The sequence below is a fragment of the Flavobacterium galactosidilyticum genome (assembly GCF_020911945.1).
GTDB classification, from domain to species: domain Bacteria; phylum Bacteroidota; class Bacteroidia; order Flavobacteriales; family Flavobacteriaceae; genus Flavobacterium; species Flavobacterium galactosidilyticum.
Map to the genome: position 1 here is coordinate 3,197,501 of NZ_CP087135.1, position 57,671 is coordinate 3,255,171.

The window sequence follows — 57,671 nt, forward strand, 5'->3', positions numbered from 1 at the left end:
AGCCGCACCTTCCGGTACGGCTACCTTGTTACGACTTAGCCCTAGTTACCAGTTTTACCCTAGGCAGCTCCTTGCGGTCACCGACTTCAGGCACCCCCAGCTTCCATGGCTTGACGGGCGGTGTGTACAAGGCCCGGGAACGTATTCACCGGATCATGGCTGATATCCGATTACTAGCGATTCCAGCTTCACGGAGTCGAGTTGCAGACTCCGATCCGAACTGTGACCGGTTTTGTAGATTCGCTCCTGGTCGCCCAGTGGCTGCTCTCTGTACCGGCCATTGTAGCACGTGTGTAGCCCAAGGCGTAAGGGCCGTGATGATTTGACGTCATCCCCACCTTCCTCACAGTTTGCACTGGCAGTCTTGTTAGAGTTCCCGACATGACTCGCTGGCAACTAACAACAGGGGTTGCGCTCGTTATAGGACTTAACCTGACACCTCACGGCACGAGCTGACGACAACCATGCAGCACCTTGTAAATTGTCTTGCGAAAAGTCTGTTTCCAAACCGGTCAATCTACATTTAAGCCTTGGTAAGGTTCCTCGCGTATCATCGAATTAAACCACATGCTCCACCGCTTGTGCGGGCCCCCGTCAATTCCTTTGAGTTTCATTCTTGCGAACGTACTCCCCAGGTGGGATACTTATCACTTTCGCTTAGCCACTGAACTTGCGCCCAACAGCTAGTATCCATCGTTTACGGCGTGGACTACCAGGGTATCTAATCCTGTTCGCTACCCACGCTTTCGTCCATCAGCGTCAATCCATTAGTAGTAACCTGCCTTCGCAATTGGTATTCCATGTAATCTCTAAGCATTTCACCGCTACACTACATATTCTAGTTACTTCCTAATAATTCAAGTCTAGCAGTATCAATGGCCGTTCCACCGTTGAGCGATGGGCTTTCACCACTGACTTACTAAACCGCCTACGGACCCTTTAAACCCAATGATTCCGGATAACGCTTGGATCCTCCGTATTACCGCGGCTGCTGGCACGGAGTTAGCCGATCCTTATTCTTACGATACCGTCAAGCTACTTCACGAAGTAGTGTTTCTTCTCGTATAAAAGCAGTTTACAATCCATAGGACCGTCATCCTGCACGCGGCATGGCTGGATCAGGCTTGCGCCCATTGTCCAATATTCCTCACTGCTGCCTCCCGTAGGAGTCTGGTCCGTGTCTCAGTACCAGTGTGGGGGATCTCCCTCTCAGGACCCCTACCCATCGTAGTCTTGGTAAGCCGTTACCTTACCAACTAACTAATGGGACGCATGCTCATCTTTTACCGTTGTGACTTTAATAGTGGTCTCATGCGAAACTGCTATACTATGCGGTATTAATCCAAATTTCTCTGGGCTATCCCGCTGTAAAAGGTAGATTGCATACGCGTTACGCACCCGTGCGCCGGTCTCTAGGTCCGAAAACCTATACCCCTCGACTTGCATGTGTTAAGCCTGCCGCTAGCGTTCATCCTGAGCCAGGATCAAACTCTTCATCGTATATTGTGCGTCAAGCTAAGCTTGACTATTATTATGCGACTCCAATTCTATCGGTGTTATTCAAATCTTTCGATTCTATTACTCTTATTCTTGTGTCACGCTTGTTAGCGTGACGGCTGTCAATTCAATATGTCTAGGAACGTGTTCTTCTTGTTTTTTTTTTCGCCTCGTTCAACTCACATGGTGTGTCTCTGGAAGCGGCTGCAAAAGTAAAACTTGTTTTCTTAACTGGCAAGAAAAATTTGAAGTTTTTTTTGAGAAATTTTATCCCTCTTTTCTTCTGGTTTTCTTATCAATCTGTCAAGGAACTTTGCTTGTTTTGCGGGGTGCAAATGTAGTAAGGACTTTCGAATCTCACAAGCTTTTTTAAATCTTTTTTAGAAAATAATTTCTAATCTTAATTTGATGTGCTTGTCAGTATTTTAAAGAACGCCTGCGTTGTTGCGGGTGCAAAAGTAGCGAGTTTAAACCACTATTCAATACTTTTTAAGCGCTTTTTTAAAAAATTTTAAAACATTTTTTTTAACCCGCTCTAAACGTGAAGCTTGAAGTGAAAAGTTTTTTCTTAATCATTGCTAGCGTTTAAATAGAGTAACTCAAATAACGCAATAACTAGCCCCGTAGGGTCTTTTGATTGATTTGGTTGTTCCTGTTTTAGGCACGCTCCTATGCTTCTTCTTATACCTACTATATCTAGGGAGTACATGTATCGCTTTTTATAGGAAGTACCAGAACGCTTATTACTACGAAATCCAACCGTAGATCAGACCAAGGCTGAAACCATCAGCGATGATTGAGCATAATTAATTTAAGTTTTATCTCTATACCTTATATATAGGAATGATCGTGATTTTTAAATAATAACAATAAGCCCTGATTTTAAATACAGAATCGCATTAGGATTAGAAAAGCAATAGATAAGCGAAGCAGAACCAAACTTGACAAGGACTTGCAGCCAATCCCCCAACAATCTATAAAAGAACAGCTATTACTAAAAAAAGTAATAAAGGCTCTTTTATAAAGGGAAACGCCAAAAAAAATTAAAACTTAATCGTAACGAATAGCTTTGACTGTTACTATTTTGGTTATTATATAAGGTAGAAATATTAAACGAGTCAAGACAAAGGAAAATCTTGAGCAAATTCAAGTATGTTTTCAGCAAAATATCTTAGTATATCCTTTAGAAAAATCATATTAAAATAAACAATTCGCTATTAGTCATTTAATAGCTTACTTTTGCAAAAAAATTAGCATTGTGAATTACTTATCAGTTGAAAATATATCCAAGTCTTTTGGAGAAAGAACACTTTTTGAAAACATTTCTTTTGGAATTAACAAAGACCAAAAAATTGCCTTTATAGCCAAAAATGGCTCTGGAAAAACTACAATTATGAGTATCATTAATGGTTTGGAAGAATCAGATACTGGCCAAGTGGTTTTGAGAAAAGGAATTAGAATGGCTTTCCTATCGCAAAATAACAATTTGCAAGATGAACTAACCATTGAAGAAAGCATTTTCGCTTCGGATAACGAAATTCTGAAAGTTATTGAAGCCTATGAAAAAGCATTAGAAAATCCTGAAGATGAAGAAGCGTATCAAAAAGCTTTTGACGGAATGGATCAGCATAATGCCTGGGATTTTGAAACGCAATACAAACAAATTTTGTTCAAATTGAAGTTGGAAGACTTTAAACTGAAAGTAAAAAATCTTTCGGGTGGACAGAAAAAACGTTTGTCATTGGCTATTATTTTAATTAATCGTCCTGATTTATTAATTCTGGATGAACCTACGAATCACCTGGATTTAGAGATGATTGAATGGTTAGAAAGTTATTTTGCTAAAGAAAACATTACTTTGTTTATGGTTACGCACGACCGTTTCTTTTTAGAACGTGTTTGTAACGAAATCATTGAACTTGATAATGGAAAATTATACAACTACAAAGGAAATTACTCATACTATTTAGAGAAAAAAGAGGAACGCATTGCATCTGAAAACGCGAGTGTGGATAAAGCGCAAAACCTTTTTGTAAAAGAATTAGAATGGATGCGTCGCCAACCCAAAGCGAGAACGACTAAATCGAAATCGCGTCAAGATGATTTTTACGATATCAAGGAAAAGGCACAAAGTCGTCGTCGCGAGAATAAAGTAGAGCTTGAAATAAATATGGAGCGTATGGGAAGCAAGATTATAGAGCTTCACAAAATTTCCAAAAAATTCAAGGATCATGTAATCATGGATAATTTCAGTTTTGACTTTCAACCAGGAGAACGCATTGGAATCATTGGAAAAAACGGAACTGGAAAATCGACTTTTTTAAACTTATTGACAGGAACTTTACCACTTGATAGCGGAAAAGTAGTAATTGGTGAAACTATAAAATTAGGGTATTATACTCAAAGTGGAATCAACCCGAAACCTGGACAACGTGTAATTGACGTTATTAAGGAATATGGGGAATTTATTCCTTTGATGAAAGGAAAATTAATTTCAGCTTCGCAATTATTAGAGCGTTTTCTTTTTGATGCCAAAAAACAATACGATTTTGTAGATCGCTTGAGTGGTGGAGAATTAAAACGTCTGTACTTGTGTACCGTTTTGATTCAGAACCCGAACTTTTTGATTTTGGATGAGCCAACAAACGATTTGGATATCGTAACCTTAAACGTTCTAGAAAGCTTCCTTTTGGATTATCCTGGATGCCTTTTGGTAGTTTCGCACGACCGTTATTTCATGGATAAAATTGTGGATCACTTGTTTATTTTTAGAGGACAAGGAGTTGTAGAAAATTTCCCTGGGAACTATTCCGATTTTAGAGCTTATGAAGACAGTGCTGATGTAGCTCAAAAGGAAGAAAATAAAGCGGAGAAAAAAGATTGGAAACAAAATAATCCTACAGGAAATTTGACTTTCAACGAGCAAAAAGAATATCAGAAAACAGAAAAGGAAATAAAGGAATTAGAAGCTCAAAAGATTTTGATAGAACAACTTTTTGCTGATGGGAAAGTAGCTGATGACAGCATCGAAAAGAAAGCAAATGAATTGCAAAATATCATAAACAAAATAGAAGCAAAAGAAGAACGTTGGTTTGAGTTGAGTGCCAAAATGGAGGGATAAAATTAGCACTCAGTGTTCAGTCGCAGTTTTCCTTAAACACTAAACTTTTTAAAAGCCACTACAAAATTTTATTTTGTAGTGGCTTTTTTGATATAAAACTCAAACCTCTACCAAGGTATCGGATTATAGTCTTTTAAAAATTTCCCACACCAATGTTTTCCTGTGTTTATGCCGTCAAATAAAGGATCCATTACACGCGCTGCGCCATCCACAATATCTAAAGGAGGTTGGAAATCTTCTTCTTCTTGTTTTCTTTTGGCTAATTCTGCTGGATCTTCATCAGTCACCCAGCCCGTATCAACTGCATTCATGAAAATTCCGGCTTTCGCCAATTCTCCTGCAGCAGTATGAGTAAGCATGTTCAAGGCCGCTTTGGCCATATTAGTATGTGGATGACGCGCTTCTTTAAAAAAGCGATGAAACTTGCCTTCCATTGCTGAAACATTTATAATATGCTTTTGACCCGTATTATCCTTTTTCATCACTTCCGAAAGTCGATTACACAATACAAACGGTGCTACAGAATTCACCAATTGTACTTCGATCATTTCGGTAGTTTCTATTTGGCCTAATTTCAAACGCCAACTGTTGGTTTTTCGCAAATCTACTTGCTGCAAGTCGGCATCGAGTTCTCCTTCCGGGAAAACTTCGTTCGCCACCAATGCATTATCAAATGAATACGGAATCTGCGATAATTTGGCAGAAGCCCGTAACCCTATTCCAGGTTCCGGTCCGTGCCAAGTTACTGGCATATTTTGATTAGAAGATACTCCCGATGTCAACACTTTTAATTCCTCCAAACAATTCGTATGATCTAACAATAATTCTTGCGCCTGCTTTGGCAAATCTGCTATAGCACGTTCTTCGTTTTCCATCATATGCGTATAAAATCCGGCGGGACGTCGTACTGTTTGCGCCGCATTATTGATTAGAATGTCTAATCGGTCATACTTTTGGTCAATAAAATTACAGAAGATTTCGACACTAGGAATATGTCGTAAATCTAATCCGTGAATTTTCAAACGGTGTCCCCAATCCATAAAATCTGGCTCTTTACCAAAACGTAAAGCAGAATCTACTGGAAAACGAGTGGTTGCTATAACAGTTGCTCCACCACGCAACAACATCAATGTAATATGATACCCAATTTTTAATCGGGATCCAGTGATAATAGCCACTTGCCCTTTGACATTGGCTGTTTGAAAGCGTTTGGCGTAATTAAAATCACCACAATCAGTACACATCGTGTCGTAAAAATGGTGCATTTTACTATACGAAGTTTTACATACGTAACAATTTCTAGGTGTTTCTAGCTCCAGTTGCTCTTTACTATTAAGTTCATTAAAAGCTAATAATTTTGGTGCAACAAAAACACTTGCTTCACGAGCATAACGAATTCCTGTTTCTTTACGTGCCGTTCTATCTTGCTTTTCTTTTTTGCGTTTCGCAACTGCTTTTCCATCTTTTTTTCTACGAGAAAGTTCGTCACGATCGGGTCTTGAAAATTGACCTGCGGCTTTGATTAACGCTGTTCTTTGTTGTTTTGGAATATCAAATATCTGATCGGTATCCGTATTTAATTGAGAGAGAATTTCAATACAACGGTTAATTTCTTCCGAGGTGATTACTCCTTCATGTACTTGTTCTTCGTTCATCATCTGCTGAAATTATATAACTATTGATTTTTAAGAGCGCAAAGATAGTTTTTTTGAAGTGACTTAATTTTTGAACTGACATCTATCTTTTAAACTTTAAAAACGCAACTCACATTAACTCCTAAACTTTGTATCTTTACCCCTTGAAGCTTAAAAAAACTATGCTATTCCAAATAAAGTCCTACTTAAAATTTCTTTGGCTATCAAAAAACGAACATGCAGTACATTCTCCGTTTGTGTTTACATTGATTACAAAATGTTTTTATGATAAAAAGTCCAAACACGAATATCTGGTCTTGAAAAAATATCGAAAATCACTTCTAGAAAATAAAAATACTATTGAAGTAACTGATTTTGGTGCTGGCTCCAAAGTTTTTAAATCCAACAGTAGAGAAATTTCAAAAATTGCTGAGACAGCTGGAATAAGTTCAAAAAGAGCTGAATTGCTATTTAGAGTTACCAATTATTTTCAACCCAAACACATTCTAGAAATTGGTACATCCTTAGGATTGGCAACCGCTGCCCTCTCGTTAGGGAATAAAAATTCCGAAATAACTACCTTAGAAGGTTGCGAAAATACGATAGGAATTGCAAAAAATCAATTACAAACAATTAATTGTGCAACTGTTAAATTTATAAATACGGAATTCAGTGCCTATTTAAAAAACACCAAGCTTAAAAGTCAATTTTTCGACCTAATTTATTTTGATGGAAATCACCAGAAGCAAGCTACTTTAGACTATTTTGAAGCATTACTCCCTACAATTACTAACGACACAGTATGGATCTTTGATGATATTCATTGGTCTAAAGAAATGGAAGAAGCATGGAAAATCATACAAAAACACCCAAAGGTTACGGTAACTATCGACACGTTTCAATGGGGATTTGTATTTTTTAGACGAGAACAACCAAAAGAACATTTCATCATTAGGGTATAGATTATTATATTTGCAATCTAAACACACCTATATGGACATCAAACAAATATTCGAGAATAACAAAAATTGGATTGCAAAAAAGCTTCAGAGCGACAACAAGTATTTTGAAAAGCTTTCCGACGGACAAACTCCAGAATTCCTATATATAGGTTGTTCAGATAGTCGTGTTTCTGCTGAAGACCTTATGGGACTAGAACCCGGACAAGTTTTTGTACATCGAAATATTGCGAACATGGTCCCAAATACGGACCTTAATTCAATGTCAGTTATTAATTACGCAGTGACCAGCTTAAAAGTTAATCACATTGTAGTTTGTGGACATTACGGCTGTGGTGGTGTACTCGCCGCTATGCAACAAGCAGATTTGGGAATATTAAATCCTTGGTTAAGAAACATTCGCGATGTATTTCGTTTGCATAGAAATGAACTCGATGCTATTGAAGATGAAGGGCAAAAATATAGAAGGCTAGTTGAACTTAATGTTCAAGAACAATGCATCAACGTGATAAAAACTGCTGAAGTTCAAAGAGCAAACAGACAGCGCAATCTAAAGGTGTACGGATGGGTTTTTGATATTCACACTGGAAATTTAATTGATTTGAATATTGATGTTGACGCTATATTTAAAGAAATTACATCTATTTATAAAATAGCAGATTAAATTTTTATTTACTTTTTTGAAAAGTAATGAATATAAAAATAGGCTAGTTCACCTCTTGTGAAATAGCCTATTTTTATATTATTCGAGTCAAATTTAAAAAAATATGACAGCCATCCCTGACTGTCATATTTCACCTAAACTAATAATCCCTTATTGTTTAGCTTTATTCATTTCTTCTGATTTTGCTCCCATTCTATTTAAGGTATACATTGGTGCAAATTTGATTTTTAAACCAGCAATTTTTCTATTGTCTTCAGAAGAAAGACCTTCTTTTTCAACAGTATTTTTTCTGCTATCTAATGCTTCATACATTGCTTTAACCTCGTCCCAATCTTCACGTGAATATTGATCTTTATTGTTTTCTACGGTGTGAATAAATTGTTGATATACACTATGAATGTTAGCTGCATTTACCCAACTAAAATTCATATCATCACCAATTTTTCCAGCACCAAACAAAGCATTTCTAATTTTTTGTTTGCTACTTGGTTCTGCAGCTGCTTCATCAGCCATTTTTTTAGCTTCCATTTTAATTTTCAAAGCTTCGTATTTCGCTTTACTTGCATCAATACGTGCTTGTTCAGTGGTATTATCTTTGACATCTGCAATTGCAGCTTCAGCTTCAACAATTTTCATGTCATAAGAAGATTCGATTGCTTTCCAATTACCTTCTGCTTCAGCCTCAGCTACATTACCTAATGAATCTACATAAGTAACATAAGAGTCGATTTTCTTTTCTGCTTGTTCTGCTTTCTCATCTTTACAAGATGCAAATCCAATAGTCATTACGGCTAATCCTAAAACTAATTTTGTATTTTTCATAATATTTTGTTTTGATTAATTATTATGTAGCAAATGTAAATGATATTGCTATATATTCAATAAATAACCAATAATTATGTAATTAATTAATATAATTGTGAAATTAACAGTGAATGAGAAGTAATTATACAAAATTACAATTTAATTGTATAAGCTTTTTTCATGCATTTTAAGTATTGTTTAAGCAATTTCAATTGCCCATCTATCATTAAAGAAAGAGAAATAGTGAAAACGCTAGATTTCATTATTTTAATAGTGTAACAAATTTTAAAAATGTCTACTTACTGTTAGTTCAAAAGTTTTTGTACTTTTAAAATCTGAATTAATAGCATCCTAAGCATCGTCTCAGGTTAAAAATCATACATTCTAATGGCAAACCCGCTTATAAAAATAACGAATATCAAAAGAGATTTTGTACTAGGAAATGAAATCGTTTATGTGCTTAAAGGCATTGATTTAGAAATAAACAAAGGCGAATATGTAGCATTAATGGGTCCTTCAGGCTCTGGAAAGTCTACACTAATGAATTTATTAGGCTGTTTAGACACACCAACATCCGGAAATTATATTTTAAACGGAAAAGATGTGAGTCAGATGAAAGATGATGAACTAGCCGAAATTAGAAATAAAGAAATAGGTTTCGTTTTCCAGACATTCAACCTTTTACCAAGAACAACAGCACTAGATAATGTGGCTTTACCCATGATTTATGCAGGTTTTTCTAAAGCAGATCGAAGTAAAAGAGCAACCGAAGTTCTTGAGCAAGTAAATCTTGCGGACAGAATGGATCACCAACCCAACCAACTGTCAGGAGGACAACGTCAGCGTGTTGCTATTGCTAGAGCTCTGGTAAACAAACCATCTATTATTCTTGCCGATGAACCTACAGGAAACCTTGACAGCAAGACTTCACTTGAAATCATGAAACTCTTTGGAGATATCCACGCTAATGGAAATACTGTAATTCTGGTAACGCATGAGGAAGAAATTGCTGCTTATGCGCATAGAATCATCCGCTTGAGAGATGGTTTAATTGAGAGTGACACTACAAATAAGTAATATCAAATTTATGATATTAGATTTATGATTTTCTATTCATAACATCAAATCTGCAATGCTTCCTTAGTTAGCCATCGCTCAGGTCTAAAATCGTTAATAAACAATCTAAAATCACAATGAAAGTATATACAAAAACAGGAGATAAAGGCACAACAGCTCTTTTTGGAGGAACGCGCGTCCCTAAAGATCACGCCCGCATAGAAAGTTACGGAACAGTTGACGAATTAAATTCACATATAGGATTAATTCGTGATCAAGATATGAATGCACACTATAAAGATATTTTAATCGAAATTCAAGATCGTTTGTTTACCGTAGGTGCAATTCTTGCTACGCCACCTGAAAAAGAAGTAATGAAAAATGGAGAGCTACGATTGAAAAAATTAGGAATTATAGAATCTGACATTGAATTATTAGAAAATGAAATTGACGCCATGGAAGAAGTATTACCACCAATGACGCATTTCGTACTTCCTGGTGGACACACTACTGTGTCATATTGTCATATAGCACGTTGTGTTTGTCGTCGTGCAGAACGTTTAGCGGTCCATTTAAGCCATAATGAACCTGTTGCTGAGATCGCAATCATGTACTTAAACCGACTTTCTGACTATCTTTTTGTGTTGGCACGAAAGTTGTCTCATGACTTGAACGCTAACGAAGTTCAATGGATACCGAGGAAGTAAGATTTCAGATTAAGGAATAACGATTTTTGATTTTAAATGTATTAAAAAAATCAAAAATCGTTATTCAAAAGTCAAAAATCTGAAATGAATTTAAACGTTCTTAACTTTAACTAAAAATAAATCATTTTTTACTTGTCTCTGTCAGTAAAAATTTTATTTTTGCACAAAACTAAATCGACAACAAATGTATTGGACATTAGAATTAGCATCCTACCTGAGCGATGCCCCGTGGCCTGCTAACAAAGACGAACTTATTGACTACGCTATTAGAGCAGGAGCTCCATTAGAAGTAGTAGAAAACCTTCAATCTATAGAGGATGAAGGCGAGATATATGAATCAATGGAAGAAATATGGCCAGATTATCCTACTGACGAAGATTATCTTTGGAATGAGGATGAATATTAAAAGGTAAACCAATAAAAAAGTCTCTAAAGAGGCTTTTTTTTGGTTTTAATTAATAGAATTACACAATTAGAAATAAAATCATATCATGAGTTTCATAAATAGCATTATTAAAGTCTTTGTTGGTGATAAATCACAGAAAGATGTAAAAGCATTACAACCTTATCTTAACAAAATTAAAACTTTTGAAAAGCCTTTAATGTCATTAACCAATGACGAACTTAGAGGACGTACTGCATTTTTCAAAGAAAAAATAAAACAAGATCGTTCTGAAAAAGATGCGAAAATTGCTGCCTTGAAGAAGGAAGTAGAAAGTATTCTTGACATTGACAAAAGAGAAGATATTTATATCGCTATTGATGCTCTAGAAAAAGAAGCTTATGATATTTCTGAAAAAACGTTGATGGACATTCTTCCTGAAGCATTTGCTGTAGTTAAAGAAACAGCAAGACGTTTTAAAGACAATTCACAAATTGTAGTTACGGCAACTCCTAAAGACCGTGAATTATCAGCTTCAAAAACTTATATTACTTTAGATGGAGACAACTCAGTTTGGAGTAATACGTGGAGTGCTGCAGGTAAAGAAATCACTTGGGACATGATTCACTATGACGTACAATTAATTGGCGGAATGGTGCTTCACGAAGGAAAAGTAGCAGAGATGCAAACTGGTGAGGGAAAAACATTAGTAGCAACTTTACCACTTTACTTAAATGCTTTGACTGGAAACGGAGTGCATTTAGTTACTGTGAATGACTATTTAGCAAAACGTGATAGTACTTGGAAAGCACCTTTGTTCGAATTCCATGGTATGACCGTTGAATGTATCGATAATTACCAACCTAATTCAGACGAAAGAAGAAAAGCATATGATGCTGATATTACTTACGGAACGAATAACGAATTTGGTTTTGACTACTTAAGAGATAATATGGCGCATTCGCCAAATGATTTAGTTCAAAGAAAACATAACTATGCTATTGTTGATGAGGTCGATTCAGTATTAATTGATGATGCTAGAACACCATTAATTATTTCTGGACCAGTTCCGCAGGGAGATCGTCATGAATTTATCGAAATGAAACCAAAAATCGAAAACCTAGTAGCGCTGCAACGTCAACTAGCAAACGGTTTTTTAACTGAAGCAAAAAAATTAATAAAAGAAGGAAACACTAAAGATGGTGGTTTCCAATTACTAAGAGCTTACAGAGCATTGCCAAAAAACAAAGCTTTAATTAAGTTTTTAAGTGAAGAAGGAATTAAACAATTGCTTCAAAAAACTGAAAACCAATACATGCAGGATAACAAAAGAGAAATGCACAAGATTGATGAGGCATTGTATTTTGTTATCGAAGAAAAAAATAATCAAGTAGAATTATCTGACAACGGTATCATGTACCTTTCTGGAGATACTGATGCTGATTTCTTCGTACTTCCAGATATTGGAACAGAAATCGCTACTATTGAAAAGAAAAATTTAGATAAAGACACTGAAGCAGAAGAGAAAGAAAAATTATTCCAAGATTTTGGAGTAAAAAGTGAGCGCATCCATACATTGACACAGCTTTTGAAAGCCTACACTTTGTTTGAAAAAGATGTTGAATATGTAATCATGGAAAACAAAATCATGATTGTAGATGAGCAAACAGGTCGTATTATGGATGGTCGTCGTTATTCTGACGGACTACACCAAGCGATTGAAGCTAAAGAAAATGTAAAAATCGAAGCGGCTACTCAAACATTTGCAACAGTTACTTTACAAAACTACTTTAGAATGTACAACAAACTAGGTGGAATGACAGGAACTGCTGTTACCGAAGCTGGTGAGTTATGGACTATATACAAATTAGATGTTGTAGAAATTCCTACTAACAGACCAATGGCACGATTAGATAAAGAGGATTTTATTTATAAAACTACTCGTGAAAAATTCAACGCCGTTATTGAAGATGTAACCGAATTGTCTAAAGCAGGAAGACCAGTACTTATAGGAACAACTTCGGTAGAGATTTCAGAATTATTGAGCCGAATGTTGAAAATGAGAGGCGTTACACACAATGTCTTGAATGCAAAAATGCACAAACAAGAAGCACAAATTGTTGAAGAAGCTGGTAAACCAGGAGTAGTTACTATTGCAACAAACATGGCTGGTCGTGGTACCGATATTAAATTATCTGCTGAAGTAAAAGCAGCTGGTGGATTAGCTATTGTAGGTACAGAACGTCATGACTCTCGTCGTGTTGACCGTCAATTACGAGGTCGTGCAGGACGTCAAGGAGATCCAGGAAGCTCACAGTTTTACGTTTCTCTTGAAGACAACTTAATGCGTTTGTTTGGTTCTGAAAGAGTAGCCAAAGTAATGGACAGAATGGGATTGCAAGAAGGAGAAGTGATTCAACACTCGATGATGACAAAATCTATCGAGCGCGCGCAGAAAAAAGTAGAGGAAAATAACTTTGGTGTTCGTAAGCGTTTATTAGAATACGATGATGTTATGAATGCGCAACGTGAAGTAATTTACAAACGTCGTCGTCATGCTTTGTTTGGAGAGCGTTTGAAACTGGATATTGCTAATATGCTTTATGATACTTGCGAAGTAATTATCGCAAATAATAAAGTTGCAAATGATTTCAAAAACTTCGAATTTGAATTGATTCGTTATTTCTCTATCACTTCACCAGTTACTGAAAGTGAATTCAATAAGCTGAACGAAATCGAATTAACTGGAAAAGTATATAAAGCGACATTAGAATATTACACAGAGAAAACGGCACGAAGCGCGAGAGAAGCGTTCCCAATTATTAAAAGTGTTTACGAAGATCAAAACAACCAATTTGAGCGTATTGTAGTTCCGTTTACAGATGGAATCAAATCGTTGAATGTGGTTACTGATTTGAAAATAGCTTATGATACTCAAGGAGCCCAATTAGTTGCTGATTTCGAGAAAAACATAACATTAGCAATCGTTGATGAAGCTTGGAAAAAACACTTGCGCAAAATGGACGAATTGAAACAATCTGTTCAATTAGCCGTTCACGAACAAAAAGATCCGTTACTTATTTACAAATTAGAAGCATTTAATTTGTTTAGAAGTATGATTGACAGTGTAAATAAAGAAGTAATTTCATTCTTGTTCAAAGGAGATTTACCAGCACAAGAAAATCAAAGAATTCAAGAAGCAATTGACGTTGCGCCAAGAGAAGACTACGAACTAAATAAGGACGAAATTCCTAGTAGTGAGGAAGCTAATCGCGAAGCGGGACAAACACAACCACGCCAAGTGACTGAAACGATCACGAGAGATATGCCAAAAATCAATCGTAATGATAACGTAACCGTTCAAAACGTGGCTAACGGACAAATACAAGAAATGAAATACAAAAAAGCCGAAAGCTTAATCGCTTCAGGACAATGGGTTATTGTTAAATAATAACCGTTTTATTTTTTCAATAATTAAATTTCCCAATTACTTTTTTGTAGTTGGGATTTTTTTTGCGCTCATTTTCAGGAGCAATTAGCATAATCCATTATATGGGCATACTAAATTAGCCATAACATAAAGTTAAGAAGTAATATTAATGTTAATCTATGGAACAAGTCCACAAAATTTATGAGAAAGCTTTTAAAGAGAGCTGTCCAATTGAGTTACTATAAAAAAAACATATAAGAACTTAACAGAAAACTAGGCATTACAGCTCCACAGTTATATAAATAGCGTAAATAGTCCGAGGACTTTGGAGCAGTACGTTTCCTGGAAAATAAAATTTGAAACAAAAAAAGTATATCATTGATTTATGGAAACAAGCTTAATTCTAAAGAGCAAATTGAAACTGTAAATCTCTGAATAAATTGAAGTTTGGCACAATAAAAAAAGAAGGAGAAAAAGGTATACTGCTCTGAATACGAAACTAATTAATATTTTGATAATCAATTAATTGCAAAAATACAACTTAACTTAATATATAGTTTTCGTTTGGATATCCAGATATAAAAAGAGGCTATTTCATAAATTTTTAATAGCCTCTTTTTACAATTTCCAGTGACCAAATCCTATTGTATGGACACAATGATAAACTCACTGCGTCGGTTTGATTGGTGCTCTTCTTCAGTACAGGCGACACCATCTGCACATTTATTGACCAATTGATATTCACCATACCCTTTTGCTGATAAGCGAGAGCCCTTAATTCCATTTTTAATCAACCAAGATTTACTAGAAATTGCTCTTCTTTCTGATAAGCGCTCATTATATTCAGCAGTATTCCTACTATCTGTATGCGAACGAATATCTATTTTAATGGTTGGATTTTGCAGCATTACATCTAAAATTTTAGACAATTCTAAAGCTGCATCCGGACGAATATCTGATTTATTTAAATCAAAATAGATCGTTTTTATGCCAAATGCTTTTGCAATATCGTCTCCAATTGTTACTTTTTTCAAGGTTTTTTCTATTGTTATCGGAACAAAGGTTTTACCGGTATAATTTACAATTATGGTCGGAATTTCATCTTTATTGTATTCTTCTTTTTCAGTTTTGATGTAATATTTAGTATCACAATCTACCGCTCCAAAATCAAATTCACCTTTATCATTTGTGGCAGTCGTTTGTAACAATTCATAACTACTAGATAATTCATATATTCAAAAGAAAATTAGATTCAAATTTAAATCTAAAATTTAAACAAAAAAGCATATTTTGAAGGTATTGATAAGTAAATACTAGTTGGGCAATTTTATCTGATAATTACAATCGAACAAAAACACACTTAATATCAGTGGAAGATTTACCATTCTAAATAAAAAAAGCGATCTCACCTGAGCCCTCTGTCAAAATTGCGAATTTTGCAATAAATTCACTTTTAGGTTTCTTAATAAATTTTATCTTAGCCTAAAGAACGAGGTTGCGAAGCTCAAATGCCGACAAACGTTCAGGCCAGCGGATACAAAACCAATTAAAAAAAATACGAGATGAGATTGCCTAGGTCCTCATAATAGCCTAGTGCAATTCTTTTTTTTTTTAAAACCGTGTGAACTAAAAAAAAATCAGTACGAGCGTATTTCAAAATGACAATTGGTTACTTGTATCCATCATACTGCACAAAAGTGGAGTAGAAAAATAAAACCAAAGAAGAATTGCTTCAAGTGAGTACTTGGTCAAAGAGCGTAAAATGAAAAATATTGAGAGCTACTTAGCTTTAAATTCTCTAATATTAGAGTAAAACTATCTTAAAATTAAAACAAATGATTAATAAAAATAGCATTACAATTCACAGCGATTTACTCCTTGCAAAAGAACATCTTTACGAAATCTGTAATTTTGAGTGGACGAATCTGCAAAAGGATAAAGAAAGCGCAGAATATGGAGCTCATTCTTTTCAAGTAAATAATCAATCTGTATTATTTCGTTCTGCTAAAATCACTCCAACTAAAATAGGACAATTTGTAACTTTATGGAAGAGAATTGACAATGGCCCAATTCAACCTTTCGATGTTTCTGACGGCATTAATCTATTTATTATTAGCACTAGAAAAGACAATCGTCTTGGACAATTTATTTTCCCAAAATCAGTCCTTCATGATAAAGGGATTATTTCAACAAATAACATAGGAGGAAAACGAGCAATTCGCGTCTATCCGCCTTGGGATGAAACTCTAAATAAGCAAGCTCAAAAAACGCAACAATGGCAATTGGATTATTTTTTAGAAATTCCGATAGACAAACCAATCGACAAGGAACGCGCAAAAATGCTATATGATTTATAGAACTAATTTAGGATTATCCAAAAAATAACGCTCTTCGATTCTTTTGATATCTTTGATAGACTTTTTAGCCCAATCTAATCTTTTTTCTAAAATTTCATCTTTGGATAAATGCCAATCAATATTGGAATTGCGCAATCGATTCGTCAAGTTTTGAATAAGAATTGCAGCAGAAACGGAAATATTCAAACTTTCGGTAAAACCGACCATTGGGATTTTTAGAAAACCATCAGCACGATTCATAATTTCTTCTGATAAACCGTCTCTTTCAGTTCCAAAAAATAAAGCGCTTGGTTTACTAATATCAAAATCATCCATCAGGCAATCGCCTTCATGAGGAGTAGTGGCAATGATTTGGTAGCCTTTATCCTTTAAAGTATCTACACAATTCGTAATACTATCGAAAGCATTAATATCTACCCATTTCTGAGCGCCCATAGCAATTTCCTTATCAATTCTTTTGCCATAACGCTGCTCGATCACATTCAATTCTTGAATCCCAAAAACTTCACAACTACGCATAACCGCACTGGTATTATGCATCTGGAAAATATCTTCGACAACAATGGTGAAATGCTTGGTTCTATTTTCCAATACTTTTAGGAATTTTTCTTTACGGTTGTCAGTCAGTATATTTTCAAGAAAATTAAGGTAAGCGGTATCGACCATTTTATATTGTTTTGTTGGCAAAAATACTAAAAAAGACTAGCTTTCATTAACTCAACAAATTAATAAACCGCAAAAAACTATCTTAGCCACCAATTCACTAATTTTATTTTTTACAATTTGAAATAATACAATTTCGCCATTTTTAAAATAAATTTTCAGTAAAAATACATCAAAGATTAAAAACAGGTAAAACGGTTGTAAATAAAGGATTTACAGCCGTTTTGTATTTTTTTTGGTAATGAGTTATCGAGCAGTAAAAAGCGAGGTTTTGCAAAAGTAAGGTTACTAAAACGTTACTTTTAAACATTGAGAATAATCGTTTCAAAATACTGTATTTCAACTTTTTGCCTAGTTTTTCATATTGTTCTGTAGCTCATATAAGTTTAATTTTATCATTAAGAATTGTGAGTATGAGAACGACTAAAAAATCAACGTTTAAAGTACTGTTCTACCTTAAAAAGAACGCCCCAAAGAAAAACGGAAAAGTTACGGTTATGTGCAGGATTACCGTAAACGGCAAACAATCTGCATTCAGCACCAAGTTGGATATTTCCGCAACAAATTGGGATTTGAAGTACGGCAGGGTTTTAGGCAAGAGCCGAGAAGCCCAGGAGGTAAACAGCAAACTTGACAAAATCCTTCAGGTATTGACGAATGCTATTCTAAAATTCTGAAGAATGAGGGGCTGTAAACAGTGCTAAACTTAAAAACGCCTTTCTCGGTATGGAAAGCGGAGAACTTACCTTTTTCAAGTTCTATGAACAGTTCCTTTCCGATTATGAGAAAAAAGTAAACAGCGGACTTCGGGAAAATGGTACACGCAGTAAATACAAAATACTTCTAAAACACCTGCGCAATTTTGCACTGACAAAATACGGTTACTCTGACTTATCATTCAATGACCTTACATCTGATTTTGTGCAGGACTTTGATTATTACCCGCGTGACGACCAAAGTTTGACACACAACACTATTTGGCTGTATATGATTGAATTTACCACACTTTGCCGATTAGCAATGAGCAGAAAGCATCTTGCTTTCAATCCGTTCAGTGAGTATAAGAATACCAAAAAAGACAAAGACAGAGGTTATTTGCTAAGGAATGAATTGGAACAGCTCGTAACGTTCAACTGCGAGAAAAAGAAAGACGAATTGGTTAAAGATTCGTTTGTTTTCAGTTGCTTTACAGGGCTTTCTTATTCAGATATGAAAGGTCTAAAAAACAGTAATATTCAAGATTTCTTTGACGGTAACCAGTGGATTATTGTACGCAGAAAGAAAACGGCAACATCATCAAACGTGATGCTCTTGGATATTCCAAAAATGATTATTGAGAAATATGCAGGGTTCTCAAAGGAGGGAAAGGTATTTCCCGTACCATCAAATACAGTTTGTAATGACAGCCTAAAGCGAATATCCGAACAAATCGACTGCTTGAAAGAAAAGAAAGTAACCTTTCATTTGGCTCGTCATACGTTTTGTCTTGCTCGGAGCGATTTCAGTGCAAGTGCAATGGTGTTGAGTAACTCTTTGTCCACGTATTGTTTTGTCATACGTGCAAAGTGCAAAATGTTGTGTGAGTAAATAATTACATATTTGCCATTTTAATTTATATATTTGAGGGTATTAAAAAACGGGCAAGGCGAAAACCAAATAGAGTAGGCAAAATAAAAAACTATAAAACTATGAACATATTAAAAATTGTAAACGGTAAGTTAGAATTAAGAAAATCAAATGGTTCACTAATTCGGATTATACAAACATCAGGTGTTGTAAATGCCGACATTAAAAATGACGGCAGTTTGATTGTTATAACTAACGATAAAGGACAAGTTATTTTGCGGAAAGAAAATGCTGCTTTAGTTCGCACTATCTCTACAAGTAATAATACTAATGCAAAATTTAACGGAAACGATATCTTATTAACAAAAAGCAATGGTAAATTAGAAGTGAGAAAAGAAAACGGAAGTTTAATAAGAACAATGTAAATATATGGTTGAGAAAAACTTATCACAATTATTAGCTAAAATTACTTCCACAATTAAAGTTTATGAAAAACATGCTGAACTTTCTGGAGAAAATTTCAATATTTTCTCCATAATGGGAATGGAATCTGATGAAGTTCGAACACATTCTGCCGTAATTGGAGAGTTGTTAAATCCAAAAGGAAGTCATTCATTAGGAAGTAAACCTTTGGAATTGTTTTTAAATCAAATTTCATTTTTGCAAAATTTAATTTTAGATTGTAATTCATCAATTTGTCAGAAAGAAGTACATATTGGAAAAATTAATGAGGATAAAACAGAAGGAGGAAGGATTGATCTAATTGTAAAAGATAATGGAGGTGTAAAATTGGTGATTGAAAATAAAATTTATGCCGCTGAACAAAAAAATCAATTAAAGAGGTATAAAGAAAAATACACTAATGCAAAAGTTCTGTATTTAACTTTAGATGGATTGGATAGTAAAGGGGATTTTAATGAATATGATATAATTTCTTATCAAAATCATATTTTAAATTGGATTGAAGCTTGTGCAAAAGAAGCTTTTGATAAACCAATGGTGAGAGAAGTTTTAAACCAATATGCATATTTAATAAGAAAGTTAACGAATCAATCAACTAATGTGGAAATGAAAGATGAAATACAAAAGATAATTAAAGATTACTATACAGAGTCTGCCGAAATTTATAAAAATTTTGTCGATGTAAGGAATAGCTTTGTTAAAGAAGCTTTTGATGAAATTAAAAACAGAGGAAATCTTCTTGGCAAGTGGAATATTGAATTTGATATATTAAATATTTGGAGTTCTAATACTTCACAAGCTTTACTTTTTTCTGATATAAAAGATTCTACAAATTTTTATTATTTGAGATACGAATATTCATCTTCAAAATTATTTTTAGGAATCGTCCCAAGAACATTAAAGAAAAGCGGTAAACGTTCGATTCAAAGAGAAGAAATACGTTTTTTAAATGACGTTGACTTTGTTACAGAATATTTAAATTTAAAGATGAAAGCTATAGATAATGTTATTAAAGTCATACAGAATTATATCGAAAATAATATATCAACATATAGTCCTCATCATATAAACGAGAAAGAATGAAAAAAATATTTACAATAATTGCAATTACGATATCTGCCTTAGGGAACGCACAAATTGAAGAAGCTATAGAAAAAATTACATTTAACAAAGAATATTTAGTTGATTTTAAAAGCAAAGAATTAGCAGTTACTAAAGACACCACAATTGTTAAATTGTCAAAGACACCAGAAATAACGAGTTTAGAATTACAATTATCACGTATAGAAGAGTCAATAAATAAGCCGTTTGACTTTAAACAATATATGAAAAATGGAGAGCTTAAAATTCCTCTACCTCAATTTAGGCGACCTTACTATTCTGAAAAAACAATTTACAAGGCTAAATATGATTTTTCAAAGTATAGGGATTCACTAAAAACACAAGTTATAAGCAAACTAAATAAATATTTGGAAGATCGAAAAAATAATTCATACTTAATAGTTTCGGTTGAGAACGATCTTTCACAAATTGGTTTTACATTCAGTAGTACAACTACTCAACGCTCAAGGAGTAGTACTTCATACACAGCTGGATTTACATCCTATAAAGTGGTTGTAGAGTCATCAAAATTTTCAAGTGACAAACCAAGCAAAAAAGAAGTTCAAGATTTAATAACTCAATTAACTGAATATCAAATTGAATATCCAGTTAAATTAATAGAACCTACTGCTACTGAAATTGAATATACTAATATCAAGTCTAAACTAGAAAAAGAAATAGCAAAAAATTCACGTAATGTAATTGATCAAGTGATTGATAAGTCTTTCAATATAGAAACACTATATGGAAAAACATTTGTATATGCATATCTTGATCCCTATAAAATTTACGACAAATCAAATGGAAAAAGTTTAAAATTAACTGAATCAGCAATAGTACTCAATAGGCATATGAATCAGCATAGAGTAGCTGCGGATATTGAAAAAGCAAAATCTCTTGGTTATAATATACAAGGGAATACAATTGTTTCAAAATCAGGACGTGTTTACAATTTAGTAATGAATTCATTAAATTATTTAATTGAGAATCCTGACTATTTCAGTAAAATTGATTTGGCAGTTAAAAATTATTTTGATAAAAAGAAAACTGCAAATAGCTATAATACCCAATTTGAGAAATATATTAGACTTTACAGAATAAATATTTTGAGAGGAATGAATAAAGCTGATATCAACGCTTGGCATACACTAACATTAAAAGCAAGAAAATTACAATTTGAAATTGGAAAATTAAAAGAAGAATTGTTTCAGAGTTATGGACTAATTTATCCAAGGTCAACCCCAGAACATGACAATATTGATACTACTTATGTTGATATTTTTTTATCAAATGTATTGTATTCATTGAATGCATTATCAATTCAGGAATAAGAACATAGTGTACTTTAATAACTAGATGGCTCGGATTTATAGTATGTAGACAAACGTTAGCGCAGGCATTTGCCTGTGCCCACAAAGAGTAGCAAATACAATAAAAAAAGTTGTAGTCAAAAAAAGCTACAACTTTTTTGTTTATTTTTAAAATAAAAAACATTTAGAAATCAAGTCGTATTAAGTCTTAATTTTCTTAATACCTAAATGATTCAAAACGAGATTTTATATTTTACAATTTGAAAATTGGTGAATTGGTGGCTAAAAATATAAACATGAAAAAGAAATTAGTAGTTTTAACGGGCGCGGGAATCAGTGCAGAAAGTGGCATAAAAACTTTTCGAGACGGCGACGGACTTTGGGAAGGTCATAACGTGATGGATGTAGCTACGCCTGAAGGTTGGCATAAAAATCCAGCTTTAGTACTTGATTTTTATAACCAGAGAAGAAGACAACTTAAAGAGGCCAAACCCAATTTAGGACATGAAATTCTGGCTGAATTAGAAAAAGATTTCGAGGTGCATATTATCACACAAAATGTTGATGATTTACACGAACGAGCTGGTAGCACGAATGTTTTGCACCTACATGGCGAATTATTAAAAGTGCGTAGTGTACGTAATCTGAATCATATTTTAGATTGGCAGGAAGATTTGAACTTTGGAGATCTTGACGACGAAAACAATCAGTTGCGACCTCACATTGTTTGGTTTGGAGAGGAAGTTCCTGCGCTTGACCAAGCGATACAAATTACAGAAACTGCTGATTATTTTGCTGTTATTGGAACGTCACTACAAGTATATCCTGCAGCTGGATTAATTGATTTTACCTCTAGAGAAACACCGCTTTTTTACATTGACCCAAAACCTATAAAAATTCCAAATCTTAGAAATCCATTAGAAATCATTCCAGAAGTGGCCTCCAAAGGTGTTGAAATCATGAGAAATAAGTTGCTTTCATTTCTATAAAACAAAAAAAAAGGATAAAGAAGTGTTTTTATCCAGTTCAAATATCATAAATCGTACTACTAATTTCTAATATCTGCTTATATTTGCGACTTTCGAACAAACAACTAAACAATGACTACTTTAAACGAATTGAATGCTATATCGCCAATAGATGGTAGATATAGAAACAAGACTATTTCGCTGGCTCCATTTTTCTCAGAAGAAGCCTTAATCAAATACCGCGTATTGGTTGAAATTGAATATTTTATTGCTTTGTGCGAAGTGCCTTTGCCACAACTAAAAGACGTAAACCCAAATTTATTTGAAAGCTTACGTGACATTTATAAAAACTTTTCTACTGAAGATGCGCTGTGGATCAAGGAAACCGAGAAAGTAACAAACCACGATGTAAAAGCAGTAGAATATTTCATCAAAGATGCTTTTGAGAAATTAGGTTTGTCCCAATATAAAGAATTCATCCATTTTGGATTGACTTCTCAAGATATTAATAACACGGCGATTCCACTTTCTACAAAAGAAGCTTTTGAAAAAGTATATATGCCTTCATTGATTACTTTGACTTCTAAATTAAAAGATTTAAGTGTCGAATGGAAGGACATTCCAATGCTTGCTCGTACGCACGGACAACCAGCTTCTCCTACTCGTTTGGGTAAAGAAATTGGTGTTTTTGTAGAGCGTCTAGAAGAGCAAATGCGTTTGTTGTTTAATATTCCTTTTGCAGCTAAATTTGGTGGAGCAACTGGAAATTACAATGCACATCATGTAGCGTATCCTCAAATTGACTGGAGAAAATTTGGTGGGAAATTTGTGGAAGAGAATCTTGGTTTACACCACTCCTTCCCTACTACACAAATTGAACATTACGATCACTTTGCAGCATTTTTTGATGCATTAAAAAGAATCAACACGATCATTATCGATTTAGACAGAGATATTTGGACGTATGTTTCTATGGAATATTTCAAACAAAAAATCAAAGCAGGAGAAATAGGATCTTCGGCAATGCCACATAAAGTAAATCCAATTGATTTTGAAAATTCAGAAGGGAATTTAGGAATTGCAAATGCTATTTTCGAACATTTATCTGCTAAATTACCGATATCAAGATTACAACGCGATTTAACGGATAGTACAGTTTTAAGAAACATTGGAGTTCCAATTGGTCACACGATAATCGCATTTGAAGCGACTTTGAAAGGATTAAACAAATTATTACTAAACGAATCTAAATTTCACGAAGATTTAGAGAAAAACTGGGCAGTTGTAGCTGAAGCTATTCAAACGATATTGCGTAGAGAAGCGTATCCAAATCCTTATGAAGCACTGAAAGGATTAACTAGAACCAATGAGGCGATTGACAAAAAAGCAATTCATGGTTTTATAGCAACACTTGATGTTTCAGCAGAAATAAAAGCAGAATTAATGCAAATAACGCCAAGCAATTTCTTGGGAATCTAAGACTTATAAAATCATTAGAATCATCAATTCCCATTAAAAAGAGAAAAACACTTCTTTTTAATGGGAATTTTTCGTTTAAATCAATTCATAAAAAGTCATTTTAACAAAAAACACTATCATTAAAAAAATATTTTATATACCTTACCACAATACAAAAAACAATTATAACACGAATAAATGCCCATGAATACCGAGGAAACAGTAGCGAACGTATCGCTACATTTACAACCCTTAATTAGTGATTTAGGATTGATATTAATGACGGCTGCAGTTGCAGTTTTATTATCTAAAAAAATTAAACAACCGCTAGTTCTTGGTTATTTAATTGCTGGTTTTTTGGCAGGACCACATTTTGTATTTTTCCCTACTGTAAAAGAAGTTAGCAGCGTAGAAGTTTGGGCAGAGATTGGAGTAATTTTTCTCTTATTCAGTTTAGGACTGGAATTTAGCTTTAAAAAGTTAATGAAAGTAGGCGGAAGCGCCTCAATTACTGCTATTACACAAATAATTTCCATGATTGTCATAGGTTATATGGTAGGTCAATGGATTGGTTGGAACTCTATGGATAGCGTGTTTTTAGGAGTTATTCTCTCAGTTTCGTCAACCACTATCATTCTCAAAACGTTCGACGAATTAGGTGTAAAAACTCAAAAATTTGCAGGAATTGTTATTGGTTCCTTAATTGTTCAGGATATTGTTGCGATTTTAATGATGGTATTATTATCAACCATTGCCGTGAGCCAGCAGTTTTCAGGAAGTGAATTGATGTTATCCGTTTTAAAACTGATATTTTTCTTGACAATTTGGTTTGTTGGCGGAATCTTTTTTATTCCAACATTACTAAAAAAGGCTAAGAATATATTAACTGACGAAATGCTATTGATCATCTCGCTTGCCTTGTGCTTGATGATGGTTATTCTAGCTGCTAATGTTGGATTTTCTCCCGCATTAGGTGCTTTTATTATGGGATCTATCATTGCCGAAACTACACAGGCAGAACATATTGAACATCTAGTTAAACCGGTAAAAGATCTTTTTGGAGCAGTATTTTTTGTTTCTGTTGGTATGTTAATTAATCCAGAAACGTTGTATGAATATGCTTTACCTGTGGCTATTTTAACCTTAGTGGTTATTATTTGTCAATCTATAAGTTCTACAATAGGTGCGTTACTATCCGGATTACCCTTAAAACAATCCGTACAGACAGGAATGAGTTTATCGCAAATAGGGGAATTCTCCTTCATTATTGCAACATTAGGAATGTCTTTAAATGTCACCAGTGATTTCCTTTATCCTATTGTAGTAGCGGTCTCAGCGGTGACGACTTTTACTACTCCTTTTATGATAAAATTTGCTACTCCATTTTCTGAATTTTTGGAAGACAAATTACCTAGAAGATGGATTAAAAGAATTGAACGTTATAGTGCCAATGCACAATCAATCAAGTTAGTGACAAATTGGCAAATAGTAGTTCGGGCTTTTTTGACTCAAGTAATTATTCATTCCGTAATTATTGTAGCTATTATTCTACTATCATCTAAATATATTTTACCCTTAGTACAAGATCTAAAATTTGGAAATCTCTTTGGCGCATTAATAACATTAGTGATAATATCACCATTTTTATGGGCTCTTTCATTGCGACGTGTTGCTGTTAAAGAAGTGGCAATTTTAAGAGAGGAGCGTAAATATCGTGGCCCTATTCTCATGATGGTTTTACTGCGAATGGTTTTAACCCTTTTTTATATTGGTTTTTTACTAAATATCTTTTTCTCACCAGGAATCGCCTTTATAGCGCTGATTTTTGCTGTCGTTGTATATTTTGTTTTTCCAAAAAAATTAAATGCACAGTATGACAAAATTGAAGATCACTTTTTGAGAAATTTAAATGCAAGAGAAGTCAAGAAGATTGTCAGAAGCAGAAGTGATTTAACACCTTGGGACGGACACATGTCCACATTTACAATTGCACCAACTTCAAATGTAGTTGGCAAGACATTAAACGAATTAAAAATACGTGAACTATTAGGAGTTAATATCGCCTTTATCAAAAGAGGAGACTTTACTATAAATATCCCCACTAAAAATGAACGTTTGTTCCCAGGAGATGAGATTTGTATCATTGGTACAGATAATCAAGTCAACCAGTTTAAAGGGTATTTACATCAAAATGAAATTGAAATTCCAGAAATCATTGTATCTGATATTATCTTAAAACAATTAGAACTAAAGGAAGAGGAATTCATTGGCAAAAATATTCGTGAATCACAACTTCGTGAAAAAACTAATGCCTTAATTGTAGGAATAGAACGAAGTGGAAAGCGAATTCTTAACCCAGAATCAACAATGATTTTGGAGAAAAATGACATTCTATGGGTTGTGGGAAGTAAAAGTTTATTAAAAGCATTTTTCAAGAATTAAAGTTAAATACATTCTTTACTAAATCCTTCTAAAAATATTTTTATTTTCTGGAAGGATTTAGTGGTTTTTGAAACTAAAAATCAATCCTTTTTTTATACCTTTCAACAAATAAATCAATAAAAAACTACTGTATGTCATGCAATTACAACTTTAAAAAAAACAAATAGCAAAATCGTAAATTAATGTCTAAGAATAAAATATTAATATTATTTTCTCATCCTCTATTCGAAAAATCCCACGCAAACAAGGCGCTGGTGGATAATATTCCCATATCAGAAAACATCACTTTTCATGATTTGTATGAAGAATACCCTGATTTTGACATTGATGTAAAGCGAGAACAGCTGTTATTAAGCAAACATGATATTATTATTTGGCACCATCCCATGTACTGGTATAGCTGTCCGCCACTTATGAAACAATGGATCGACATGGTTTTAGAGCATAATTGGGCATATGGAAAAAAAGGGAAAGCATTAATAAACAAAATTATATTTCAAGTAATAACGACGGGAGGCGATAAAGAAAATTATTGCGAAACAGGAAAGGATCGTTATAGCATTCTTGAACTACTAGAGCCTTTTAATCAAACTGCTAAAGTGTGTAATATGTTATACTTACCACCATATGTCGTGCACGGAACACACAATATGACAGCAGAAGATTACGAGAAAAATGGCTTAATTTTCGGCTATTTCCTCGACTACTTGGAAAATATCAACTTAGACACAGATGAAATTTTGCAACACCATTATTTGAATGAATGGTTTGCTACAATAAAAGTTTAATATGGAGACTGATTTTTTATTACAAGCAATTATTTATTTAGCGGCAGCTGTAATCTGTGTTCCTATTGCAAAAAAACTAGGTCTGAGTTCAATCTTGGGTTATCTTCTTGCGGGAATAGTTATTGGCCCTTACGTTCTGGGATTTATAGGTCAAGAAGGACAAGACATTATGCACTTTGCTGAATTTGGAGTAGTAATGATGTTGTTCTTAATTGGTTTAGAATTGGAACCTCGCAAGTTTTGGAAAATGCGAAAATTCATTGTTGGGATGGGTTCTGCGCAACTCATAGGAACTACCGTCATTTTATTTTTAGGCTTTCTTCTTTTCATGGATTGGAGTTGGAAAACAGGATTGGCTATTTCATTAGCTTTAGCATTATCATCGACCGCGATTGTATTACAAACCTTAAAAGAAAAAGGATTGTTAAACACTTCTCTTGGGCGTTCTTCATTTGCCGTTTTACTCTTTCAAGATATTGCAGTAATTCCCATTTTAGCATTTTTACCGTTACTATCTACCGTAAATATAGAAGCTGTAAGCGAAGGACCACAATCCTTAATTGCTGGCTATCCTAGTTGGTTACAAACCTTAATTGTACTTGGCATCATATCTACTATCTACTTTGCTGGTCGTTATGTATTTGTTCCACTATTACATATTATAGCAAAAACGAGGTTGCAGGAATTGTTTACTGCTTCGGCTTTATTGCTAGTTGTAGGAGTTTCTTATTCGATGCAATTAGTAGGATTAAGTCCGGCACTTGGCGCATTTATGGCAGGAGTGGTATTGGCAAATTCTGAATTTCGTCACGAATTAGAAGGTGATATTGCTCCATTCAAAGGTTTACTTTTAGGCCTTTTCTTCCTTGGTGTCGGTGCCTCGATAAATTTTCAATTGATTATTCAAAATCCACTTTTCATATTTGTTTTTGGAGCTATTTTAACGCTTGTAAAATTCGTGGTTTTATTTTTAATGAGCCGATTCAATAAAAAAAGCTTAGACCAAAATTTTCTTTTTGCGATTGGATTGAGTCAAGCAGGTGAATTTGGTTTTGTTATCATGAGTTTCTGTATGCAACTAAGTATTATTCCTACTATTTTGGCTAATCAGGTTATGGCTGTTATTGCTATGAGTATGGTCGCTACTCCTTTTTTACTACTAATCAACGAACGCTTAATTTACCCATTTACAAGAGTCAAAGAAAAAGTTACTGAACCAAAAAAAGAAAATGATTTTATAGACGAGCCTACTCCTGTTATTATTGCCGGTTTTGGGCATTTTGGCAGTACGGTTGGGCGTTTATTAAAAGCTAATAAGGTAAAATTAACAATACTAGATTATGACTCAGAACGAATTGATCTATTGCGAAAAATGGGATTCAGGGTATATTATGGAGATGCAACACGATTGGAATTATTGAAAGCAGCGGGTTGTGAAAATGCAAAAATATTTATTGCAGCAATTGATAATCCATCGGTTAATTTACAAATGATTGAAACTTTACAGAAACATTTTCCTCATTTAAAAATTTTAACTCGGGCTCGTAATCGAAATGATGCTTACGAACTCATCGATCACAGCGTAAAACACATTTATAGGGAAACCTTATTTAGCGCCGTTAATATGGGAGTTGACGCGTTAGTTGAACTAGGCCATCGCAAATATTCTGCAACACGACAAGGGCAACAATTTATAAAATATGACGAAATTACAACACTGAAGTTGGCAGAAAAACGACATGATAAAATGGCCTACATGATCACCATAAAAGAAGAAGTCGAAATACAAGAAGAACTACTAAAAACGGATACTTATTCCCAAATTGCGGCTACAAATCATAGTTGGGATAGTGAACATTTGAAAAATAATTTAGCGGACAATAACGAATAATTTCTGTTCGTATTAAAATCTGAGCTGTTTTTTAAAATTCAAAATACCACCAAATAAAAAAGCATAATTAAAATCCTAAACGGAAATTAATTATGCTTTTTTCTATTTTCTTAGAAAACTATTTTACTGGTATGTTAGCTAAAATTTCTAATACAAATTTCCAGAACTTCTGAGAAGATGAAATACTTGCTCTTTCGTCTGGTGAATGCGCACCGTGAATAGTTGGTCCAAAAGAAATCATATCCATATTAGGGTAATTAGTTCCTAAAATACCACATTCTAATCCAGCGTGACACGCCACTACTTGTGGTTTTGCATTATTTTGTTTCTCGTAAATCCCAACCAAAATATCTAATATTTCTGATTCTGAATTAGGAGTCCATCCTGGATAAGATCCTGAAAACTCTACTTCACAACCCATCAATTCAAATGCGGAACGCAAAGCGTTAGCCAAATCAAATTTAGAAGTTTCAACAGATGAACGTGTTAAACACTGTACTACAAGTTGTCCATTACCTAAAACTACTTTAGCAATATTGTTTGATGTTTCTACAAGGTTATCAAAATCAGCGCTCATTCTGTAAACGCCATTATGAGCCGTGTACATTGCTCTCACAAAATAAAACTGCGCAATAGACGGCATCACTTTAGCAGGAGCAGCATCCATTTTTTCAAAAATAACTTCTAAATTAGGTTCAGTTGTTTTATATTCTGTTTTTATCTCGTTTACAATTTGCTGCATATCAAAAACAAAAGCTTCATCATACACGCCCGCAATAATAACTTTAGCCGTGCTTTCACGGGGAATCGCATTACGCAAACTACCTCCAATTATTTCTGAAATTTGCAATCCAAAATTATCAAAACCATCAAATAATAAACGGTTCATAATTTTGTTAGCATTACCTAAACCTTTGTGAATATCCATTCCTGAATGTCCACCTTTCAAGCCTTTTACACTGATTGTATACCCTACTGAACCTTCAGGAGTTTCCTCTTCATCATATTCTGCAGTTGCTGTTACATCAATTCCACCAGCGCAACCAATATCAATTTCATCATCTTCTTCGGTATCCATATTCAAAAGAATTTCTCCTTGAAGAACGTCACCTTTAAGATTCAAAGCGCCCGTCATTCCAGTTTCTTCGTCAATGGTAAACAAAGCTTCGATGGCAGGATGCGGAATGTCAGTGCTTTCTAGGATTGCCATCATAGCAGCAACTCCAAGACCGTTATCAGCACCAAGAGTCGTCCCTCTAGCGCGAACCCAATCCCCATCAACATACATATCGATTCCTTGTGTATCAAAATCAAAAACGGTATCCGCATTTTTTTGATGCACCATATCCAGATGGCCTTGAAGTACGATTGGTTTTCGGTTTTCCATTCCAGCAGTTGCAGGCTTGCGGATAATTACATTGCGAATTTCATCTTCAAAAGTCTCTAATCCAAGGCTTTTTCCGAAATTTTTTATAAACTCAATTACAAGCTCTTCTTTTTTAGAAGGACGAGGTACGGCATTCAAATCAGCAAACTTATTCCAAAGTGCTTTTGGTTCTAAATTTCTTATTTCTTGACTCATTTATTTTTGTTTGAAGTTTAACATTTACAAGTCACAAAGTTACAAAGTTTAAATTCCTTATGGTACTAATTGATATTGTAATTATATTTACAATTCGAAAAAACATACTGTGAAACGCAAATACATCCTTCCTTACTTTTTATTTTTTCAAATAATACTCTTGAAAATTATTCCTTACTTTCCAGAAACGGTGGAGCAGTATTATAGCAATAGATTATATCTTATTATTTCCAAAATCGAAAGAATTGTTTTAGGAAATATTCCTTTTTCAGTTGGTGATTGTCTTTATTTTATTTTGATTGTATTGGGTCTTAAATGGCTTCTAAAAAAGAGAAAAACCTGGAAATTAGACTGGAAAAATAATACTCTAGCTATTTTAAGCTTTATTTCAGTATTTTATTTTTGTTTTCATCTACTTTGGGGATTAAATTATTATCGCCAACCACTATTTGAAAAAATGGCTATTGAAAGGGAATACTCGGATGCAGATTTATTGGCTTTCACCAAAAAGATAATCGTAAAGACAAATGCTGTCCAAAATCAGATAACAAATAATGATAATCTAAAAGTCGTGGTTCCCTATTCACAAGAACAGTTTTTTGAAAAGAGTTTGAATGGATACAAAACACTTTCCAATCAATATTCTTTTTTTGATTATGAAAACACAAGTATCAAGAAATCATTATTCAGTTTGCCCCTGACTTATATGGGTTTTGGTGGATATTTGAACCCGTTTACTAACGAAGCCCAAGTAAATTATCTTGGCCCTATGTATAGGTTCCCTATGACAACAAATCACGAAATGGCGCACCAAATGGGTTTTGCCAGTGAAAGTGAATGCAACTTCATCGGATTTCTAGCTTGTATAAAAAATGAAGATTACTACATTCAGTATTCCGGTTATAGTATGGCCTTGCAGTATTGTTTGGGAAATTTATACGCAAAAGATGAAAAAATTTACGATGAATTATTAAAAACCGTAAATCCTGGTGTATTAAAAAACTATCAAGAGAGTGAACTTTTCTGGAAGCAATATGATACGATTATTGACAAAGGTTTCCATGCTTTTTATGACCAATTCTTGAAAGCAAATCAGCAGCAAGACGGATTAGACAGTTATAGTAAATATGTAAATTTGATGGTTAATTATTATAAGGACAAAGAGTTTTGAAATGATTTATGGTTGTATATTAACGATTTCAGATTTACGACCAGTGACTAGAAAATATAACTTTATTTAATAATTCATTTTAAACTTTAGATTTTAGGACTAACTACTAATCAATAGTTACTAATTCGTCTTAACATTAACTTTGAAGCGCATTCCTTCTATATCTCATCACTTATAAAAGTTGTAAAACTTTTCTTTTTGTAGGGTCTTATTATTAGTCGGCCTTCGCGGTCGAAGCGAATGTAATTGTATACCCAATTTAAGAAAACTACTGCTTTATTTTTGAATCCAATGAGAGAAAACAAATGAACAAACATCCAAACGAACCAAGCAAAAACTCCACTGAAGTGATAGTTTGGTAAATCGACAACTGCTTTATTCCTGCCAATTGTTGCCATCGAACCTTTGTCTTTATACTCAAATGCTTTCATGGTTTTGTTTTGAATTAATCTCACGAGGTTATCGCCTAATAAATCGCCTTGCTGTATAGCAGGTTGTGCCATCATAGCGTGTCCTTGTGGATATAATTCTGATTCCATCGAAGCGATGTCTCCTAATGCAAAAATATCAGTGTAGCTAAAAACTTGATTGAATTCGTTGACACGAATACGCTCTGCTTTTTCCACTACTGATTTACTATCTAACCCTGCAACGATTGCCCCTTGAACTCCTGCGGTCCATATTACAGTTGCCGTTTCAAAAATTAAATCGGAATTAGTGGTTATCGTGCGACCGTCATAATTAGTAACACGTACATTTTTCCAAATTTTCACTCCTAAATCTGTTAGAAATTTCTCTGCTGCTACTGAGGCTTTCTCACTCATAGTGTTTAGGATTCGGTCCCCACTTTGAATCAGATTAATTTGCATTTTAGCAATATCAAGATCAGGGTAATCTTTTTGAAGAATCGCTTTTTTCATCTCTGCCAAAGCACCTGAAAGCTCAACTCCTGTTGGTCCACCACCAACGAGGACAAAATTGATCAGACTATTTTGTTCCGTTGTATCTTTAGTTAAAACTGCCTGTTCAAAATTCTCTAATATCAGACTTCGAATGTTGAGCGACTGCGGTATGGTTTTCATAGCCATACTGTTGCGCTCAATTTCTTTGTTCCCAAAATAATTAGTTTTAGAACCAGTGGCAATTACGAGATAATCATAACTTAATTCTCCAATTTCAGCGATTACTTTTTTGTTAGCAGTATCAATTTCTTCAACGTTAGTTAACCTAAAATAAAAATTATCATACTCCTGAATTACTTTTCGAATTGGATAAGCAATAGAACCCGCTTCGAGTCCGCCAGTAGCAACTTGGTACATTAACGGTTGGAAATTATGATAATTATGTTTGTCCAATAGAACGACTTGCACTTTTTTATTTTTTAGCTTTTTGGCTAGTGCAATTCCGGCAAAACCCCCGCCAATGATAACTACTCTAGGTAAAGTTGAATTTGGGATATTCATATATTTTCTTGGTACTGAAATTAAGTGTTGCTAATATACGAAGTAATATTGTTTTTTGATTTCTGATTCATGATTAACTATTTTTGCTTGCAGATTTTAGAATAAGTTTTTTTTATTGAAATGGCTATTGACATTCCCATTGCTATTTACATTGATTTTCTTGAAAAGTTCTTATAAAAATAAAACGCTCTATACTAGCCGTGATTGAAGCGGCATCCCTTGCTGATTGTGTGAGGAACGACACAATAAGCGAGGATACAGCGAAAAGCAGGTTCACACTCACTTTTGAATGAAAATGTATGTGCTCCTAAAAAAAAACCGCTACTTTGTAACAAAATCTACTATTAGATTACTAACGTATATATGAGTGAAAATTTAGAATATTCTTTTGTCAAGCAACTGCGCGAAAATCAGAATATAATCCACAAAATTTGTAGGTTATATACTAACGACGACGATGCACACAAGGATTTGTTCCAAGAAATCACGATTCAGTTATGGAAAGCGTTTCCAAAGTTTAGAGGCGATAGCAAATTTTCTACTTGGGCTTACCGAGTAGCTCTAAACACTGCAATTACCCTATATCGAAAAACAAAACGTTCCATAAATACGGTTGAATTTGAAGGACGGCAGCATTTCTTGAATGACGTAGAATATGATTATGAGGAGGAAGAACAATTGAAATTAATGTACCAAGCGGTTTACCAACTAAATGATATTGAAAAAGCGCTGATATTTATGTATCTTGAAGATAAGGATTATCACGAAATATCAGAAACGTTGGGGATTAGCGAAGTGAATGCGAGGGTTAAAATGAACAGGATAAAGGGTAAATTAAAAAAAATATTAAATCCATTAGGAATATGAAAGAGCTGGATTTATTAAAAAAAGATTGGCAAAAGATTGACAATCATTTCGAGCAAGTATCTGAAAATGAAATATATAAAATGATTCATAAAAGATCATCTTCCATTGTGAAGTGGATCTTTATTATTAGTATTTTAGAATTTGTAGTATTAAATTCTCTAAGTTATTTAATGCCAAATGAAAAAACGAGCGAATCACCAACGGTCGAGCTAGTAATTAGCGTTTTAGATTATTTAAGCTACGGAGTGGCATTATTTTTCATGTATTTATTTTATAGAAATTATCGTTCTATAACAGTTACTTCGAATACAAAAAAATTAATGGAATGCATTTTAAACACCAGAAAAACAGTACGTTATTACATTATTTTTAATCTGATGCTAGTTTTTGTTGTGTCAGTAGTAGTTTTCTTTAATGAATTCCAAACTGAATCTGCAAATACTGATGGAGGGAAAATGTTCTTTATCTGTCTACTAATGTTGTTTTTTATTGCAATTTTAATTGGCGTTGTATGGCTTTTTTATCAATTAATTTATGGAATTTTATTAAAAAAACTGAATAGAAACTACGTCGAATTAAGAAAAATTGACTTGTAAAACTGATTGTTTTACAGAAGATAAGAAATACACTTTTTAAAATTTTAAAAAGTATTAATCGCTAAAAGAGTGACTGGATTCTCCATTATCACCTCATTTTTAAAATACTTCCTTATTTTGTAAAATTTAGACTAACAAACATCAGCTATTTATTGCTTGTCTTTTCCTAATAATCTATCTTTGCAGTCATAAAATTTTAAAAAATGATTAAGATTACTTTACCCGATGGGTCAATTAGAGAGTATGCTTCTGATGTAACTCCGATGGATGTTGCTAAAAGCATTAGTGAAGGATTTGCTAGAAATGTAATTTCAGCTTCTTTTAATGGTACAACTCTTGAGACCAGTACTCCATTGACAACGGACGGAAATCTTACATTATTCACTTGGAATGACGAGAATGGTAAGAAAGCTTTTTGGCATTCTACTTCTCACGTCATGGCGCAGGTTTTAGAAGAAATGTATCCAGGAATTAAATTAACTCTTGGGCCAGCAATCGCTAACGGATTTTACTATGATGTAGATTTTGAAGATCATAAAATCACAGATGCTGATTTCAAAAAAATTGAAGACCGCGTCCTTGAAATTGCAAGAGGGAAACATGAATTTAAATTACGTCCTGTTACTAAAGCAGAAGCTTTAGAATTATACAAAGACAACGTTTATAAAACAGAACTTATTACTAATCTTGAAGACGGAACAATTACATTCTGCGATCATGATACCTTTACTGATTTATGTCGTGGTGGTCATATTCCAAACACTGGAATTATCAAAGCGATGAAAATCATGAGTGTTGCGGGTGCCTACTGGCGTGGTGATGAGAAAAATAAGCAGTTGACTCGTGTTTACGGAACATCATTCCCTAAGCAAAAAGATCTTACAGAATATTTAGCGCTACTTGAAGAAGCAAAACGTAGAGATCATAGAAAACTAGGTAAAGAGCTTGAATTGTTTGCTTTTTCTTCTAAAGTAGGACAAGGTCTACCGTTATGGTTGCCAAAAGGTGCTGCTTTGAGAGAGCGTTTAGAGCAATTTTTGAAAAAAGCACAGAAAAAAGCAGGTTACGAACAAGTAGTTACACCACATATTGGTCAAAAAGAATTGTATGTAACTTCAGGTCACTATGCAAAATATGGTGCCGATAGTTTTCAACCCATAACTACTCCGCATGAAGGAGAAGAATTTTTGTTGAAACCAATGAACTGTCCACATCACTGTGAAATCTATAATGTAAGACCATGGTCTTATAAAGATTTGCCAAAGCGTTACGCTGAATTTGGTACTGTTTACAGATATGAACAAAGTGGTGAGTTGCACGGTCTAACGCGTGTACGTGGGTTTACTCAAGATGATGCACATATTTTTTGTACCCCTGATCAGCTAGATGAGGAATTCAAGAAAGTAATTGACCTTGTACTTTATGTATTTGGATCTTTAGGTTTCGAAAATTTCACAGCTCAGATTTCGTTAAGAGACAAAGAAAATAGAGAAAAATACATTGGTACCGATGAAAATTGGGAAAAAGCAGAAAATGCTATTATTAGCGCTGCTGCCGACAAAGGATTAAATACTGTTATTGAATATGGTGAAGCTGCTTTCTATGGTCCAAAATTGGATTTCATGGTAAAGGATGCTTTAGGAAGACAATGGCAATTAGGTACAATTCAGGTAGATTACAACCTGCCAGAACGTTTTGAATTGACTTATAAAGGTTCTGACAACGAATTACATAGACCTGTGATGATTCACAGAGCGCCATTTGGTTCAATGGAACGATTTATTGCGATATTATTAGAGCATACAGCAGGAAATTTCCCACTGTGGTTAATGCCAGAACAGGCTATAATATTGTCTTTGAGCGAGAAATATGAAATATATGCGAAAAAAGTTTTAGATTTGCTAGAAAATCACGAAATTCGCGCCCTCATTGATAACAGAAACGAAACTATAGGTAAGAAAATTAGGGATGCCGAAATGCAAAAAATCCCTTTTATGCTTATCGTAGGTGAAGAAGAAGAGAAAAATGGAACGATTTCTATCCGCCGTCACGGTCAGGAAGGAAAAGGAAATATTACAATTACAATCGATGAATTTGCTGCAATTGTAAATGATGAAATCAGCAAAACATTAAAAGTATTTACAGTTTAACTTAAATTATAAAGTCATAGCAATAAGAAGCAACAGAGGTTACCAACCTCGCGTAGAAAAAAAAGATGCCCACAGAATAAACGGACTTATTCGTGGTATACAAGAAGTACGACTTGTAGGTGAAAATATTGAGCCTGGAGTTTTTAAACTTACAGAAGCTTTAAGATTAGCAGATCAATTCGAACTGGATTTAGTTGAAATTTCGCCTAATGCAGAGCCTCCAGTTTGTAAAATCATGGATTACAAGAAATTTGTTTACGAACAAAAGAAACGTGATAAAGTTTTAAAAGCTAAATCGACTCAGGTAACTGTAAAAGAGATCCGTTTTGGACCTCAAACAGATGAGCATGATTATGAGTTTAAGAGAAAAAACGCAGAAAAATTCTTAAAAGAGGGTTCTAAATTGAAAGCATTCGTTTTCTTTAAAGGACGTTCCATTATCTATAAAGATCAAGGTCAAATCTTATTATTAAGATTAGCAACAGATCTAGAAGAATTTGGTAAAGTAGAAGCGATGCCAGTTTTAGAAGGAAAGAGAATGATCATGTTCATTGCTCCTAAGAAGAAAAAATAGTATTCAGTTTACAGTGCTCAGTGTTCACTTTTAAAATCTTGAACTTGAAACCTTAAGCTTGAAATAATATAATGAGCTTGCTTCACAAGCTCGCAAAGATAAGTAAGTAAGAATAAATTAAAACACTAGGAAAAAATGCCTAAAATGAAAACCAAATCTAGCGCCAAGAAACGTTTTAAAGTTACTGGTTCTGGAAAGATTAAAAGAAAGCATGCTTTTAAAAGTCACATCTTGACTAAAAAATCTAAAAAACGTAAATTAGCATTGACACACTCTGCGCTAGTTCACAAAACAGATATGAAAAGCATCAAACAACAATTAAGAATTATCTAATAAAAGTTTCCAGTCTTAAGAATTAAGTAATAAGACTAAAGCTTAGAGATTTCTTTAGGTTAAAAAAATTTAAAATAACCTTGGAGTATGGCCATTAAGTGCTTTTGATTAAATTCAAGCCGCCTGCTACAAAAAAAACAATAAAATTATGCCAAGATCGGTAAATTCAGTTGCTAAAAGAGCAAGAAGAAAAAAAATAATGAAGCAAGCCAAAGGGTTCTTTGGTAGACGTAAAAACGTTTGGACAGTTGCTAAGAACGCGGTAGAGAAAGCAATGTGCTACGCTTACCGTGATAGAAAAGTGAATAAAAGAAATTTCCGTGCATTATGGATTCAACGTATCAACGCTGGAGCTAGATTGGAAGGGATGTCTTATTCTCAATTCATGGGTAAAGTGAAAAAGAACAATATCGAATTGAACCGTAAAGTTCTTGCAGATTTGGCTATGAATCACCCAGAAGCTTTCAAAGCAATACTTAATAAAGTAAAATAAACGTTTTATCAACATAATTTAGATTACTTACTTACACAAACCCCATCCGCATAGCGTGATGGGGTTTTTTATTCATAACGAATTATGAAATGAAAGTAATCAATAGATCATAATTTAAATATTTTAGTACAATAGCTTTCAAAAAAAAAAATCTGTCATTTACACAACCGTTGTAATCATTCTTACGCTACAGTTTTATTCATGTGATAAAAAAATTCTGGCATTATTCCAAATAGTAATAGCAGTTAAGAAAAACGGATTAACAGATTGAAAATTTACTTCAAAGCCAATAACAACGTGCATTTGATTGCCATTACAAATGATTTAGGATTGATCTAAATTGTTAATACAACAGCGCAAAACGCGTGATTTCATTGCTACTCTAACTTCTTTACCGAGAGAAAATCACCAACTCGTTATTACTTTTTTGAGTTCTATTAGGATTCATGATGTACTAAATTAATATACCATTAAGACCCTAATACAACGAATGTTTTTTAGCTTTTTTTGACAAATTAAATCAGTCAAAGCCATTCTTACACTTTTATTATTAGTTCAAACTATATTCTTTATATTTAGTAAGGATTACAGATTAGCTCCTATTTTTAAAACCACACTAATGTTGGTACATTCATTTTTTTATACTTAAAAAAATAAAAACAAGGCGTTTACGGTTTCCCGTAAAGTAATGCGTTTTAGTTATACTAGTTTTGATTTACTGAAATCATTAATATAAAACCAGAGTATGCAGAAAAGTGAATCAAATTACGTTTGGGTAAGTCTAAAAACAATATTTGACACCTGTAGTAAATAAAAATATGAGAAAAATAATAGCCATAGGACTATTGATGCTTGTTGCCTTATTTACAAGTCCAATCCAAAAACAACACATTCAAAAAACACAAACAAATTATTTCAAAATTCATATTAAAGTAAACACTCCAGAGATATCCATTAGCCAAAATAAAAAAAAACAACATCATAATAACAATGCTTCTTTAAATAATATTAATAGTTTTTATGAAAATCCAAAATTTGATTTAATACAAAATCTCACCAATACAAATAAAAAGCATATCACCTCTAGACATAAAAAAGGTAAGATTGCTTATATCCAAAAAACTACAACTCCATAATAGAAATATGTACTTGACTCAAAAAAAGTACACTCTTTCTATTTTCCCAACCTCATTAAGACAGGAATGAATTATCAATGATGAAACTAAATCTATTCTTTTTAATACAAGTAGGAATAATAATTTTAGGTGGAGTATTCATTGTCTATTTAGTATATCACATTTGGAAGAATAAATAAAAAACGATGAGTTTAGAAATTATTTAAATTAAACAAAAAATCAAAATTAGTAATAAATACTATCTCCAATTTTCGATAGTCCTAGACAAAATTATTTGTTCAGAATCTAATTCGTTAAAACCTACTCATACCTAATAAACACTGCTTTTTTTTCTTTTTTAACTATGAATCAACGTTATTTGAATATAATTAAGCATCAAATACATTTCATGAAATTCTTCCTTACTCTCCTACTCTTTCTAATATGCTTTTTTGGATTCTCTCAAACAAAACTCCTTTCTTGGAACATTCAGAATTTTGGCAAATCAAAATCTGAAGAAACGATAAGTTTCATTGCTAATACTTTGAGAAACTATGACATTATAGCCATACAAGAGGTTGTAGCAGGTCATGGCGGAGCTCAGGCAGTAGCAAGACTGGCAGATGAATTGAATCGTAAAGGAGCAAAATGGGATTACACCATTAGCAACCCAACAAGTAGTAGTGCTTATAAAACAGAGCGCTATGCTTTTATCTGGAAAACTAGTAAAGTAAGAAAAATAGGGAAAGCTTGGCTGGAAAAAAAATACAATTTGGAGATTGACAGAGAACCCTATTTCTGCACGTTTCAATATGAGAACAAACAATTTACTGTAGTTAATTTTCATGCTATTACTAAGAACAAACAACCAGAAACCGAAATTAAATACTTTAAATTTTTACCAGATCAATATCCTGACTTAAATTTAATTTTTGCAGGAGATTTCAATTGTCCCCAATCGTACACCGTTTTTAATCCTTTGAAAAAAATGGGATATGAGTCCGTTTTTATTGGCCAAAAAACATCTCTAAAAAAAGAGTGTAAAGAAGATGCCTGTTTAGCATCAGAATTTGACAATATCTTCTTCAAGTCTTTAAAAATAAATCATCTAAATTCAGGAATTATTCCCTTCTATAAAAGCTTTACTACACTAAAAGAAGCTAGAATAATTTCAGATCATATTCCGATATGGTTTGAGTTTTCAATTCTTAACTAAGAATGAGTAAATAAAAATGCCCTCACAAAAAATTGGAGGGCATTTTATTTTAATAATTAGTTCAAATTTACATTTTTATTTTATTTTCATTTTTTGGCAACACCACATCTAAGGCGTTATTTTCTTTAAAATAATTAGCTCCCCACATATCATAGCGTTTTTTCTGAGTTTCAATTTTAATTTGAAAATCAGGCCAGTTTTTGGTTTTCTTTGGTGACCATAATACTTCGCTTAATGCACTCAAACGAGGAAAAATCATATACTCTACTTTGGCAGGATTTTCCATATATTCTGTCCAAACATTTCCTTGAGCTCCCAAAACGTATTTTGCTTGTTCTGCATTCAATTCTTTAGGAACAGGCTCGTAGCTGTAAATTTTTTCCAATGAAGTTAATCCTCCAATAGTAAGTTCTTTATCATTCTTGGTTTGTGAATGATCAAGATAAACATGGCTTCCAGGAGTCATAATCACTTGATGATTTTCTTTAGCAGCAGCAATTCCTCCTGCTTCACCTCTCCAACTCATTACGATTGCATTTGGCGCAAGCCCACCTTCAAGGATTTCGTCCCATCCAATTAATGTTCTACCATTTTTATTAATGTATTTTTCCATACGTTGAATAAAATAGCTTTGCAATTCATGTTCATCTTTTAAACCTTTTTCCTTTATTAATTGCTGACAAAATGCACTTCTTTTCCAAGCATCTTTTGGAGATTCATCACCACCAACGTGAATGTATTTTGAAGGAAATAAAGCCATTACTTCATCAAGAACATCTTCCAAAAATTTAAAAGTGTATTCAGTGGGTGCATATACATCCGTAAAAACGCCCCAAGTTTCTTGAACTAGTTTCACTCTTCCATTTGCCAATTCTTGCTTACTTTTTTCAGAGATAACATTAGCTGGAATTTCTGTTTTTTCGTCTGGAAAACAGCTTAACATAGGATACGCAGCAATTGCAGCACTACTGTGACCTGGCATTTCGATTTCTGGAATTACCGTAATAAAACGATCCGCAGCATACTTAACAATTTCTTTCACATCCTCTTGCGTATAAAATCCACCTTCTGGAGTATTGTCACTTGCAGTCCCAGGATATCTACCTACAATAGAACCATTTCTCTTAGAACCAATTTCAGTCAATTTTGGATATTTTTTAATTTCAATTCTCCAACCTTGATCTTCAGTTAAGTGCCAATGAAAATAATTCAATTTATGCAACGCTAAATAATCAATGTATTTTTTAACGAAAGAAACTGGAAAGAAATGACGCGCTACATCTAGCATAGCCCCTCTATATTCAAAACGAGGTTCATCTTTTACAGTAACTGCTGCTATTTTCAGAGCATTGCTTTTTTCAACTGGAAGCAATTGAATCAAGGTTTGCATTCCGTAAAAAGTACCAATATCAGAATTACCTTCAATTACAACTCCTTTACTATCACTTTTTAAGCTATACCCTTCCGCTTTTAAACCTTTGATATTTTTAAGGCTATTAAATTTGATATAATCTTTAGTTGCCTTTTTTACGATTGGTAGTTTAAAACCATAATAATCTGACAAATACAAATTCAAAAAAGAAGCACTAGCCTCATCGATTTTACTAGAAACAACCAAGCTGGTTTTTGGACTAATGACAAAACTTCCTACGTTTGTAGTAACTTCCACCGGCTGAGGAATAATTTTTACTTCTTGTGCAAAAGAGATAGCACTACATAAAAGAAGCGAAAACAATAATGATTTAACCATATTTTTCATTTTTAATTATTAATACTTGACAATACAAATCGAATATAAAACATTTTAAACAAATCGTCGAACAGTGCCTACCAGTTTATTATTGGCACAAGCTAATTAGCAGTATTTTGAGCGATTTACAACTACAGTATAATTTTAACAAATGAAATAAAATTGAACTAGTCTTTCAGTGCTTTATAAAATTGTAAGCAATCGCTTGTTTGTACTTTTATCCCATAAGCCAAAAAACATATAGAAATACAAAAGCTGAGAGGTATCAATGACAATTGCCTTTTATACGTAAATACCATTATTGCAAATCTATTTAAGATTCAAATAAATTGAATCACTACAGAACTATTTATAGTAAAAAAGTGTATTTTACTCCAAAACAGAACCTATCTATATTGGAGAAAAACACGCCTTTAAATTCTATTTATTGATTTTCTATTTCACAGAAACTGTAACTTTTCCAGTCTCTAATCCATTACTTTTAGCAACTACAGTAAACTTTCCTTTTTGCCCTTTTTTAGCTTTTACAATTACTAAAGCCATACCGTTGAAAGCATTTCTTTCATGACTTTGAAACGGAGTAAAACTAGTTGCATCGCCATTATCGGTTGCCACAATTTCACCAGCACCTTCAATAGAAAACTCTATTAACGGATGCGTACGAGGAACTGTTAAACCTGCTGTATCAGTAACTTTTACTGTAATAAAAGCAAAATCAACATCATCAGCTGCAATAGTATTACGATCTACTGATAACGCTAGTTTTGAAGCTTCTCCTGTAGTTTTCACTACATCAGTTGCCCATTTTTTCCCATTTTTATACGCGACTACTTTCAATTCACCTGGAACATACTTAACATCATCCCAAATCAAACGGAAATCTACTCCTTGTTTTTTAGTTTTCTTACCAAGGCTTTTTCCATTTAAGAATAATTCTGCTGTATCACCTGAAGTGTAAACATGTACCGGAGTAATCGAATCCATTCTTTCTTTCCAGTTCCAATGCGGTAAAATATGCGCCATAGGCAATTCTGGTTTCCACTGAGATTGATAGCTATAAAAACGGTCTTTTGGGAAACCGGCTAAATCGATAATTCCAAAATAACTACTTCTTGACGGCGGATTTTTCTTTTTAATTTCTTCTAACTTTTTCTGTAATTCAGCCACTTTAGAAGGATCTGATCTAAAATTAAGCAGGTTCGTATCATCAGAATTATAAGGTGTAGGTTCTCCTAAATAATCAAAACCTGTCCATACATATTCCCCTAACATTTTTGGAAATTTAGCATTCGTTCTAAATTGCTCATCTGGAGTACATCCCCAACCTGGATGGGCAGTATCGTACGATGATATTTGCCAATTTTGATAATCATTACCAAAAAAGTATTCCCCACGAGAACTTACTGTCGAAGCAGTTTCACTTCCTAGAGTAGGCATATCTTTATAACGTGGATCAGCTTCCCATTTTGCTTGTTGACTAAAGAAATAGTTTACACCCATCAAATCTAAAGAAACTGGCGCACCTGCTTCGCGGCTTGCGTCTGGATCATTATATCCATTAGAAACTGGTCTTGTAGGATCTTCTCTTTTTACAATATCAGCCAAATGTTTCGTTATTTCGACATCTCTTTGCTGTGGCACTTCATTTCCTATCGACCAAATAAATACAGATGGATGATTGCGATCGCGGTGTATTAGTGCTTTCAAATCTTTCTCATGCCATTCGTCATAAATTTTATTGTAGTCATTTTTCTTTTTACCAACTTTCCAGTTATCAAAAGCTTCATCCCATACTAAAAATCCCATTTGGTCTGCTAATTCTAATAATTCGGGAGCAGGTGGATTGTGTGAAGTACGCAAAGAGTTTACTCCCATTTCCTTTTGGATTTTCAATTGTCTTCTCAAGGCACTAGTGTTTATAGCAGCTCCTAGGGCTCCTAAATCATGATGATTACAAGTTCCATTAATTACTACTTTCTTACCATTCAAAAGAAAACCTTTAGTCGCAGAAAATTCTATCGTACGAATCCCGAAAGGTGTATTGTAGCTATCTACTAATTTTCCGTTAATGCTAACAGTAGTTTGCGCCACATAACGATTTGGAGCCACAATATCCCATAATTTTGGATTCAAAACAGCAGTTTGAGTTTCAGTGACTACATTAGAATTTGGATTTATTGCAACCGTCACCGCTTTAGTTGCAGTCACTTTTTTCGTTGGTTTATTATTTATATCTAATTCAAAAAAACTAGTTTGTACTAAAGCATTCACTTTTTTATCCGATTGATTGTCAACCGTAACTGCCAGTTTTACTGTAGCTTTTTTACTTGTCACTTCTGGAGTTGTGATATAAGTACCCCAATGTCCTACGTGAACTGGATTTGTTTTTACCAACCATACGTGACGGTAGATTCCAGCTCCTGGATACCAACGAGAATCCCAATTTTCAGTATCAAGACGTACAGCGATTATATTTTCTTGACCTACTTTTATATAAGGCGTTAAATCCATACGGAAAGAACTATAACCATATGGCCATGTTCCAACGTACTGACCGTTTAACCAAATTTTGGCATTAGCCATCGCCCCGTCAAAATCGACAAAAATTTGCTTTCCCTGATCGTCAGCTGATACGGTAAAATGCTTGCGATACCATCCTATTCCTCTCCATGGGAGCTTTCCTGTTTCGCCAGTAATATCACTACGAAAAGGTCCTGCAATCGCCCAATCATGAGGAAGATTTAGTTTTTGCCATGTTGCATCTTTCTGGTTTGTACTTTCAAGATTTTTTGGCTCCTCCACTCTAGTTCCGTCAGGTTGTAATCCATAACGGGAATACAACCAACCTTGATCGAATGATTCTGTATTTACAGCACCCATTCTTTCAATAGTCTTATTATTTTGTGCTATAGTTAGAAAAGGAACAGTTAAACTTATCCCTACTAGAACTCTTATCAGCAACTGTAATCTATGCCTCTTTTTCATATTAATTAATTTAGTTTTATTTTTTTTTTGCTTTCAATCTGTTAGTAATTATTGTAATCCGCCTTGTCCTGTATATAATTTAATTGGCTTGTCTAATTTAACTTTTAACACAGTTACATACTGATCTAATGCACTTTCCGGCAAATCAATATAAACTAATCCTGGAACTGGACTCCATGAAATTTTACCAACAACCTTATGTGTTAACGCAACACCTGTTCCTACGGTTGTGATACTTTCAATTTTATTATCTAATCCTTTTAGCAATAAAGGTCCGGTTGCTTTTCCATACACAAATAAGTAAAGCGTTGTACTATCCTTTGATAATGTGGTTGGTCCGTAAAAATGTCCCAAATCTATTCCTGCAACAGTATTAAAAATACCTTCGCCATTTCTTTTATTCCAAGCTCCTAGCTCTTTCAATATATGTACTTCTTGCTCTGGAATGCTTCCATCTTCTTTTGGTCCAATATCTAACAATAGATTTCCACCATTAGAAACTGCATCTACAAAAATGGTAATTACCTCGTAAGGTGTTTTCCAGTTTTGATCTTGTGGTTGGTATCCCCAGTTGTCATTTATAGTCATACACAATTCCCACCATTTGAAAGTAGGTCTTTTAACTGGAAAATTTTGCTCTGGCGTATCATAATCACCATACCCTTGTAATCGTCCGTTTATAATTGTATTTGGATTTCGAGCCAACATAATTTGGCGAACCTTTTGTGATTCCCACTCTTCAGCAGAATGCTCCCAGTCTCCATCAAACCACCACAAATCAGGATTAAACTTCTCGCTGATCTCTTTTATTTGTCCTTGAAAAAAACTTCTGAACTTATTCCATCTCCCATAATCATTGGCAATTTTGTATCGTGAACTGTCTTTTAGAAAGCCCGGATAATCCTTATTTGTCCAGTCAATTAAGGAGAAATAAGCACCTGTTTTTATATTGCGTTTACGCAATTCTTCAAAAAATGGTTTTACCATATCTCTTTTGGCCGGAGTGGCTTTTACAGAACTTAAATTATTCATTTTAGTATCGTACATGGCTACTCCGTCATGATGTTTTGTAGTAATAACAGAATATCGCGCTCCACTTTCTTGAACTAAATCAGCCCAATAAGCAGGATCGTAATTTTTAAGTGTAAATCCCTTTACTTGTTTCATGTAGTCAGGGTGCGAAATTAATTTGTTGTGAAAACTCCAAGATTCACCAATTCCGTTTACTGAATAAATACCCGTATGAATAAAAATTCCCAATTTAGCATCTGCAAACCATTGCATCTTATCTTTGATCGTATTAGGATCAATTTTATTTTGTGCTTTGGCACAGAATAAAGCTCCGCTAAACAGAGCTAATAGTATTATTTTTTTCATATTCTTCTAAATATTTATGATTAAACGAATTTACTAAAACGATTTTGCAAAACAAATAAAAACACTTTAATCGAGTAATAAAATCATAGTCAAGCTTTTATTACCTCAATTTTCACCTTACTAAAAATAGGATATTGATTTTATAAAACGGCACTACAACAGTAATCCTGGTAAGCATATAAATCATACACTTTCCAAGATTTATTTTTAAACTCTTTTGCTAAAGTAAAAAATTATTTTACCCTACTATATACTTCGATCCAAATGGGTATAACCTCCGTCTACATAAATCAATTGTCCAGTAGTATGACTGGATTTTTCGGACAAGAGAAAAACCACCATATTGGCAATTTCTTCAGCTGTTGTCATTCTGTTTTCAAACGGAATTTTATCAGTAATTTGTTTTAATTTTTCCTCTGGATTTTCAAAAGTTTGAATCCATGTATTGTATAATGGTGTGTAGCATTCAGCTACAATTACTGCATTCACACGAATACCATATTTCAATAATTCAACTGCCCATTCTCTGGTTAAAGCATTACGTCCTCCATTAGAAGCTGCATAAGCAGAAGTGCCACCTTGTCCCGTATCAGCTGTTTTTGAACCTATGTTAACCATACTGCCTTTTGATTTTTTCAGTTCAGGTAAAGCATGATGCGCCATTAAATAATAATGAACCAAGTTTTTATGCAGAGACTCGATAAAAGAATTGTAATTTCCGTTTTCTAAACCTACGCCATCATTGACTCCTGCGTTATTTACGAGCCCATCGATACGACCAAACTCAGCAACAATTTGCTTTATTGCATTTTCACAATCTTCCGGTTTTGTCAATTCAGCAACTACGGATTTTGCTATTCCACCAGCAGCTTCAATTTCTTTTATCGCGAGCTGATTGTCACTGTCTTTTCTTCCGATAATAACAGGGATTGCACCTTCTAAAGCCAGAACTTTACAAATCCCCAAACCAATCCCTTTGGCACCACCAGTTACAATAATTATTTTATTTTCTAAATGTAAATTCATTTCTGTTTCCTTTTATAAATTATAAAATTTAATGGCGTTTCCACCCCAAATTTTATGCTGCTCTTCCTCCGAAAATTTGGAAAAATAATTTTTAACAATAGCTGAAGATTGCTCATAAGATGCTGCTAATAAACTTACCGGCCAATCACTTCCGAACATTAATCGTTCTATTCCAAAATTACCAACTAAAACATCCAAACAATAATTGAAATCTTCTGCTTTCCAATTCTTCCAATCCGCTTCCGTGACCATTCCAGAAAGCTTACAAAATACGTTTTTATAGGTTGCTAATTCCCTAATTCCATTTTCCCAATTCGTAAAGTTAGCTTCCTTAAAATTCGGCTTTGCCAAATGATCAATCACGAAATTTTGTTTTGGAAAACGTTTCACAAACTCAGCAGCAACAGACAAATGCTTAGGTAAAATCAACAGATCATAAGTAAAATTATACTTCTCCAACTGCGCTATACCATTACAAAAATCAGCTCTTCGTAAAAAATCGTCCTCAGATTCTCCTTGAACAATATGCCGAAAACCTTTCAATTTTTCGAACTGTGAAAAATACTGCAATCGCTCTTCTATATCCTTCGACCTAAAATCGACCCAACCCACAACTCCCATGATAAAATCATTTTCTTGAGCAAGTTGGAGTAAAAAACGGGTTTCGGTTTCACTTTGATCTGCTTGTACAGCAATACAGCCATCAATATCGTTTTTCTGCAACAAAGGAAGTAAATCAGCAGGCATAAAATCCTGCTGAATCACTTTCATATCGTCACTTATCCAAGCATCTTTTATAGGATGATAGTTCCAAAAATGTTGATGGCTGTCTATTTTCATTTCAATTCAAATATTTTCTCCATAAGCATCCACTTTTCGCCAGCTTTAGCCCAAGGCAATGCTTGTTGAAATTTCCACATTAATGCTTCCCATTCTTGTACTTTAGGATTATTGGCATCATTTTTTGACTTTTCATCAAATGAAAATGTTTCATTTGCCTCGATAATCATAAACATTCTATTACCCACGCCATAAATATCAAGCACCTCAATTCCAGAATCTTTAATACTTTTTGTAATCTCCGGCCAAATATTTTGATGATAGGATTTGTATTCTGCCATCAACTGTGCATCATAAATTAAATCTAATGCTAAACAATATTTTTGTGCTGCCATAATTTATTTAGTATACGCTTTCGCTACTTGTTTACTAGAACCTAAACCGTCCATTCCTAACTCAATAACATCTCCCGCTTTGATGTAAATAGGATCTGGCTTAATTCCTAATCCTACACCTAGAGGCGTTCCTGTACTGATAATATCGCCTGGAAGCAAAGTCATAAACTGACTTAAATAATGCACTAAAAAGGGAATTTTGAAAACCAAATTCGAAGTATTACTATTTTGGAACTTCTTTCCGTTTACAGTCAACCACATCGGAATATTATTCACGTCATCGATTTCGTCTTGAGTAGCCAAAAAGGGGCCAAGTGGCGCAAACGTATCACAACCTTTTCCCTTTGCCCATTGCCCTCCCATTTCAATTTGAAAGGCTCTTTCGCTATAGTCATTCAATAAAGCGTAACCAGCCACATAATCTAAAGCATCCGCTTCTTCAACATAGCTCGCTTTTTTCCCAACCACAAAAGCCAATTCAATTTCCCAATCCGTTTTTGTACTGTTTTTTGGAATAATTAAATCATCATCTGGACCGCATAAAGAAGTAGTCGATTTGAAAAAAATAATGGGCTCCGTTGGTATTGGTGCACCTGTTTCTCTACAGTGATCCACATAATTTAATCCGATACAGATTATTTTTGAAGGTCTAGCTACAGGTGAACCCAATCTAATATTTTCATCTACTTCTGGTAAAACTGGATTGGTATCCAAAGCTGCTTTTAATGTTTCTAATCCATTATTCTCAAAGAAAGATTCGTTATAATCGGAAACAATTCCTGACACATCGTATCTTTTATCGTTGATTATAACTCCTGGTTTTTCTTGTCCTTCTGCTCCAAATCGTATAAGTTTCATTTGTATAAATTTTTTATTTTAATTGTAATTCTATAATCGTATCAATAGGATCTAATGTAATTCCTTCTAAATAAACATAAGTTCCTTCTGGTTTCACTTTAAATTTTAATGCTTTTTTAGTAGTGAGCAAATTGCATTTTACTATTTTATTTTTCATCTGTGGAATCAAAATAAAAGAACTATCCTTCGGTGTATTAATGATATGAGCATAGGCAGTTTTTTCTTTTTTAGTCACTACACCCCAATCTTGCGCCTTTATTATTCCGCCTCTGGTACCGTAAATGCTTTGTCCATTTACATTCATCCAATCCCCTATTTCTTTCAAAGTAGCAACGAATTCTGGTTGAATGGTTCCATCCGGCATTGGACCTACATTTAGCAACAAATTAGCATTGAGACCCGCGGCATTTACCATATAGTGAATTAAATCTTTAGTTGATTTGTATTTCTTATCGGTAATATTAAAACCCCAGGAATCATTCATGGTTTGACAAGTTTCTAATGGCAATTGCGAGATGGACTGCCCTCCAAAACCTGTCGAATTTCCTCCAGGCAAGTCTTTTTCAAAAGCTTGAAAATCTTCACCAGCAATTGGTAACAGATGATGGTTATTAGATATCAAACATTGCGGTTGCAAGGAATGTATTAATTTATAAATCTCATCATAATGCCAGTCTACTTTTGATTTTAAAGTTTTGTCTTGGTCGTTATCCAATTGATCCCAATGGCCGTCAAACCAAATTCCATCAATTTTTCCGTATTCGGTCAGCAACTCGGTCAATTGTGCCTTCATAAAACGGATGTAGCTATCCCAATCACTTTTTTGAGTTCGCCCTGTTCCTTGTCCAGTTTTCCCAGTTTCGTATTGATAATCGCTTCGGTACCAATCCAACAAAGAATAATATAAAAACAACTTGATTCCTTCTTTGTGGCATTCGTCAGCCAATTGTTTTAAGGCATCTTTGCCGTAAGGCGTATTTGTAATTTTCCAATCGGATTGTTTGGTGTCCCAATTGCTGAAACTGTCGTGATGGCGCGTGATAAACGTAATGTATTTCATTCCGCCCGCTTTGGCTGTAGCTACCCATTTCTTAGCATCAAAATTTTGTGGATTGAAAACATTTATTAGGCGTCCGTATTCATTCACTCCAATGTTCCGATTGTTCATCACCCATTCACCATCACCCAAGACGCTCGATGCTCCCCAATGAATGAACATCCCTAGTTTCATGTCCTGAAATTCCTCTCTTGCTGCCAAGTTCTCAGCAGTGGGTGTGTACGTTTGTGCTTGCAATCCTATTGAAATAAAAAAACAAAACAGCAAGCGTGAAAATAATTTTCTCATTTTGGTTATGGTTTTTTGGTAGTTATTTTATTCTTCTTCTTTTATGGCTTGAATTTGTGTTTTTGACAAAATCGTATTGAATACTTTTAAATCTTTCATTTTTCCTTTAAAAGAATTATGACTGTCTCCAATTGTATTTAAAGGACAAAACAAGGTTTTCATTACCCAAATCGAATCGTTTTTATGGCCGGTCGGAATTTTTTCTCTGGTAAGTTTTTGGGCTAATTCACCGTTTACATATAATGTCGTTGAATTATTATCTCCTGTAATGGCAACGCTAGTCCACTTGTTTTCAGGAATTGCAACTCCAAAATCGTAATCCTTTCCTTCATGTGAGAAACCGATATTTGATGTATTGCCTTGTTTTAATTTTACCGTAGCATGTTTCGATTGAAAAAGTACCGCATTTGGAGGATTATTTCCGGAAGGATTTATTTTAAAACTAACGGTATAATTATATCCAATCTCGTTGTACGGAAGCTTTGCATAACTAGTGTTTTCTTTAAAATGTAACACTTTGCGTTTTCCATCAGAAACATATTTTACACTTTCTTTTTCTTTAATCTGATCCTTTCCTTTCAAAGTATAATTCAAAACCAAAGAATCTTTAGACTTGATTATTCCTCTTAAATTCAAACCCGGACCTTCATTGATTTTTTTGGCTTTAGCTGAAAAATCATTAAAATCGACTGCCGTATTTGTGCCACTCCACATTTTCTCGCTCAACACCTGAATTGCTGGAAACACTCTGTCGGTAACATCTTGAGCGGTGATTCCGTTTTTAGCAACATCATTCCAAACTGCAAACATTCCACCTCTGATAAAAGGATCTCCGCTTTTGAAAATCACATTGCCAATTGTTAGCGGTTCCCAAGTAGCATACAAATGTTCTATATTCAAATAGTCATAGTAATATCCAGCCGCAGGAACGATGTACAACAAGCCATCGGGTGTGCTAATTAAAGGATAACCCAATTCTTTCATTTTCAAAGGATCGGCATAACCATTGTACCAAGCATTCATTGTAACTCCTTTTGAAGTTACGGGAGTAGTACCTTGTGCGTGTGTCAAAGCACCCCAAACGCGAACATCCTTACCAAAACCCTGCAAGTATTTTATAAAATGATCGGTAAATTTTCTAAAAGCTTCTGCCTCTTTTTTATCGTATTCGTCGGTGCCAATATGCACTTCCTTAAAACGAAATACCGGATTTTCTCCTTCTAAATATTCTTTGAATATATTTTCTACAATGGTATACGTTTCAGGATTTTTTATGTCTAAATGGTCTTTACCATATTCCTTGCTTGCAATTTGCGGAAATGCTTTGGAAATCGCCAAGGAATGTGCAGGAACATCAATCTCTGGAATTATATTGATACCATAACTTTCTGCCAATACTTGCAAATCAATAAATTCTTTCTTAGTATAAAATTCACCTTTAGTAGGCAGTTGCGGATAACGTTCGTTTTCCAATCGAAAACCGCTATACGTACTTTCCCAATCGTTGTTATAATGTTTTACAAATGCATTATCGTTCAGGTGCAACTGAAAATCGCCCATTTTATAATACGACATCAGCTTAACATAATCGCGTAAAAAATCAATCTTAAAGTATTTTCTTCCTACATCCAGCATAAAACCACGCACCTCATATTTAGGATAATCTCTTGAAATTCCTCTTGGTAACGAACGCATGGTAGCATCTTGTTCCAATATTTGCAAAATACTGCGCGTTCCCCAAAAAGCTCCCTTATATTGAGCCGCATGGATAGAAACATACTCTTTTATCGAAAGGAAATAACCTTCGGCTCCCAATTCTGCTGTATTTCCATCCAATGACATAAAAATGTCTCCCGCTTTCGGAATTCCTACAATAACAGCTGGTTTTAGTTTAGTTAATTCGAATAAATCGTTTTGAAAAACCGTTGCGGCTGGCACTAATGTAGTTGCATATTTGGCATCCACCACAATTCTGGATTTCGTTGTTAGCACCAAATTACCTTCAGTTCCCACCCACTCTCTTAATGAAGGAATAACAAAAGGCTTTGCATTTCCCATTTGATTTGAATGGCTTCCTTTGACCTCAACAGCAACTGGAATTTCAATAGTTGATTGGTCTTTTTCTTTAGTTGCTTTAAACAATAAATTAACCTTCATATTGTTTAAAGGAGTAAATACAGCACCGCTTTTTGTTACCACCGAAAGATTATCAGAACCAATTAATTGCAGGCTAAAACCTTCGGGAGCAACTGGCATTTTATAGTTTGAAATTCCTTTGTTTATAACTGGCTGAACGATAATTTTATCGGTTAGAAAAATAGAATCCAATTTACTCATTTTGGTCTGAGCCGATCCTTCGATTCCAATTAAAATAATAGAAATCAATAAAGCATACTTTTTATAAATCATAATTTTATTATTCGTTTTTCTTTTCAAAATAAAGTCCTATTTCTGCCAAAGCAGGTTGTAATCTTGCAGATTCAATACTCAATCTCACCTTAGAAGCCGTTATCGCAGGAAACTCTAGTAATCGTTTGTAACCAATAGTGGTTCCTTCAGTTGCTTTTTTCCATTGATTATTGTCCCAATATTCTAAAATAAACTTTTCAACTCTTTGTCCCTTTCTAATATTTTCTTGAAGCAATAAAACATTGAACGTTTTTTCTCCTTTTAAATCCATTTCAACTGCATTATCATTTCCTTTCATTGAAAATGTATGATCTGTAGCATCGTTTCCATCTAATAAAGGCTTTATTTTTTTAACCTTCCCAATGGCTTTTGCATTCTTCAACAAATTCACTTTGAAAATCTCATCCAACTTTCCTCTCCATTCTTTTAGAGCCTTAACATCATAATCTGTAAACAAACCTCTTTTGTCTGGTGGAATATTCAACAATAAAACACCATTTCTTCCTACCGAATGAAAGTAAATCTCTTTTAGATATTCTGGCGTTTTAACTTTTTTGTCTTCTGATTCGTGGTAAAACCATCCCGGACGAATCGATACATCTGTTTCGGCAGGATACCATTTTAAGGCATCTCCATCTTTTAGTTGACGGCGACTGCCCAAAACATTGCCCATCATATCTCCTGCTGGCGGCGTATCCACTTTTGTTTGAGAACCATTATCGGTTTTACTCTTTTTACCAACAGGGACTACGCTCCATTCTTCCTCACGCCCGTGTCCGGTTTCAGTACCTACCCAACGTACATCAGGACCAGAAACTGCAATTACTGCTTGAGGTTGCAATTTTCGAATCAAAGCATACCATCTTTCAAAATCATATACTTGTTTCTTTCCATTAGGACCTTCTCCATTGGCTCCATCAAACCAAACCTCATCTACTTGTCCGTATTGCGTCAATAATTCAGTAAGTTGAGCAACCATAACATCATTATAAGCCTCGGTACCATAAGTAGGATGATTTCTATCCCAAGGCGAAACATAAACTCCAAATCCAACTCCAAGTTCTTTGCAAGCATCAGCAACTTCTTTCACAACATCGCCTTTACCGTCTTTCCAAGGACTTTTTTTCAAGGAATACTCTGTCGTTTTTGTTGGCCATAAGCAAAAACCATCATGGTGTTTAGCGGTAATAATAACTTGTTTGATTCCGGCATCCTTCGAGGCTTTAACCCATTGTTTTGCATCCAATGCTGTTGGATTAAATAACTTAGGATCATCTTTACCTTCTCCCCATTCCCTTCCGGTAAAAGTGTTGATTCCAAAATGAATAAAGCCAGTTAATTCTAATTTCTGCCAACGTAATTGTTGAGGCGTTGGAACAATATTAGCAGCAATATCCACTAATTCCTTTTCAGTCATTGAAGGATTAATTACTACAAAGTTTTTTTGTTGCGCATAACCCGAAAATGCAATTGATGAAAAAGCCAAACTTAATAGTGTTCGCTTAAAACGATTTGTACCTGAATAATTTTTTATCATTTCTTTCTATATTTTTATTAAGATTTATTTTTTAAAAATTACTATTAACCTATGTAATTGATATTGATATTTATTTTCATCTTTTTATTCAATAATATAAACCTTTGCACTTCTGGCACCATGTGCACCAATTACCAAAGATTGCTCAATGTCAGCCGTTTTTGAAGGACCAGCAATAAAAACTCCGAAACCTTCAGCTCCCGCCTTAATTTTATCGTAAGCATGATGCATTGTTGCTACAATGTCCTTTCTATCGACTACTAACACCAGATGCTGACAAATAAAAGGCAACAATCTATTCTTCATTTGACTTTCATCAACCCACACTGCACCATTTTCTGCAACTGCAACAGTTCCTTTGATATAAGCACGCTCCACTTTTTCTAATTCAAAAGCTGAACTAGCACTATTATTTTCTTCGTTAGAATTTTCTCCAGTAATGGTATCAATAATACAATTACCAGTAGCTTTATCTACTCTAATTCTTTCTTTCAAAATCTCTAAATTCGGAAGCATTTCTGTCGTACCTCCTATGCTTTCTAAAACCGTTTTAAACTGCACAAAATGATCAGTATAGTTAATGACAGCAGCACGTTCTATTTCTGGAAGCGGCACTAAAGTAGGCTGATTAGTTGCAATAGCCTTCAATATATTTTCTCTTGAACTCATACTATTCCTTTAGTTTTATTTTTCCATTTTTCAAATACCACTCTCTAAATGATTCTTTTGGCGGTTCAGGCATTTCTCTTTGTTTGTACCAAGGATTTAATTTATTATTAGTCAAAGCTGGAAATGTTTTCATCATTTTTATACCCATTTTACCAGCAAAACGATATAATTTTGGTTTTGACAATAAAAAAGCCATTCCCTCCATTCCTATTTTTTTGCTTGTAGCAACATAACCTTCGGCAACAATAACTTGTCTCCATTTCCATAACTGCTCATGGATATTAATTTTCACCGGACAAACATTGGTACAACTGCCACATAAAGTAGATGCAAATGGCAAATCAGCATTGGCTTTCATGTCTAAATTTGGATTCAGAATAGAACCAATAGGTCCAGCCACGGCAGTATGATAACTGTGACCGCCACTGCGTCTGTAAACCGGACAAGTATTGAAACAGGCCGCGCAACGAATGCATTTTAACGAATTTCTGAAGTCTTCTCGACCCAATTGTCGGCTGCGACCGTTATCTACAATGACAAGGTGCATTTCCTGATTAGGTCTGGGTTTGTGAAAATGACTCGAATACGTGGTAATCGGTTGTCCAGTGGCACTTCTTGCCAATAATCTCAAGAACACAGCAAGGTGTTCGGCTTTGGGAATAATTTTTTCGAAACCCATGCAGGCAATATGTACGGGAGCGGTATGAGCGCCCATATCAGCATTTCCTTCATTGGTACAAACCACAAAACCACCAGTTTCGGCGATGGCAAAATTGACTCCGGTAATCGCTAATTCGGACTGAACAAACTTATGGCGCAAGTGTTGTCTTGCAGCTTCGGTTAAATATTGTGGGTCATTATTTCCTTTTTCTGTTTGTAAATGCTCATGAAAAGTTTCGCTAACATCCTCTCTTTTTAAGTGAATTGCCGGCAATACAATATGACTTGGTGGTTCTTTTCGGAACTGAACGATACGCTCACCAAGATCTGTATCGACTACTTCAATTCCGTGCTCCTGCAAATATTCATTCAAATGACATTCCTCCGTAAGCATGCTTTTACTCTTCACAATTTTTTGAATCTTGTGTTTGCGGATTATATCGTGAATTATTTTATTATGCTCTTCACCATCAGCAGCCCAATGCACCATGATTCCATTGGCTTTTGCCTTTTCTTCAAATTCAGTTAAATAATTATAAAGATTAGAAAGCGTATGATTTTTTATCTGCGAAGCCCATTCTCTTAGTTGCTCCCATTCTGGCAAACCATGCGCCGCCTTGTCCCGCTTTTCACGAACAAACCACAAAGTATCGTCGTGCCAATTGGTTCTTGGCTCGTCAGCTATAAATTTTTCCGCTAAGTCAGCATGCGTTTTTTTCATCTTTTTATAAACTGCTATTCAATATCTCAGCAATATGAATGGTTCGTACTTTACTTCCTTGTCTTTTTAAAATTCCTTCTAAATGCATCAAACAACTGGTATCTCCACCAGTAATATAATCCACATTGTTGTCATCGTGCTCGACAATTCTATCTTTACCCATTTTGACACTTACGGCTTCTTCGAACACACAAAAAGTCCCTCCAAAACCACAGCATTCATCGCTTCGTTTTGTCTTAGACAATTGAATGCCTTTTACCATCGATAACAATTGTTCGGGTTTAGAAAATTGAGGCAACATTCTTTCGGTCATCGAAGAAAGTCCTAATCCTCTCTGTC

Annotated in this window: 46 protein-coding genes, 1 rRNA gene and 1 pseudogene (2 of these 48 running past the window's edge); 28 read left to right on the forward strand and 20 right to left on the reverse strand. The window is 34.2% G+C overall.

Annotated elements, in window-relative coordinates:
• A 16S ribosomal RNA gene (locus tag LNP27_RS13755) occupies window positions 1-1,500 on the reverse strand; it reaches 14 nt to the left of the window's first position.
• 1,255 nt (window positions 1,501-2,755) lie between these two features.
• Between LNP27_RS13755 and LNP27_RS13760 the strand changes: the two genes are divergently transcribed.
• On the forward strand, window positions 2,756-4,618 hold the full coding sequence (locus LNP27_RS13760) for an ABC-F family ATP-binding cassette domain-containing protein (RefSeq protein ID WP_229942213.1): 1,863 nt from the start codon (window positions 2,756-2,758) through the stop codon (window positions 4,616-4,618).
• A 107-nt stretch (window positions 4,619-4,725) separates the two neighbouring features.
• On the opposite strand, the gene LNP27_RS13765 is transcribed toward LNP27_RS13760, so the two are convergent.
• Window positions 4,726-6,273, reverse strand: a complete 1,548-nt coding sequence (locus LNP27_RS13765) for an SDR family NAD(P)-dependent oxidoreductase (RefSeq protein ID WP_428979022.1) — start codon at window positions 6,271-6,273, stop codon at window positions 4,726-4,728.
• A gap of 161 nt (window positions 6,274-6,434) precedes the next feature.
• Between LNP27_RS13765 and LNP27_RS13770 the strand changes: the two genes are divergently transcribed.
• Entirely contained in the window at window positions 6,435-7,214 is a 780-nt protein-coding gene (locus LNP27_RS13770) for an O-methyltransferase (protein WP_229942215.1), read from the forward strand.
• 31 nt (window positions 7,215-7,245) lie between these two features.
• Entirely contained in the window at window positions 7,246-7,875 is a 630-nt protein-coding gene (locus LNP27_RS13775) for a carbonic anhydrase (RefSeq protein ID WP_229942216.1), read from the forward strand.
• A gap of 150 nt (window positions 7,876-8,025) precedes the next feature.
• On the opposite strand, the gene LNP27_RS13780 is transcribed toward LNP27_RS13775, so the two are convergent.
• The gene (locus LNP27_RS13780; RefSeq protein WP_229942217.1) at window positions 8,026-8,697 is read right to left on the reverse strand and encodes a DUF6565 domain-containing protein; all 672 of its coding nucleotides are present in this window, start codon (window positions 8,695-8,697) and stop codon (window positions 8,026-8,028) included.
• Window positions 8,698-9,066: 369 nt separating this feature from the next.
• On the opposite strand from LNP27_RS13780, the gene LNP27_RS13785 reads away from it, so the two are divergent.
• The 4 genes from LNP27_RS13785 (at window position 9,067) to secA (ending at window position 14,275) form a co-directional block, all read left to right on the forward strand.
• Window positions 9,067-9,756 carry an ABC transporter ATP-binding protein gene (locus LNP27_RS13785; protein ID WP_229942218.1) on the forward strand — a complete coding sequence of 230 codons (690 nt, stop codon included), beginning with the start codon at window positions 9,067-9,069 and terminating at the stop codon, window positions 9,754-9,756.
• Window positions 9,757-9,872: 116 nt separating this feature from the next.
• Window positions 9,873-10,442 (forward strand): cob(I)yrinic acid a,c-diamide adenosyltransferase, encoded by a 570-nt coding sequence (locus tag LNP27_RS13790; protein ID WP_229942219.1) that lies wholly within the window; start codon window positions 9,873-9,875, stop codon window positions 10,440-10,442.
• A gap of 184 nt (window positions 10,443-10,626) precedes the next feature.
• Entirely contained in the window at window positions 10,627-10,848 is a 222-nt protein-coding gene (locus LNP27_RS13795) for a DUF2795 domain-containing protein (RefSeq protein WP_007138072.1), read from the forward strand.
• A gap of 85 nt (window positions 10,849-10,933) precedes the next feature.
• Window positions 10,934-14,275 (forward strand): preprotein translocase subunit SecA, encoded by a 3,342-nt coding sequence (gene secA, locus LNP27_RS13800; RefSeq protein ID WP_229942220.1) that lies wholly within the window; start codon window positions 10,934-10,936, stop codon window positions 14,273-14,275.
• Between the two features lie 620 nt (window positions 14,276-14,895).
• Here secA and LNP27_RS13805 read toward each other — a convergent pair.
• Window positions 14,896-15,462: an OmpA family protein gene (locus LNP27_RS13805; protein ID WP_229942221.1), complete on the reverse strand. Its 567-nt coding sequence runs from the start codon at window positions 15,460-15,462 to the stop codon at window positions 14,896-14,898.
• A 627-nt stretch (window positions 15,463-16,089) separates the two neighbouring features.
• Here LNP27_RS13805 and LNP27_RS13810 point away from each other — a divergent pair.
• A complete protein-coding gene (locus LNP27_RS13810) occupies window positions 16,090-16,611 on the forward strand; it encodes a MepB family protein (protein ID WP_229942222.1) in 522 nt (173 codons plus the stop codon).
• On the opposite strand, the gene LNP27_RS13815 is transcribed toward LNP27_RS13810, so the two are convergent.
• On the reverse strand, window positions 16,606-17,277 hold the full coding sequence (locus LNP27_RS13815; RefSeq protein WP_229942223.1) for a TrmH family RNA methyltransferase: 672 nt from the start codon (window positions 17,275-17,277) through the stop codon (window positions 16,606-16,608). The genes LNP27_RS13810 and LNP27_RS13815 overlap by 6 nt on opposite strands.
• 410 nt (window positions 17,278-17,687) lie before the next feature.
• Here LNP27_RS13815 and LNP27_RS15355 point away from each other — a divergent pair, with 410 nt between their 5' ends.
• From LNP27_RS15355 to LNP27_RS13865, 10 genes are all read left to right on the forward strand, one after another.
• Window positions 17,688-17,951, forward strand: a complete 264-nt coding sequence (locus LNP27_RS15355; RefSeq protein WP_229942224.1) for an Arm DNA-binding domain-containing protein — start codon at window positions 17,688-17,690, stop codon at window positions 17,949-17,951.
• A 49-nt stretch (window positions 17,952-18,000) separates the two neighbouring features.
• Window positions 18,001-18,861 (forward strand): site-specific integrase, encoded by an 861-nt coding sequence (locus LNP27_RS15310; RefSeq protein ID WP_229942225.1) that lies wholly within the window; start codon window positions 18,001-18,003, stop codon window positions 18,859-18,861.
• Window positions 18,862-18,962: 101 nt separating this feature from the next.
• The gene (locus LNP27_RS13830; RefSeq protein ID WP_229942226.1) at window positions 18,963-19,265 is read left to right on the forward strand and encodes a hypothetical protein; all 303 of its coding nucleotides are present in this window, start codon (window positions 18,963-18,965) and stop codon (window positions 19,263-19,265) included.
• Window positions 19,266-19,269: 4 nt separating this feature from the next.
• A complete protein-coding gene (locus LNP27_RS13835; RefSeq protein ID WP_229942227.1) occupies window positions 19,270-20,385 on the forward strand; it encodes a PDDEXK-like family protein in 1,116 nt (371 codons plus the stop codon).
• Window positions 20,382-21,734, forward strand: a complete 1,353-nt coding sequence (locus LNP27_RS13840; RefSeq protein WP_229942228.1) for a hypothetical protein — start codon at window positions 20,382-20,384, stop codon at window positions 21,732-21,734. Before LNP27_RS13835 ends, LNP27_RS13840 begins: the two co-directional genes overlap by 4 nt.
• A 275-nt stretch (window positions 21,735-22,009) precedes the next feature.
• Window positions 22,010-22,702, forward strand: coding sequence for an SIR2 family NAD-dependent protein deacylase (locus LNP27_RS13845; protein ID WP_229942229.1), 693 nt, complete (start codon window positions 22,010-22,012; stop codon window positions 22,700-22,702).
• A gap of 111 nt (window positions 22,703-22,813) precedes the next feature.
• A complete protein-coding gene (gene purB, locus LNP27_RS13850; protein WP_229942230.1) occupies window positions 22,814-24,160 on the forward strand; it encodes an adenylosuccinate lyase in 1,347 nt (448 codons plus the stop codon).
• A gap of 183 nt (window positions 24,161-24,343) precedes the next feature.
• Window positions 24,344-26,581, forward strand: a complete 2,238-nt coding sequence (locus tag LNP27_RS13855; RefSeq protein WP_229944075.1) for a cation:proton antiporter domain-containing protein — start codon at window positions 24,344-24,346, stop codon at window positions 26,579-26,581.
• Between the two features lie 182 nt (window positions 26,582-26,763).
• Complete coding sequence (locus LNP27_RS13860; RefSeq protein WP_229942231.1) at window positions 26,764-27,369, forward strand: NAD(P)H-dependent oxidoreductase; 606 nt, start codon at window positions 26,764-26,766, stop codon at window positions 27,367-27,369.
• 1 nt (window position 27,370) lies between these two features.
• Window positions 27,371-29,260: a monovalent cation:proton antiporter-2 (CPA2) family protein gene (locus LNP27_RS13865; RefSeq protein WP_229942232.1), complete on the forward strand. Its 1,890-nt coding sequence runs from the start codon at window positions 27,371-27,373 to the stop codon at window positions 29,258-29,260.
• A gap of 118 nt (window positions 29,261-29,378) precedes the next feature.
• Here LNP27_RS13865 and LNP27_RS13870 read toward each other — a convergent pair whose 3' ends face one another.
• Entirely contained in the window at window positions 29,379-30,842 is a 1,464-nt protein-coding gene (locus LNP27_RS13870; protein ID WP_229942233.1) for an aminoacyl-histidine dipeptidase, read from the reverse strand.
• Window positions 30,843-30,951: 109 nt separating this feature from the next.
• Between LNP27_RS13870 and LNP27_RS13875 the strand changes: the two genes are divergently transcribed.
• Window positions 30,952-32,013 carry a DUF3810 domain-containing protein gene (locus tag LNP27_RS13875; RefSeq protein WP_229942234.1) on the forward strand — a complete coding sequence of 354 codons (1,062 nt, stop codon included), beginning with the start codon at window positions 30,952-30,954 and terminating at the stop codon, window positions 32,011-32,013.
• Window positions 32,014-32,171: 158 nt separating this feature from the next.
• Here LNP27_RS13875 and LNP27_RS13880 read toward each other — a convergent pair whose 3' ends face one another.
• Entirely contained in the window at window positions 32,172-33,476 is a 1,305-nt protein-coding gene (locus LNP27_RS13880) for an NAD(P)/FAD-dependent oxidoreductase (protein ID WP_229942235.1), read from the reverse strand.
• A gap of 363 nt (window positions 33,477-33,839) precedes the next feature.
• On the opposite strand from LNP27_RS13880, the gene LNP27_RS13885 reads away from it, so the two are divergent.
• The 9 genes and pseudogenes from LNP27_RS13885 to LNP27_RS13925 all read left to right on the forward strand — a co-directional run bounded on the left by LNP27_RS13885 (window position 33,840) and on the right by LNP27_RS13925 (window position 40,820).
• On the forward strand, window positions 33,840-34,343 hold the full coding sequence (locus LNP27_RS13885) for an RNA polymerase sigma factor (RefSeq protein WP_229942236.1): 504 nt from the start codon (window positions 33,840-33,842) through the stop codon (window positions 34,341-34,343).
• Window positions 34,340-34,939, forward strand: a complete 600-nt coding sequence (locus tag LNP27_RS13890; protein ID WP_229942237.1) for a hypothetical protein — start codon at window positions 34,340-34,342, stop codon at window positions 34,937-34,939. The genes LNP27_RS13885 and LNP27_RS13890 overlap by 4 nt, the downstream gene beginning before the upstream one ends.
• A gap of 203 nt (window positions 34,940-35,142) precedes the next feature.
• The gene (gene thrS / locus LNP27_RS13895; RefSeq protein ID WP_229942238.1) at window positions 35,143-37,089 is read left to right on the forward strand and encodes a threonine--tRNA ligase; all 1,947 of its coding nucleotides are present in this window, start codon (window positions 35,143-35,145) and stop codon (window positions 37,087-37,089) included.
• Window positions 37,090-37,165: 76 nt separating this feature from the next.
• Window positions 37,166-37,663, forward strand: a complete 498-nt coding sequence (gene infC, locus LNP27_RS13900; protein WP_229944076.1) for a translation initiation factor IF-3 — start codon at window positions 37,166-37,168, stop codon at window positions 37,661-37,663.
• Between the two features lie 135 nt (window positions 37,664-37,798).
• Window positions 37,799-37,996 (forward strand): 50S ribosomal protein L35, encoded by a 198-nt coding sequence (gene rpmI / locus LNP27_RS13905; RefSeq protein WP_022827375.1) that lies wholly within the window; start codon window positions 37,799-37,801, stop codon window positions 37,994-37,996.
• Between the two features lie 148 nt (window positions 37,997-38,144).
• Window positions 38,145-38,489: a 50S ribosomal protein L20 gene (gene rplT, locus LNP27_RS13910; RefSeq protein WP_026708677.1), complete on the forward strand. Its 345-nt coding sequence runs from the start codon at window positions 38,145-38,147 to the stop codon at window positions 38,487-38,489.
• A 210-nt stretch (window positions 38,490-38,699) separates the two neighbouring features.
• Window positions 38,700-38,828: pseudogene (locus LNP27_RS13915) on the forward strand (response regulator); the annotation flags it as partial.
• Between the two features lie 479 nt (window positions 38,829-39,307).
• Complete coding sequence (locus tag LNP27_RS13920; RefSeq protein WP_229942239.1) at window positions 39,308-39,625, forward strand: hypothetical protein; 318 nt, start codon at window positions 39,308-39,310, stop codon at window positions 39,623-39,625.
• 388 nt (window positions 39,626-40,013) lie between these two features.
• The gene (locus LNP27_RS13925; RefSeq protein ID WP_229942240.1) at window positions 40,014-40,820 is read left to right on the forward strand and encodes an endonuclease/exonuclease/phosphatase family protein; all 807 of its coding nucleotides are present in this window, start codon (window positions 40,014-40,016) and stop codon (window positions 40,818-40,820) included.
• A gap of 67 nt (window positions 40,821-40,887) precedes the next feature.
• Here LNP27_RS13925 and LNP27_RS13930 read toward each other — a convergent pair whose 3' ends face one another.
• The 13 genes from LNP27_RS13930 to LNP27_RS13990 form a co-directional block, all read right to left on the reverse strand.
• Window positions 40,888-42,570 carry a beta-N-acetylhexosaminidase gene (locus tag LNP27_RS13930; RefSeq protein WP_229942241.1) on the reverse strand — a complete coding sequence of 561 codons (1,683 nt, stop codon included), beginning with the start codon at window positions 42,568-42,570 and terminating at the stop codon, window positions 40,888-40,890.
• Between the two features lie 435 nt (window positions 42,571-43,005).
• Window positions 43,006-45,555: a beta-galactosidase GalB gene (gene galB, locus LNP27_RS13935; RefSeq protein ID WP_229942242.1), complete on the reverse strand. Its 2,550-nt coding sequence runs from the start codon at window positions 45,553-45,555 to the stop codon at window positions 43,006-43,008.
• A 48-nt stretch (window positions 45,556-45,603) separates the two neighbouring features.
• Window positions 45,604-46,932: an alpha-L-fucosidase gene (locus LNP27_RS13940; RefSeq protein ID WP_229942243.1), complete on the reverse strand. Its 1,329-nt coding sequence runs from the start codon at window positions 46,930-46,932 to the stop codon at window positions 45,604-45,606.
• A 246-nt stretch (window positions 46,933-47,178) separates the two neighbouring features.
• A complete protein-coding gene (locus LNP27_RS13945) occupies window positions 47,179-47,958 on the reverse strand; it encodes an L-fucose dehydrogenase (protein WP_229942244.1) in 780 nt (259 codons plus the stop codon).
• Window positions 47,959-47,970: 12 nt separating this feature from the next.
• On the reverse strand, window positions 47,971-48,798 hold the full coding sequence (locus LNP27_RS13950; protein WP_229942245.1) for an amidohydrolase family protein: 828 nt from the start codon (window positions 48,796-48,798) through the stop codon (window positions 47,971-47,973).
• Complete coding sequence (locus tag LNP27_RS13955) at window positions 48,795-49,133, reverse strand: L-rhamnose mutarotase (protein WP_229942246.1); 339 nt, start codon at window positions 49,131-49,133, stop codon at window positions 48,795-48,797. Before LNP27_RS13955 ends, LNP27_RS13950 begins: the two co-directional genes overlap by 4 nt.
• Window positions 49,134-49,136: 3 nt before the next feature.
• Window positions 49,137-49,991 (reverse strand): fumarylacetoacetate hydrolase family protein, encoded by an 855-nt coding sequence (locus tag LNP27_RS13960; RefSeq protein WP_229942247.1) that lies wholly within the window; start codon window positions 49,989-49,991, stop codon window positions 49,137-49,139.
• Between the two features lie 13 nt (window positions 49,992-50,004).
• The gene (locus LNP27_RS13965) at window positions 50,005-51,336 is read right to left on the reverse strand and encodes an alpha-L-fucosidase (protein WP_229942248.1); all 1,332 of its coding nucleotides are present in this window, start codon (window positions 51,334-51,336) and stop codon (window positions 50,005-50,007) included.
• Window positions 51,337-51,363: 27 nt separating this feature from the next.
• A complete protein-coding gene (locus tag LNP27_RS13970; protein ID WP_229942249.1) occupies window positions 51,364-53,745 on the reverse strand; it encodes a family 20 glycosylhydrolase in 2,382 nt (793 codons plus the stop codon).
• A gap of 7 nt (window positions 53,746-53,752) precedes the next feature.
• Complete coding sequence (locus LNP27_RS13975; RefSeq protein ID WP_229942250.1) at window positions 53,753-55,282, reverse strand: alpha-L-fucosidase; 1,530 nt, start codon at window positions 55,280-55,282, stop codon at window positions 53,753-53,755.
• Window positions 55,283-55,366: 84 nt separating this feature from the next.
• On the reverse strand, window positions 55,367-55,951 hold the full coding sequence (locus LNP27_RS13980) for a LutC/YkgG family protein (protein WP_229942251.1): 585 nt from the start codon (window positions 55,949-55,951) through the stop codon (window positions 55,367-55,369).
• Between the two features lies 1 nt (window position 55,952).
• Window positions 55,953-57,332 carry a lactate utilization protein B gene (locus LNP27_RS13985; protein ID WP_229942252.1) on the reverse strand — a complete coding sequence of 460 codons (1,380 nt, stop codon included), beginning with the start codon at window positions 57,330-57,332 and terminating at the stop codon, window positions 55,953-55,955.
• A 4-nt stretch (window positions 57,333-57,336) separates the two neighbouring features.
• Window positions 57,337-57,671, reverse strand: the final stretch of a protein-coding gene (locus LNP27_RS13990; protein WP_229942253.1) for a (Fe-S)-binding protein. The gene runs 403 nt beyond the window's last position; 335 of the gene's 738 nt are visible here — the last part of the coding sequence; its start codon lies off the right edge, out of view; its stop codon occupies window positions 57,337-57,339.

What these genes read in the sequence shown, in the direction of transcription:
- LNP27_RS15310 (WP_229942225.1), top strand. Translation starts at nt 18,001, where the DNA reads ATGGAAAGCGGAGAACTTACCTTTTTCAAGTTCTATGAACAGTTCCTT.
- LNP27_RS13830 (WP_229942226.1), top strand. Translation starts at nt 18,963, where the DNA reads ATGAACATATTAAAAATTGTAAACGGTAAGTTAGAATTAAGAAAATCA.
- LNP27_RS13790 (WP_229942219.1), top strand. Translation starts at nt 9,873, where the DNA reads ATGAAAGTATATACAAAAACAGGAGATAAAGGCACAACAGCTCTTTTT.
- LNP27_RS13930 (WP_229942241.1), bottom strand. Translation starts at nt 42,570, where the DNA reads ATGGTTAAATCATTATTGTTTTCGCTTCTTTTATGTAGTGCTATCTCT.
- LNP27_RS13855 (WP_229944075.1), top strand. Translation starts at nt 24,344, where the DNA reads ATGAATACCGAGGAAACAGTAGCGAACGTATCGCTACATTTACAACCC.
- LNP27_RS13835 (WP_229942227.1), top strand. Translation starts at nt 19,270, where the DNA reads ATGGTTGAGAAAAACTTATCACAATTATTAGCTAAAATTACTTCCACA.
- thrS (WP_229942238.1), top strand. Translation starts at nt 35,143, where the DNA reads ATGATTAAGATTACTTTACCCGATGGGTCAATTAGAGAGTATGCTTCT.
- LNP27_RS13780 (WP_229942217.1), bottom strand. Translation starts at nt 8,697, where the DNA reads ATGAAAAATACAAAATTAGTTTTAGGATTAGCCGTAATGACTATTGGA.
- LNP27_RS13940 (WP_229942243.1), bottom strand. Translation starts at nt 46,932, where the DNA reads ATGAAAAAAATAATACTATTAGCTCTGTTTAGCGGAGCTTTATTCTGT.
- LNP27_RS13845 (WP_229942229.1), top strand. Translation starts at nt 22,010, where the DNA reads ATGAAAAAGAAATTAGTAGTTTTAACGGGCGCGGGAATCAGTGCAGAA.
- LNP27_RS13860 (WP_229942231.1), top strand. Translation starts at nt 26,764, where the DNA reads ATGTCTAAGAATAAAATATTAATATTATTTTCTCATCCTCTATTCGAA.
- LNP27_RS13870 (WP_229942233.1), bottom strand. Translation starts at nt 30,842, where the DNA reads ATGAGTCAAGAAATAAGAAATTTAGAACCAAAAGCACTTTGGAATAAG.
- LNP27_RS13765 (WP_428979022.1), bottom strand. Translation starts at nt 6,273, where the DNA reads ATGAACGAAGAACAAGTACATGAAGGAGTAATCACCTCGGAAGAAATT.
- LNP27_RS13880 (WP_229942235.1), bottom strand. Translation starts at nt 33,476, where the DNA reads ATGAATATCCCAAATTCAACTTTACCTAGAGTAGTTATCATTGGCGGG.
- LNP27_RS13815 (WP_229942223.1), bottom strand. Translation starts at nt 17,277, where the DNA reads ATGGTCGATACCGCTTACCTTAATTTTCTTGAAAATATACTGACTGAC.
- LNP27_RS13945 (WP_229942244.1), bottom strand. Translation starts at nt 47,958, where the DNA reads ATGAATTTACATTTAGAAAATAAAATAATTATTGTAACTGGTGGTGCC.
- LNP27_RS13775 (WP_229942216.1), top strand. Translation starts at nt 7,246, where the DNA reads ATGGACATCAAACAAATATTCGAGAATAACAAAAATTGGATTGCAAAA.
- LNP27_RS13925 (WP_229942240.1), top strand. Translation starts at nt 40,014, where the DNA reads ATGAAATTCTTCCTTACTCTCCTACTCTTTCTAATATGCTTTTTTGGA.
- LNP27_RS13770 (WP_229942215.1), top strand. Translation starts at nt 6,435, where the DNA reads ATGCTATTCCAAATAAAGTCCTACTTAAAATTTCTTTGGCTATCAAAA.
- secA (WP_229942220.1), top strand. Translation starts at nt 10,934, where the DNA reads ATGAGTTTCATAAATAGCATTATTAAAGTCTTTGTTGGTGATAAATCA.
- LNP27_RS13810 (WP_229942222.1), top strand. Translation starts at nt 16,090, where the DNA reads ATGATTAATAAAAATAGCATTACAATTCACAGCGATTTACTCCTTGCA.
- LNP27_RS13885 (WP_229942236.1), top strand. Translation starts at nt 33,840, where the DNA reads ATGAGTGAAAATTTAGAATATTCTTTTGTCAAGCAACTGCGCGAAAAT.
- LNP27_RS13840 (WP_229942228.1), top strand. Translation starts at nt 20,382, where the DNA reads ATGAAAAAAATATTTACAATAATTGCAATTACGATATCTGCCTTAGGG.
- LNP27_RS13795 (WP_007138072.1), top strand. Translation starts at nt 10,627, where the DNA reads ATGTATTGGACATTAGAATTAGCATCCTACCTGAGCGATGCCCCGTGG.
- LNP27_RS13785 (WP_229942218.1), top strand. Translation starts at nt 9,067, where the DNA reads ATGGCAAACCCGCTTATAAAAATAACGAATATCAAAAGAGATTTTGTA.
- LNP27_RS13975 (WP_229942250.1), bottom strand. Translation starts at nt 55,282, where the DNA reads ATGATAAAAAATTATTCAGGTACAAATCGTTTTAAGCGAACACTATTA.
- rpmI (WP_022827375.1), top strand. Translation starts at nt 37,799, where the DNA reads ATGCCTAAAATGAAAACCAAATCTAGCGCCAAGAAACGTTTTAAAGTT.
- LNP27_RS13890 (WP_229942237.1), top strand. Translation starts at nt 34,340, where the DNA reads ATGAAAGAGCTGGATTTATTAAAAAAAGATTGGCAAAAGATTGACAAT.
- galB (WP_229942242.1), bottom strand. Translation starts at nt 45,555, where the DNA reads ATGAAAAAGAGGCATAGATTACAGTTGCTGATAAGAGTTCTAGTAGGG.
- LNP27_RS13960 (WP_229942247.1), bottom strand. Translation starts at nt 49,991, where the DNA reads ATGAAACTTATACGATTTGGAGCAGAAGGACAAGAAAAACCAGGAGTT.
- LNP27_RS13955 (WP_229942246.1), bottom strand. Translation starts at nt 49,133, where the DNA reads ATGGCAGCACAAAAATATTGTTTAGCATTAGATTTAATTTATGATGCA.
- LNP27_RS13920 (WP_229942239.1), top strand. Translation starts at nt 39,308, where the DNA reads ATGAGAAAAATAATAGCCATAGGACTATTGATGCTTGTTGCCTTATTT.
- rplT (WP_026708677.1), top strand. Translation starts at nt 38,145, where the DNA reads ATGCCAAGATCGGTAAATTCAGTTGCTAAAAGAGCAAGAAGAAAAAAA.
- LNP27_RS13980 (WP_229942251.1), bottom strand. Translation starts at nt 55,951, where the DNA reads ATGAGTTCAAGAGAAAATATATTGAAGGCTATTGCAACTAATCAGCCT.
- LNP27_RS13950 (WP_229942245.1), bottom strand. Translation starts at nt 48,798, where the DNA reads ATGAAAATAGACAGCCATCAACATTTTTGGAACTATCATCCTATAAAA.
- LNP27_RS13865 (WP_229942232.1), top strand. Translation starts at nt 27,371, where the DNA reads ATGGAGACTGATTTTTTATTACAAGCAATTATTTATTTAGCGGCAGCT.
- LNP27_RS13985 (WP_229942252.1), bottom strand. Translation starts at nt 57,332, where the DNA reads ATGAAAAAAACGCATGCTGACTTAGCGGAAAAATTTATAGCTGACGAG.
- purB (WP_229942230.1), top strand. Translation starts at nt 22,814, where the DNA reads ATGACTACTTTAAACGAATTGAATGCTATATCGCCAATAGATGGTAGA.
- LNP27_RS13965 (WP_229942248.1), bottom strand. Translation starts at nt 51,336, where the DNA reads ATGAGAAAATTATTTTCACGCTTGCTGTTTTGTTTTTTTATTTCAATA.
- LNP27_RS13970 (WP_229942249.1), bottom strand. Translation starts at nt 53,745, where the DNA reads ATGATTTATAAAAAGTATGCTTTATTGATTTCTATTATTTTAATTGGA.
- LNP27_RS15355 (WP_229942224.1), top strand. Translation starts at nt 17,688, where the DNA reads ATGAGAACGACTAAAAAATCAACGTTTAAAGTACTGTTCTACCTTAAA.